This window comes from Planomicrobium sp. MB-3u-38 (assembly GCF_002836425.1).
Lineage (GTDB): Bacteria > Bacillota > Bacilli > Bacillales_A > Planococcaceae > Planococcus > Planococcus okeanokoites.
On the sequence record NZ_PJBO01000002.1, the window covers coordinates 1 to 51,409 of the forward strand.

Annotated in this window: 44 protein-coding genes and 2 riboswitches; of the genes, 35 read left to right on the plus strand and 9 right to left on the minus strand. The window is 44.9% G+C overall.

Annotated features, from left to right (window positions below; genetic code table 11):
* Positions 1-142: 142 nt before the first annotated feature.
* On the minus strand, positions 143-1,063 hold the full coding sequence (gene cysK, locus CXF70_RS02135) for a cysteine synthase A (protein WP_101801379.1): 921 nt from the start codon (positions 1,061-1,063) through the stop codon (positions 143-145).
* A gap of 237 nt (positions 1,064-1,300) precedes the next feature.
* Here cysK and CXF70_RS02140 point away from each other — a divergent pair, with 237 nt between their 5' ends.
* Complete coding sequence (locus CXF70_RS02140; protein ID WP_233208520.1) at positions 1,301-2,737, plus strand: amidase; 1,437 nt, start codon at positions 1,301-1,303, stop codon at positions 2,735-2,737.
* A gap of 52 nt (positions 2,738-2,789) precedes the next feature.
* Here the strand turns inward: CXF70_RS02140 and CXF70_RS02145 are convergent, their stop codons facing one another.
* Positions 2,790-3,341 (minus strand): hypothetical protein, encoded by a 552-nt coding sequence (locus CXF70_RS02145; RefSeq protein ID WP_101801344.1) that lies wholly within the window; start codon positions 3,339-3,341, stop codon positions 2,790-2,792.
* 573 nt (positions 3,342-3,914) lie between these two features.
* Between CXF70_RS02145 and CXF70_RS02150 the strand changes: the two genes are divergently transcribed.
* The 12 genes from CXF70_RS02150 (at position 3,915) to CXF70_RS02200 (ending at position 15,202) form a co-directional block, all read left to right on the plus strand.
* Positions 3,915-5,183: a S8 family peptidase gene (locus tag CXF70_RS02150; RefSeq protein WP_084242666.1), complete on the plus strand. Its 1,269-nt coding sequence runs from the start codon at positions 3,915-3,917 to the stop codon at positions 5,181-5,183.
* 90 nt (positions 5,184-5,273) lie between these two features.
* Positions 5,274-6,503, plus strand: a complete 1,230-nt coding sequence (locus CXF70_RS02155; protein WP_101801345.1) for a helix-turn-helix domain-containing protein — start codon at positions 5,274-5,276, stop codon at positions 6,501-6,503.
* Positions 6,504-6,509: 6 nt separating this feature from the next.
* Positions 6,510-6,671, plus strand: a complete 162-nt coding sequence (locus tag CXF70_RS18095) for a hypothetical protein (RefSeq protein WP_158241146.1) — start codon at positions 6,510-6,512, stop codon at positions 6,669-6,671.
* Positions 6,672-6,816: 145 nt separating this feature from the next.
* A complete protein-coding gene (locus CXF70_RS02160) occupies positions 6,817-7,473 on the plus strand; it encodes a reverse transcriptase-like protein (RefSeq protein WP_101801346.1) in 657 nt (218 codons plus the stop codon).
* A gap of 89 nt (positions 7,474-7,562) precedes the next feature.
* Entirely contained in the window at positions 7,563-7,982 is a 420-nt protein-coding gene (locus tag CXF70_RS02165; protein ID WP_084242663.1) for an organic hydroperoxide resistance protein, read from the plus strand.
* Positions 7,983-8,048: 66 nt separating this feature from the next.
* Positions 8,049-8,486 carry a MarR family winged helix-turn-helix transcriptional regulator gene (locus CXF70_RS02170; protein WP_101801347.1) on the plus strand — a complete coding sequence of 146 codons (438 nt, stop codon included), beginning with the start codon at positions 8,049-8,051 and terminating at the stop codon, positions 8,484-8,486.
* Between the two features lie 30 nt (positions 8,487-8,516).
* The gene (locus CXF70_RS02175) at positions 8,517-8,993 is read left to right on the plus strand and encodes a glutathione peroxidase (protein WP_101801348.1); all 477 of its coding nucleotides are present in this window, start codon (positions 8,517-8,519) and stop codon (positions 8,991-8,993) included.
* 264 nt (positions 8,994-9,257) lie between these two features.
* Positions 9,258-10,061, plus strand: coding sequence for a DUF4397 domain-containing protein (locus CXF70_RS02180; protein WP_101801349.1), 804 nt, complete (start codon positions 9,258-9,260; stop codon positions 10,059-10,061).
* Positions 10,062-10,086: 25 nt separating this feature from the next.
* A complete protein-coding gene (locus CXF70_RS02185; protein ID WP_233208521.1) occupies positions 10,087-10,680 on the plus strand; it encodes a class F sortase in 594 nt (197 codons plus the stop codon).
* A gap of 241 nt (positions 10,681-10,921) precedes the next feature.
* Positions 10,922-13,021: a sensor domain-containing protein gene (locus CXF70_RS02190; protein WP_101801351.1), complete on the plus strand. Its 2,100-nt coding sequence runs from the start codon at positions 10,922-10,924 to the stop codon at positions 13,019-13,021.
* A gap of 133 nt (positions 13,022-13,154) precedes the next feature.
* A complete protein-coding gene (locus CXF70_RS02195; RefSeq protein ID WP_199172775.1) occupies positions 13,155-14,246 on the plus strand; it encodes a threonine aldolase family protein in 1,092 nt (363 codons plus the stop codon).
* A 23-nt stretch (positions 14,247-14,269) separates the two neighbouring features.
* Positions 14,270-15,202: an aldo/keto reductase gene (locus CXF70_RS02200; protein WP_101801352.1), complete on the plus strand. Its 933-nt coding sequence runs from the start codon at positions 14,270-14,272 to the stop codon at positions 15,200-15,202.
* A 79-nt stretch (positions 15,203-15,281) separates the two neighbouring features.
* Here the strand turns inward: CXF70_RS02200 and CXF70_RS02205 are convergent, their stop codons facing one another.
* On the minus strand, positions 15,282-16,163 hold the full coding sequence (locus CXF70_RS02205) for a LysR family transcriptional regulator (RefSeq protein ID WP_101801353.1): 882 nt from the start codon (positions 16,161-16,163) through the stop codon (positions 15,282-15,284).
* A 207-nt stretch (positions 16,164-16,370) separates the two neighbouring features.
* Here CXF70_RS02205 and CXF70_RS02210 point away from each other — a divergent pair, with 207 nt between their 5' ends.
* Together CXF70_RS02210 and CXF70_RS02215 are read left to right on the plus strand one after the other, a co-directional pair.
* Positions 16,371-17,696, plus strand: a complete 1,326-nt coding sequence (locus tag CXF70_RS02210; protein WP_101801354.1) for a GntP family permease — start codon at positions 16,371-16,373, stop codon at positions 17,694-17,696.
* A 46-nt stretch (positions 17,697-17,742) separates the two neighbouring features.
* On the plus strand, positions 17,743-18,519 hold the full coding sequence (locus CXF70_RS02215) for a 3-hydroxybutyrate dehydrogenase (RefSeq protein WP_101801355.1): 777 nt from the start codon (positions 17,743-17,745) through the stop codon (positions 18,517-18,519).
* A 44-nt stretch (positions 18,520-18,563) separates the two neighbouring features.
* On the opposite strand, the gene CXF70_RS02220 is transcribed toward CXF70_RS02215, so the two are convergent.
* The 3 genes from CXF70_RS02220 to CXF70_RS02230 form a co-directional block, all read right to left on the minus strand.
* Positions 18,564-19,091, minus strand: coding sequence for an integrase (locus CXF70_RS02220; RefSeq protein ID WP_145990697.1), 528 nt, complete (start codon positions 19,089-19,091; stop codon positions 18,564-18,566).
* Between the two features lie 172 nt (positions 19,092-19,263).
* Entirely contained in the window at positions 19,264-20,037 is a 774-nt protein-coding gene (locus CXF70_RS02225; RefSeq protein ID WP_101801357.1) for an alpha/beta fold hydrolase, read from the minus strand.
* An 80-nt stretch (positions 20,038-20,117) separates the two neighbouring features.
* The gene (locus tag CXF70_RS02230) at positions 20,118-20,675 is read right to left on the minus strand and encodes a TVP38/TMEM64 family protein (protein WP_101801358.1); all 558 of its coding nucleotides are present in this window, start codon (positions 20,673-20,675) and stop codon (positions 20,118-20,120) included.
* Positions 20,676-20,854: 179 nt separating this feature from the next.
* Here CXF70_RS02230 and CXF70_RS02235 point away from each other — a divergent pair, with 179 nt between their 5' ends.
* The gene (locus CXF70_RS02235; RefSeq protein ID WP_101801359.1) at positions 20,855-22,087 is read left to right on the plus strand and encodes a cysteine desulfurase-like protein; all 1,233 of its coding nucleotides are present in this window, start codon (positions 20,855-20,857) and stop codon (positions 22,085-22,087) included.
* Between the two features lie 58 nt (positions 22,088-22,145).
* Here the strand turns inward: CXF70_RS02235 and CXF70_RS02240 are convergent, their stop codons facing one another.
* Positions 22,146-22,880, minus strand: coding sequence for a YqcI/YcgG family protein (locus CXF70_RS02240; protein WP_101801360.1), 735 nt, complete (start codon positions 22,878-22,880; stop codon positions 22,146-22,148).
* 201 nt (positions 22,881-23,081) lie between these two features.
* On the opposite strand from CXF70_RS02240, the gene CXF70_RS02245 reads away from it, so the two are divergent.
* Positions 23,082-23,537: a HEAT repeat domain-containing protein gene (locus CXF70_RS02245; RefSeq protein WP_369916914.1), complete on the plus strand. Its 456-nt coding sequence runs from the start codon at positions 23,082-23,084 to the stop codon at positions 23,535-23,537.
* A gap of 73 nt (positions 23,538-23,610) precedes the next feature.
* Here CXF70_RS02245 and CXF70_RS02250 read toward each other — a convergent pair whose 3' ends face one another.
* A complete protein-coding gene (locus CXF70_RS02250) occupies positions 23,611-24,195 on the minus strand; it encodes a biotin transporter BioY (protein ID WP_101801362.1) in 585 nt (194 codons plus the stop codon).
* 179 nt (positions 24,196-24,374) lie between these two features.
* Between CXF70_RS02250 and CXF70_RS02255 the strand changes: the two genes are divergently transcribed.
* From CXF70_RS02255 to CXF70_RS02290, 8 genes are all read left to right on the plus strand, one after another.
* Positions 24,375-25,970 carry a glycoside hydrolase family 13 protein gene (locus tag CXF70_RS02255; RefSeq protein WP_101801363.1) on the plus strand — a complete coding sequence of 532 codons (1,596 nt, stop codon included), beginning with the start codon at positions 24,375-24,377 and terminating at the stop codon, positions 25,968-25,970.
* A 58-nt stretch (positions 25,971-26,028) separates the two neighbouring features.
* Positions 26,029-26,904 carry an ROK family protein gene (locus CXF70_RS02260; RefSeq protein WP_101801364.1) on the plus strand — a complete coding sequence of 292 codons (876 nt, stop codon included), beginning with the start codon at positions 26,029-26,031 and terminating at the stop codon, positions 26,902-26,904.
* Positions 26,905-26,908: 4 nt separating this feature from the next.
* Complete coding sequence (locus tag CXF70_RS02265; RefSeq protein WP_101801365.1) at positions 26,909-27,982, plus strand: ABC transporter ATP-binding protein; 1,074 nt, start codon at positions 26,909-26,911, stop codon at positions 27,980-27,982.
* Between the two features lie 146 nt (positions 27,983-28,128).
* Positions 28,129-29,430, plus strand: coding sequence for an ABC transporter substrate-binding protein (locus tag CXF70_RS02270; RefSeq protein ID WP_101801366.1), 1,302 nt, complete (start codon positions 28,129-28,131; stop codon positions 29,428-29,430).
* Positions 29,431-29,525: 95 nt separating this feature from the next.
* A complete protein-coding gene (locus CXF70_RS02275; RefSeq protein WP_101801367.1) occupies positions 29,526-30,386 on the plus strand; it encodes a carbohydrate ABC transporter permease in 861 nt (286 codons plus the stop codon).
* The gene (locus CXF70_RS02280) at positions 30,386-31,201 is read left to right on the plus strand and encodes a carbohydrate ABC transporter permease (protein WP_101801368.1); all 816 of its coding nucleotides are present in this window, start codon (positions 30,386-30,388) and stop codon (positions 31,199-31,201) included. The genes CXF70_RS02275 and CXF70_RS02280 overlap by 1 nt, the downstream gene beginning before the upstream one ends.
* Before the next feature lie 13 nt (positions 31,202-31,214).
* Positions 31,215-32,234: a LacI family DNA-binding transcriptional regulator gene (locus tag CXF70_RS02285; RefSeq protein WP_101801369.1), complete on the plus strand. Its 1,020-nt coding sequence runs from the start codon at positions 31,215-31,217 to the stop codon at positions 32,232-32,234.
* A 12-nt stretch (positions 32,235-32,246) separates the two neighbouring features.
* Entirely contained in the window at positions 32,247-33,863 is a 1,617-nt protein-coding gene (locus CXF70_RS02290; RefSeq protein ID WP_101801370.1) for a glycoside hydrolase family 13 protein, read from the plus strand.
* 414 nt (positions 33,864-34,277) lie between these two features.
* Here CXF70_RS02290 and CXF70_RS02295 read toward each other — a convergent pair whose 3' ends face one another.
* Positions 34,278-35,558 carry a glucose-6-phosphate isomerase gene (locus CXF70_RS02295; RefSeq protein ID WP_101801371.1) on the minus strand — a complete coding sequence of 427 codons (1,281 nt, stop codon included), beginning with the start codon at positions 35,556-35,558 and terminating at the stop codon, positions 34,278-34,280.
* Positions 35,559-35,701: 143 nt separating this feature from the next.
* Between CXF70_RS02295 and CXF70_RS02300 the strand changes: the two genes are divergently transcribed.
* From CXF70_RS02300 to CXF70_RS02345, 10 genes are all read left to right on the plus strand, one after another.
* Positions 35,702-37,714 (plus strand): penicillin-binding transpeptidase domain-containing protein, encoded by a 2,013-nt coding sequence (locus tag CXF70_RS02300; RefSeq protein WP_101801372.1) that lies wholly within the window; start codon positions 35,702-35,704, stop codon positions 37,712-37,714.
* 190 nt (positions 37,715-37,904) lie between these two features.
* Positions 37,905-39,521, plus strand: coding sequence for a glycoside hydrolase family 13 protein (locus CXF70_RS02305; RefSeq protein WP_199172776.1), 1,617 nt, complete (start codon positions 37,905-37,907; stop codon positions 39,519-39,521).
* Between the two features lie 40 nt (positions 39,522-39,561).
* The gene (locus CXF70_RS02310) at positions 39,562-40,239 is read left to right on the plus strand and encodes a GNAT family N-acetyltransferase (protein WP_101801373.1); all 678 of its coding nucleotides are present in this window, start codon (positions 39,562-39,564) and stop codon (positions 40,237-40,239) included.
* Positions 40,240-40,688: 449 nt separating this feature from the next.
* On the plus strand, positions 40,689-42,158 hold the full coding sequence (locus CXF70_RS02315; protein WP_101801374.1) for a nicotinate phosphoribosyltransferase: 1,470 nt from the start codon (positions 40,689-40,691) through the stop codon (positions 42,156-42,158).
* Between the two features lie 11 nt (positions 42,159-42,169).
* Entirely contained in the window at positions 42,170-42,997 is an 828-nt protein-coding gene (nadE, locus tag CXF70_RS02320; RefSeq protein ID WP_084242633.1) for an ammonia-dependent NAD(+) synthetase, read from the plus strand.
* A 161-nt stretch (positions 42,998-43,158) separates the two neighbouring features.
* Positions 43,159-44,109 carry an AAA family ATPase gene (locus CXF70_RS02325; protein WP_101801375.1) on the plus strand — a complete coding sequence of 317 codons (951 nt, stop codon included), beginning with the start codon at positions 43,159-43,161 and terminating at the stop codon, positions 44,107-44,109.
* Entirely contained in the window at positions 44,106-45,320 is a 1,215-nt protein-coding gene (locus CXF70_RS02330; protein ID WP_101801376.1) for a DUF58 domain-containing protein, read from the plus strand. The genes CXF70_RS02325 and CXF70_RS02330 overlap by 4 nt, the downstream gene beginning before the upstream one ends.
* A complete protein-coding gene (locus tag CXF70_RS02335) occupies positions 45,317-47,503 on the plus strand; it encodes a transglutaminase TgpA family protein (RefSeq protein WP_101801377.1) in 2,187 nt (728 codons plus the stop codon). The genes CXF70_RS02330 and CXF70_RS02335 overlap by 4 nt, the downstream gene beginning before the upstream one ends.
* A 32-nt stretch (positions 47,504-47,535) precedes the next feature.
* Positions 47,536-47,637, plus strand: a riboswitch (purine riboswitch).
* Positions 47,638-47,765: 128 nt separating this feature from the next.
* Positions 47,766-49,304: a glutamine-hydrolyzing GMP synthase gene (gene guaA, locus CXF70_RS02340; RefSeq protein WP_084242998.1), complete on the plus strand. Its 1,539-nt coding sequence runs from the start codon at positions 47,766-47,768 to the stop codon at positions 49,302-49,304.
* Positions 49,305-49,390: 86 nt separating this feature from the next.
* Positions 49,391-49,492, plus strand: a riboswitch (purine riboswitch).
* A 137-nt stretch (positions 49,493-49,629) separates the two neighbouring features.
* The gene (locus CXF70_RS02345; protein ID WP_101801378.1) at positions 49,630-50,967 is read left to right on the plus strand and encodes an NCS2 family permease; all 1,338 of its coding nucleotides are present in this window, start codon (positions 49,630-49,632) and stop codon (positions 50,965-50,967) included.
* Positions 50,968-51,409: the final 442 nt, after the last annotated feature.

Below are 51,409 nucleotides of genomic sequence, written 5' to 3' on the forward strand. Positions count from 1 at the left end.
GCTCACTTATGAACATGTGAAATTTATTACTTCGCCATAGATTTCAGTTTCCATTGCTGTTTAATAAGAAGTTAAAATGCCGAAACCTCATGGAGGTTTCGGCATTTTTATTTTTCTTCTATATAGAAGTGGACTCTCTTTTTTATTCTTCGAATAGGTTCATGCTCAGGTATCGTTCCCCGGTATCCGGCGCGATGCACAAAACTTTTTTTCCTGTACCGAGCCGCTTCGCAATCTCGATTGCCGCATAAATGGTGGCACCAGCAGAAGGACCGACGAAAATACCTTCTTCACGCGCAACCCGCCGGAATATATTGATGGCATCTTCATCTTCGATGGCAAAAATTTCATTGTAAATCTTGGTGTTCAGGATTTCAGGAATAAAGCCGGGGCTAGTTCCAACCAATTTATGTTTGCCAGGTTTGCCGCCTGATAAAACAGGGGAGCCTTTCGGTTCAACAACGGCTATATAAAGATCCGGAAGCTTTTCTTTCAATGCTTCTCCGGTACCTGTAATGGTGCCGCCAGTTCCTGCGGAAGCGACGAAGGCATCCAGCTTGCCGTCCATTTGCTCAAAAATTTCCAGAGCGGTGGTTGTTCGGTGTATATCCGGATTGGATTTGTTTTCAAATTGCTGTGGGATGAAGCTATTGGGAATCTCTGCTTGTAATTCGAAAGCCTTTTTTATGGCACCCGGCATTTTTTCATGATCTGGTGTAAGGACGACTTCAGCGCCGAAAGCTTTCAATAAGTTAATGCGTTCTTTTGTGGCGTTGTCTGGAAGGACCAAAATGGCCCGATAGCCTTTGGCAGCTGCCACCATAGCAAGTCCGATTCCGGTATTGCCGCTGGTCGGCTCGATGATCGTAGCGCCCTCTCCGATAATACCTTGTTCTTCTGCATTTTTGATCATATTAAAGGCTGCGCGGTCTTTGACGCTTTTGGAAGGATTGAACATCTCCAATTTGACATAAACGTCAGCGGCACCGGCTGGCACTATTCTATTCAATTTTACGACAGGTGTATCCCCGATCAAATCAGTTATATTATCTACTGGTTTCATAACTTCAAACAACCTTTCCTCAGTTATTAATTGTATGGAATCCTCTAATTGTAGTATACCTCTACTAAACCCGACAAATCCTATGGTTTATAAATCAGATTAATTCTGGGCAGAAGCGTTAATTTAGAAATTAGACCTATAAAAAAATAAAAAGTTGTGACTTTTGATTAATTAATATACCTTTATTTGTTAATTAATAGTATACTAGATTCAATAAATGAATCGGAGGCGCTTAATATGATCAATACTCCTGAATTGGTGGATTCCTTGGTTCTGGACATGGATGCACATGAGTTGGCGCAATTAATCAAAGAAAAGAAAATTTCTTCCCGGAAAGCCCTGGAAATCTATATAGAGCATTTAAAGAAGAATAACTCTTCGGTAAATTGCCTGGTTGAAGATCGCTTTGAAGATGCTTTGCTGGAAGCTGATAACGCCGACCGTCAGATTGCAAAAGGTCAAATTCAAGGAGCCTTACTAGGTGTCCCGATCAGCATGAAAGAAGCATTCGATGTCAGCGGCATGAATACTACAGGCGGATTGCTGTGGAGAAAAGGGAAGAAGATGGCTAAAGACGCTGAAGTGGTAGGAAAACTTCGGGCGGAGGGTGCCATCATTTTAGGCAAGAGCAACACCCCGGAACTGTGTTTTTGCCAGGAAACCGACAATAAACTATATGGCAGAACAAATAATCCCCGGGATTTGAGAAGGACGGCTGGAGGTTCGAGCGGCGGAGAAGCGGCACTTATCGCAATGGGCGGCGCAGCTGCAGGGCTTGGCTCAGATATTGGAGGTTCCATCCGGTTTCCAAGCCATTTCAATGGCGTAATCGGTTTTAAATCAGGGAAAGGCCAAGTCTCGCAAGACGGAAGCTACCCTGAGGTGAAGCAGGAACTGCAGGAAAGGATGCTTGGCATCGGCCCGATTGCAAAAAGTGTAAGAGACGCAAGGCTGATATATAATATCGTAGCCAAAAACCCCGCAGTCTATAGAAACATCGACAGCTTCGCCATCAATGTGCTTCCGGATTCAAATTATCCATTGGGTGAGCCTACCCGTAAAATGATTGATGCTATTTTCCAGCAACTTTCTCCTGAATTTGAAGTGGAAAGGGAAATGCCTCCTTATTTTGGTGATTCAGCAACGGTGTGGCAGGAAATCATGTCGATTGATGGAGCTGGGGATGCAAGGAAAGAAGCTTATGGGGGAAGCCCAGGGAGTTTATATAATTCTTACATTAAAGAACGCATGACAGGTAATTCGGAAGTTCACCGGTACCTGTCGTGGGCTTTGATCGGCGCTTCATTCTTCAAACCATCCGACAAGCGGCTGGAAAAAATTCGAGAGTTTTTACAGCATGGCGATCATATTCTGGAGCATTACCTGAAAGAACGAATTCTAATTATGCCGGTTTATCATAAAACAGCACCTAGGCATGGTGTTATCTACCGCGAAATATTCTCGATACGGAAAACTTTCCGCCAATACATGCCGTATGTCGCTTACGCGAATACATGGGGCTTGCCTTCTTTAACGATACCGGTTGGTTCCGACGATAAAGGATTACCGATCGGCATCCAGTTGATCAGCCGCAACGGCAATGAAGAGGCGCTGTTCCAATTGGGGGAATGGCTGGAACAACGGTTTGAAACGTATAAACGTGCTATCTTATAGAAGAAACTTAAAACCTGCATCCTTTCAAAAAGGTGCAGGTTTTAAGTTTTAGTCATTGTTTCTCACGGACGAGGGCTTTGACGCCTTTATAAAGGAGTATGCTGAAGCCTGCAAGCAAGCCATACCCGATCAAAATAATCAACATCGGCATATACGCAGGTGCCTGGCCGGAATCAGTCGACATGCCGGCTAAAAATAACGGCATGATTGGCAGCATAACAACACCCGGACCCTTTGAAACCAATAGAAGAATGGATGGTATTAGAATGAACCATGGCCAGATGGGTTTATTATCTCCAGTCGCTTTCCCAGCGGGGGCAGTGTCATTCACTTTTCCAAAAGTTTCTTCATGCAGATCCATAGACTGATTGCGCTGATTTTTGATGGACTTATAAGCGCTTTTGATTGTCCAAAAAATCAGTATGGATATACTCACGGGTATGGCTGTAAAAAGCATGGATAAAAAGCTGACTTCATCTGGTTTCCAAAAAGGCATTGTTGCCAGAAGCAAAGCAAAAGGGGCTACAGATATGAATAGGATGATTCCCCCAATCAAAATAACCCAGGAGAGGATTATTCCGCTTGAACCGATTGATGTTTTCATATGATTGGTTCCTATCAATATATTCAAAATTCAATCTCTATTATATTTCACGGGAATACAAAAAAGAATCACCCCCAGAAAATTATTCTGAAGGTGATCCGAGAGTGATCCGAGAGTGATGAATGAAGAAATTAAGTGCTTAAAAACTGAACAAAAGTGTAAACTGCGACAGCCAGTAATATGACCGCACCGATGAGATAAATTATTAAAGCGTTTTTCAAGTTTAGCCTCCTGTGTCTTGCAACATTAACGTTAATGATAAAGTATGTAATTTGTGTCTTAGGGTATATAAGAGAACTACTACACTGTAACAAAGTTACCATTATATTTCGAATAACTCACATTATTACAAGAAAGATGTTTTTTCTATTGAATAACTGCTAATAATCGAATTTAGGTTAATTTACCTATAAAGAAGTCCCGATGTGCAAAACCAGCCAGGATTCGACAATTTTTTTCCCAATTACGCATCCTTGTTTCTTCTGCTAACGTTAGGTGTGTGGCAAGGAGATTGCGGGACGCCGCATCACCGGGATTTGCCATAAAAACATTTAGGGATAAGGAGATTGATGTATGAAGAAATCAGGAAAGATTTTCACAACAGCCATGTTGGCGGTCACTTTGATGATGCCGGCTATGGGCGTAAGCGCCAATGAAGGAAACGCGGCAGACAATGGGAATGGCAATGAAAAATTCCGGGTACTGGTTGATTCTGGCAATCAGAAAAACCTGAATAACATTAAAGAGCAATACGGGGTCCATTGGGATTTCGCGGCTGAAGGTTTTACGACCGAGATGAATGAAAAGCAATTCAATGCGTTGCAAAAAAACAAGAACATTACAATAGAAAAGGTTCCAGAACTTGAAATTGCCACTGCAACGGATCAGCCGGAAGCAAAGTATTCTGCAATGGCAGCTTCACAATCGACTCCATGGGGCATCAAAGCAATTTATAATAATAGCAGCATTACTAAAACAAGCGGAGGCGCAGGAATCAATATTGCCGTGCTTGATACTGGAGTCAATACAAACCACCCGGACCTTCGTAATAATGTGGAGCAATGTAAAGATTTCACAGTAGGTACATCATATACGAATAACAGCTGTACAGACCGTCAGGGACATGGCACACACGTTGCCGGATCGGCACTGGCTGACGGCGGTACGGGAAGCGGCGTTTACGGTGTAGCACCGGATGCTGACCTTTGGGCGTACAAAGTATTAGGTGATGACGGATCAGGTTACGCTGATGACATCGCAGCAGCGATCCGCCATGCGGGAGACCAGGCTTCGGCTCTTGGAACTAAAGTTGTCATCAATATGTCCCTGGGTTCTTCGGGAGAAAGCAGCTTGATCACGAACGCGGTAAACTATGCGTACAATAAAGGTGTACTTGTGATTGCAGCAGCAGGAAACTCAGGTCCTTACCAGGGATCGATCGGATATCCTGGTGCACTTGTCAACGCAGTGGCTGTAGCGGCTCTGGAGAATACGGTTCAAAACGGAACTTACCGTGTTGCGGATTTCTCTTCACGCGGATATAGCTGGACTGACGGAGACTATTCAATCCAAAAAGGCGATGTGGAAATCTCAGCTCCAGGAGCGGCGATCTATTCCACTTGGTATGATGGCGGATACGCTACAATCAGCGGTACGTCAATGGCTTCACCACATGCTGCAGGTTTAGCGGCTAAAATCTGGGCGCAGTATCCTTCGGCATCAAATGTTGATGTAAGAGGAGAATTGCAGTACCGCGCATACGAAAACGATATCCTATCCGGTTATGGTGCCGGTTATGGCGATGATTATGCGTCAGGTTTCGGTTTTGCCACTGTGCAATAATCGGTATTCCAACAGCAAGGGCAGTTCCGGCTATAAGCCGGGGCTGTTTTTTATGGTATTATTTAATTAATCTGAAAGAAGGGTGAGGCTATGAATATTGGTTCTGTGATAAAGTATTACCGCTCCAAAAACAATATGACACAATCCCAATTGGCTGATGGCATCTGCTCTATTTCCCATCTCAGTAAAATTGAATCGAATACCTATACGCCACATGAATCGACGATTGAAGCACTGCTCCTGAAGATGGGGGTTCAATGGAAAAAAGAAATAGCCAAAAGAAGCCGGCTGGAACGCCAGTTGAATGATTTCGTCACATGCTCTTTGCACTACGATTTGGACGAAATGAAACTTCAATACGAAAAATTGCAATTGGACAATGATTATATCCAGTCGACGGATCTGGTCAATCAGTATGAACTGTATAAGTTCCGTTATTATCTATACATAAAAGATCAAACGCTCGCGGATCGACAAAAAGCTATGCTGGAACGGATGAAGAATTCCTTCACTGAGGCTGAAGCCTGGATGCACCAACTTTTTCTGTCACTGTACTATACTATGGCCAATAAAAAAGAGCTTGCGATGGAATATGTCAATTCGCTGGATGGCGGAATCCAAAGTATTCCACAGAAATTCGAAGGGGAGTTCTATTACCAGAAGGCACGTTTGCTGATCATGCATGAACAATACGAATTGTCGGCCCATTTTGCTGAACTCTCGGTACAGTATTTCAAGTTGAATTATAATTACATCCGTCTGCTCCACGCCCAGCTGCTGTTGGCGATCAATTATATGCGGCGCAACCTGCTGGTACAGGCGGCTGGTATTTTTGAAGTGCTGAAACGCAATACCAGGCTGACAGACCAGCAGGAACTCTATCATCAAACTTTATATAATTTTGCTGAATTGCTGAAAACCCGTCACGATCATAATCAGGCGTTTGATTTGCTGACCGAGTTGCATGATATCCTGCCAAAAGATACATATTTTTATAAAGCGGTGCTTGTAAGCCTTATTGAAACAGCGGTGGAAGTAGGCGCAGATGCATGGAATTATGTGCGTGAACTGCGGGAGCTGGCTGCTGGTCCGGAGGATGAATACTTTTTGTTATACTTAAACTATTTCGAGAAACGAAATTTTTCCCAACCAGACCTTTTGGCTTATTCAGAGGAAAAAATGTTCCCATTTTTCAGAAAACATGGTTACATAAGAGAAAGTAAAAAAATCGCATTAGAACTGGCTGAGCACTTTAAAAGTGCTAAGCAATGGGAAAAGGCGATGTACTATCAATCCTATTACGATAGAAATGGAGGTTGAATTTATATGAAGAAAGGGAAATTGATTTTATTGACTGGATTGGCTGTGGCCATGATGGCCATGGGAGCATGGGCTCCAACAGCTTCACAGGTGGATCATTCAGATGCAGTCGTCGCTTCCGGCGGCGTGCAGGAAAGCACAATCCCGACTATTTTACCTCCCCTGTAAAATAGCGGATTGTTCCAAAGCTCCCGGCCTAGGCCCCGGGAGCTTTTTTGTATGGGGAAATTTGCAGGAACGTTAATATACAGCTGTTTATACTAAGTGAATTAGGCAATAATGTAATAACAAGGCGCAAAAGGAGGAGTTGCAGGTGAAAGTCAGGATTGAATGGAAATATCGCTCTGCCAAAGGTGTGGAAACCAGTTTTACATCAGAAGAGATGACAGCAGCTCAAGGCGTCTTTATTGCTGAAGATATTGAACGGACTAAACGAGTCAAAGAACTGGTATTCATCGATATGTACGATGACAGTATTTGGACGATGAAGGAAATGAAATCCTATTTAAAAAGTATAGAAACTGAACCGCACGACATTACCGTCTATTTTGACGGCGGTTTTAATGTCGGAACCAAAGATTCGGGTTTGGGCTGCGTAATTTACTATAGGCAAAGCGGTAAATCCTACAGGTTGAGGCAGAATGCGCAGATTAAGGGGCTGGTATCCAATAATGAAGCCGAATATGCAGCTCTTCATCTTTGTGTGCAGGAGCTGGAGTTTCTGGAAGTCAGAAATATGCCTGTCCGATTCAGCGGAGACTCTAAAATCGTTATTAATGGAATGAGCGGGGAGTGGCCGGTCATCGAATCAGAATTAGTGAGCTGGGCTGACCGGATTGAAATGAAACTTAAAACAATGGGCATCCAGGCGGAATTCGGGTTGATTCCGCGAAAAGAAAATTTTGAAGCGGACAGGCTCGCCACACAGGCATTGAAAGGCATTGAAATAACAGGGACCAGTATTATTTGACCATTCAAGTTGAGCTTAATAATTTACATCGTGCGCGATGTAAATTATAGTAGTTCATGAAAGAACATTTTGAATGGAGGAATAGACAGATGAAAGCTTTATATGAAACCACAATCATCAACACAGGCGGACGACAGGGAGAAGTGTATTCAGAAGATAATATTTTCAATATGGATGTAGCAAAACCAGCAGCACTTGGCGGAGCACCAACAACTGCAACCAATCCGGAACAATTATTTGCGGCAGGCTACAGTTCATGCTTTAACAGTGCATTGGAACTGGTGCTTGAACGTGATAAAGTGAAAGTCGACAAAAGCGAAGTAAAAGCGACAATCTCCCTGCTTGGCGACAAAGAAAACGGCGGTGTTAAATTGGCTGCAAAACTGGAAGTCACCATTGAAGGAATCGATGAAGGGAAAAAGCATGAATATGTGGAGAAAGCACACCAATACTGCCCATATTCCAAAGCGATCAAAGACTCGGTGGATGTTGAAATCATCGTACACTAATGACAGTGGAACCGCTCTGAATTAGGGCGGGCTGGAGTCGCTATAAAACTAATGGACGTGATGTAAATGGAGCTTGGTCTAAAGCTGGAACAGCAATTATGTTTTGAAGTATATAAAGCATCGAGCAATTTTACGAAAATGTATGCAAGAGTGCTGGAGCCATTTAATCTGACGTTTCCGCAATACCTGGTGCTTTTGGTTTTATGGGAAGAAAATCATATGGTGATGAAAGATATAGGGGCGCGATTAGGCCACGGGACCGGCACCTTGAACCCGATAATCAACCGCATGATCGAGCAGGGCCGGCTGACGAAAAGGCAGTCGCCTGACGATAAACGGGCTTGGATCATTTCTTTGACGGATAAAGCTGAAAAAGAACATGCACCCATCAGCCAGGCAATCTACGATAAACTGGTCAGCTGTAATTTCCTCGATGTGAATGCATTGACGCTTATGAAGAATTTAAAGCAATTAAATGCGTTCTTCGACGATATGGAACTTTAACAAGTCAGTAAACGAAGGAGAGTAACTGGAATGAGCATTTATGATTTTACAGCAGCGAAGCCTGATGGAAGTATCTATCCTTTGCGTGAGTATGAAGGTAAAGCGATGCTGATCGTCAATACCGCTACAAAGTGCGGTTTGAAGGATCAATTCGATGGTCTTGAAAAGTTGTATCAGAAATATGAAAAAGATGGACTCGTCGTTCTGGGTTTCCCATCCGATCAATTCGCTCAGGAGCTGGATAACGCAGAAGAAGCTGAGCAATCTTGCCGTATGACGTATGGCGTAACTTTTCCGATGCATGATTTGGTTAAAGTGAACGGCAAGAATGCCGATCCACTTTTTAAGTATCTGACTGAAAATAGCAAAGGCCTGTTTGGCAGCAGCATCAAATGGAATTTTACAAAATTCCTGATTGATAAAGAAGGGAACCTGGTCGCCAGGTTTTCACCAACAGATAAACCGGAAACTTTCGATCAGGAGATTCAGAAATACTTAGAGGTATAGTTATGTAAAACCGAAGCAGATTCTGTTTCGGTTTTTTCTATGCTTTAATGAAAAACCAATTTGAAATCTCTATACATAACCAGTCATAGCAAGGGTTACAAATTTTTCTTTGCCTTTCCATCCGCAAAGAATTATTATGAAGTTAAATTATTATTAAAATATTCTGATATTTAGGAGTTTATTGTTGCAATATTTAATTAACTAGGTTATAAATAAGTTGTATATTAATTATACAAAAACTTAACAGGAGAAGGAGTGGCTAGTTTGAAGAAGATTTTCGTTTCGATGTCAGTCGCATCTGTCTTGGTATTCTCGTTGCTCGCAGCAGGGGTTATGGCAGATAATCACACAGCAAAACTGAGAGTAGTCCATGCTTCACCTGATGCACCAGCAGTCGATGTATACGTAAATGGCGACTTGACTTTGGAAGAAGTGCCGTTTAAAGCGGATTCAGGTTATCTGGATGTACCCGCCGGCACCCATAACGTAGAAGTCTTTGCAGCTGGAACTGAATATGCTGAAGGCGAAGCGGTTCTGCAAGCTGATCTTACTGTTGAGGCTGGCAAAGCTTATACAGTCGCAGCAGCAAACACACTTTATTCACTTGAATTCGTAGTAGCCGAAGATTCAATGGAAGTTACTGAAGGAAAAGCGAAAATCCGGGTTGGCCACTTGTCTCCTGATGCACCGGCTGTTGATGTCGGCATTATTGGCGGAGACGCATTGTTCAGTGGAGCTGAATTCCCGGCAATTACAGATTATGCAGAAGTTGACGCTGGAACTTATGATTTAGAAATCAGACTGCCTGACGGTACGCAAGTGTTGCCTTTGGAAGGTACTGAATTGGCAGCAGGTACAGTTTATAGTGTATTTGCGGTAAATACAGTCGATTCGCTTGAAGTGCTTGCTTTAGTCGATTATGAAATGGCTGCTTCTCCTGATGGCATGCCGACTACAGGGCTTGGCACTCCAGAACAAAGCCAGACTAACTGGATGTTGATGATTGCGGCAATGGCTGCAGTTTTAGCTGGAGGCGGAGTTGTTTTGAGAAAACGGTTTCAAAACTGATATTCCGTTCCTCTTGATCGGAGCGGTGTTATTGCTCTCTGGTTGTCAGGAAACAGCAGATGAAGTCAGTGTCCGTTCGAAAGATGTGGGCTTTGCCTCAGAGCGAAAATATACTGTATCTGATACGGCAGTAAAGACAGCTATTGAAAATCCCATTAATGCCTTGAAACGGGAGGGGATTGAGCCTGAAAAAATTTCAATTCCCGCAATAGGTGTAGAAGCGAAGACACTGCATCTTGGAACAAAAGAAAACGGGGAAATGGATGTTCCGGATACAATTGAAGATGTCAGCTGGTTTGAACCGGGATATAAACCTGGTGAAAATGGCCGTGCGGTAATTGCCGGACATGTAGACGGCATTGACGGACCAGCCATCTTCTGGGATTTGGCGGAGCTGGAAGCCGGTGATGAAATAATCGTAGAGGGGGAAGACGGGCAATTGGTCTTTCGAGTCTACGCTATGGAATCAGTGGAGTTGGAGCTTGCGGATGTCCAATCGGTTTTCGGTTACCGATCTTCTCCGGAATTGGTTCTGATTACCTGTTCCGGAGATTATGATCACAATCGGGGAACCCGGGAAGAACGGTTGATTGTTTACACAGAATTAGTAGAGGAATAGAAACTTCAGCGTTTTCCGCAAACGGAAAGCGCTTTTTTCTTTTGAAGAAAAGAAGAAGAAATGAGATTATTTGGGAAATTTATGATAACAAATATTAATTGGTTAATATTTAAAAGATAGAATCTTTTTTACTATATGCTACTTTATTGGGTTCGTATTTGATATTATTAAGTTCAATAGATATCTTTTTGCGGTTTTCGACATATTTCGCCGCCATTCATCTTTAGGAGGATTTAAACTAATGAACGACAAGTCTCAGCCTGGAACGGAAAAAATGCCAGAAAGTCCGCTTTCTGATCCAAGCGACCAATTTCATTTTGAAGATTCGATTTTTGAATACATCGTTCAAAAAGTGCCTGTGAGTCTATATATAATGTCTCAAACAAATTTTATCTATGTGAATGATTGTTTATGTGAAATGCTGGATTATCCGGAGGAAGATTTTTTGTCAGGTAAACTCGGATTAACAGATATCATCCATCCTGAAGATTTACCGAAAGTGCGGAAAAGGTTTTTCCATCTTTCAAAAGGGACCACACAAAAAGCGCGATATCGCGTAAGAGTTATTAAAAGAGACGGCAGTTTCCTGCATGCTGAAATAAATTCGACCACATCTTCTCTGGACGGGGAGCAAGTCTTTCTTGGCAGTGTTTCGGATATTACGGAAGAAGTTCTTGCGCGTGATCGCTTGAAAGACAGTGAAGAACGCTTTAACTCCCTGTTCTATGAAAATCCGGATGCTATTTTTTCGTTTGACCTGGAAGGTAATTTCATTGATGTTAATCCAGGTTCTATTAAATTATCCGGATATTCTCACCAGGAATTGATGGAGATGGCGTTTATGCCGATGATCATACCAGAACATTTGGATAAAGCGCTCTATTATTTCTCTGAATCGTTAAAAGGAAACACCAATCGATATGAAATCGATCTGTATGGAAAAAATGGAGAGCTCATCAATCTTGAAGTGACCAATTTTCCGATGCAGCAAGCTGGACAAATCACAGGGGTTTATGGAATCGGAAAAGATGTCACCAGCCGGAATGAACATAAAAAACTATTGGAAGAAATGGCTTTTTTCGATCATTTGACGAAGCTGCCCAATCGGAAATTATTTGAGGACCGGCTGGAACAGGCAATGAAACTTTCATATGAGTCAAACACTGCACCGGCAGTCCTTTTCTTGAATATGGACCGCTTTAAATATATAAACGACTTATTGGGTTATGAACATGGCGATCTTTTTCTGAAACAGACATCCCAGCGTATGGTGGAATGTGTAGCCGAATCCGCGACTGTCGGACGATTTGCAGGAGATGAGTTTGCGGTTCTGCTGCCGGATACAACAACGGAATCGGCAATCGAATGCGCTAAAAGGCTCAACAGTACACTGGCTGAACCGATTGAAGTCATGGGGCAGCAATTATCGCTGACAGCCAGCATCGGTATTGCTTGTGCGGATGATTCGAATGGAAATTTGATCAAGCAGGCTGAAGCGGCTATGCTGTACACAAAAAAGCACAGTAAAAATAGCTTTTCTTTATTTTCGCATGAGTTAAATAAGGAGATTGCGGACAAATTGACCATTGAACGGGAACTGAAATCGGCGATTCGCAATGATGAATTTCTTATTCACTACCAGCCCATTATGGACCTGGCCGCCGGAAAAATAAGCGCTATGGAAGCGTTGATCAGATGGAATCACCCGGAACTTGGTATGGTGCCGCCTGACCGATTCATCCCTGTATCAGAGGAGAACGGGCAGATCATCGCTATAGGCAAATGGGTGCTTTACACTGCCTGTTCACAGACTAAACAATGGCAGCAGCAAGGCTATGCGCCTTTTCGTATCTGTGTAAACATCTCCACCATCCAGCTTCAGCACCCGAATTTCGTGCAATTAGTGAAAGGCATTCTAGAAGAGACAGGGCTGGAAGCGAAATGGTTTGAACTGGAAGTCACTGAGAGCATCCTTCTTGAAGACACTGAAACCTTGAAGGAAAGTTTACTTAGCTTGAAAGCATTAGGCATTTCGATGTCGATCGACGATTTCGGCACCGGTTTTACATCATTGAACTATCTGCGGCAATTTTCGTTTGACCGGGTAAAAATTGACCGCAGTTTCGTTCAGGATATCAATCAGGATTTGAGCGGCAAAGCCATCACATCCACTATCATTGCGTTGGCGCATAAATTGGGAATGGAAGTAGTAGCGGAAGGAATTGAGGATTCCGTGCAGCTTTCCTATCTGGTCAATGAACTTTGCAATGAAGGGCAGGGGTATTATTTCTGCCGTCCCAAATCCGCTGACCAGCATGATCTGATCATCATGGATAAGTAAGAAAATGGAGTGAATAGACGTTTTTTAACCTGAGCCAACCTGTGCAAATACTATTGCGCAGGTTGGCTTTCTTTTTTGTAAAAATGGTATAGTTGCAATAATGTAAGATTTTTCAGACAAAGGGGATGGTAATTTGAATACTATGGAAGTTTTGAAAGATTCTTTTGACAACACAGACTATCAGCTTGCTGGGCATGGACCGAGAAATGTAAAAGTGTTGAGACAGGCATTTCAGGAAATAGATGATGAAGTAAAATCCGATATATACGGCACAGGTGCCGCAATCAACGATTTCGAAGATAAGATGGCTTCTTTTCTCGGCAAGGAGAAAGCGGTGTTTTTTCCAAGCGGCACAATGGCGCAGCAAATTGCACTCCGCATCTGGACTGATGTTAAAGGTTCGCCGAAAGTGGCCTATCATCCATTATCCCATTTGGAAATACATGAAGAAGACGGGCTCAAAAAATTACATGGAATTGAAACGGTGCTGCTGACTGATAAAGACAGTGTGATCCAATTGGAAGATGTAAAATCGATGCCAGCTGATGCGGCTTGCGTACTGCTCGAATTGCCGCAGCGGGAGATTGGCGGCCAGCTGCCAGATTTCGAAACACTGACAGCTATTTCGCAATATTGCCAGGAAAAGGATATCCGTCTTCATCTCGACGGTGCCAGAATTCTCGAGACTCTGCCTTATTACCAGAAGTCCGTCGGAGAAATCTGCAGTTTATTCGACAGTGTGTATATCTCGATGTATAAGGGAATCGGTGGTATTGCGGGGGCCGTTTTAGCGGGAGATGATGATTTCATCAAGGATTCAAAAGTTTGGAAGAAACGTCATGGCGGAGATCTTATTTCGCTGTACCCTTATATTTTTACAGCCGATTACTATTTCGAATTGCGGAAAGACAAAATGGCGGATTATTACGAGGCTGCCAAAGAACTCGCGGCAAAATATAATTCTTGTACAGGAATTGCGACCTTGCCCGAAATTCCGGTATCCAATATGTTTCATGTGCACATTGGCAGACCAAGAGAACAGGCGGCGGAAATGCTGGCTGGCGTGCAACGGGAATCTGGCATCGGCTTGTCAGGGTATGTACGTGAAATCGATCAGGGCAATTGCTATTTCGAAGTCAGCTTAGGTGATGCCTATTCTGATGTGCCTAAGGAAAAGATTGATACTGCCTTCCATCTGCTGGATGAAAAGATGAAAGGTGAATAAATTCACTGAGAGAGGATGTTTTGATGAAATATTCTTTATTGCCGAAAACGGATTTGAAAATATCAGCTATCGGACTGGGGACGAATGCAGTAGGCGGGCATAATCTATATGACAACCTGAACGAAGAAGATGGCAAAAACCTTGTGCGGACGGCTCTCGATAATGGCATCTCATTTATCGATACTGCGGATGTTTACGGGACGGGTCGTTCTGAAGAGTTGGTGGGCGAAGTGTTAAAAGAGTATCCCCGGGACCGATATGTGATTGCCACAAAAGGCGGCAGTGATTGGCGCAACGGCATACGCGACAACTCTCCTGAATATCTTCGGAAAGCGATCGGCGAAAGTCTGGAGCGGCTGCAGCTTGAAAGCATCGATCTTTACTATATCCATTGGCCGGATAATAAAACGCCAGTCAAAGAAGCGGTCGCTGAGCTTGCAAAGCTTAAAGCGGAAGGGAAAATCAAAGCGGTGGGCGTCTCCAATTTTACGTTGGAGCAATTAAAAGAATCCAATAGTGAAGGGGGAATCTCAGCGATCCAATTGCAATATCACATGCTTGACCGCTCGATCGAAAAAGATATTCTGCCGTATTGCGTGGAGCATGGGATTACGGTTGTCCCTTACGGACCGTTGGCTTTTGGCATCCTGGGAGGAAAGTACGATGAAGATTTCCTGCTCGAAGAAGGGGACTGGCGAAAACGGGTGCCCTTATTTCAAGAAGGCGAGTTTGAAAAAAATCTAGCTATCGTCGAAAAGCTGAAAGCACTTGCCGGACGTCTTGGCACGGATGTATCGAAATTGGCATTGGCCTGGCTTCTTGCACAGCCTGGCATCGATTCGGTAATTCCGGGCGGTAAAAGGCCAGATCAGGTACTGGCTAATCTTGAAGCCGCAGATATCGAATTGGATGAAGAATTATTGGAAGAAATAGACGAAATCCTGAAAGAAAAATGAGTGATCGAATCGGACAGCGGCTTCCCGTGCATGAACGGGAAGCCGCTGTTTTTTTATTTTGCTGAAATTTGATTTCCCCTTAAACTTTCGGCAAGTCCTGGACCAGCGAAATGAATGCTTTTGAAACATAAGGCATGTACCGGTTTTTAGCAGAAATGATGCCAAGCATCCATGGAAATGTATTGGTCAGCGAAATAACTTTGAATGGACCATCTTTTACCCGTTCGCAAATCAATTCCGGCATTAAAGTGACTCCAAGATTTTTTTCAACCATGCCGACGATAAAATCCCATTGCGAACTTTCATAAGCAATTCTGGGCGTAAACCCTTCAGAAATACAAAACTCTATCGTCCGGCCATTTAACGTAAATTCTTTGCTCAGCAATAGGAACGGGTCGTCCTTGAACTCGATAAGATCCACTTTTTCCAAATGGGCAAGTGGATGTGATTCGTGAACCAGCAGCTTTATCTCCTGATCGACAAATGGCATGACTTCGTACTTCTCTTCATCCACAGGGAGCATGACGAAGCCTAAGTCCACTTCCCCTTCGGCCACTTTCTTTTCAACTGTTTTTGCGCCATCTTCCGCCAGTATGATGGCCACGTCAGGATACTGCTTTTGAAATTCGGCGATGATTGTGGGAAAGAACAATGTACTGATGACAGGGGGCAAACCGATTTTTATCTTTCCCTTATTCAAATTCATCACATCATACAGGGAAGCTGACAGGTCATCCAGACTGTAGATGATTTTTTGAGCCTGCAGAAACACGACTTCGCCGGCATCTGTAAGCCGGACTTTCCGGGAAGATCGATCGAATAGGATGACATCCAGACTTTCTTCTAAATTTTTTACCATTTTGCTCAAACTGGGCTGCGTGACATGCATTGTCTGGGAAGCTTTTGTAAAACTTTTATGTTTGGCAACTTCCACAAAACAGGTTAGCTGGCGAATATCCATAATGGTCCCCTTAATCTATAACTAATAGTTATAGATATTATAATTTTAATTCATTTTACCTATCATAACAGACGATGTACACTGAAAAAAGTATTCCGACACAATATTGTGACAAATCACTATTTACAAAGTTTAAGAAAGCGCTTGCAAAAGACTGGGACGCCAGTTCAGGCAGTATACACTCATTCAATATAGGGGGAAAAATATATGTTAAGTATGATGGGATTGGTCGGGGGACTTATTTTGCTCATCGTCTTGACGATGAGAGGCTGGAACCTATTGGTTGCGGGTCCGTTATGCGCGCTCGTAGTAGGTCTGTTCAGCGGAATGCCGTTATTCCCGCAAATGGTGGAAGCAGGGGAATCAAACTTTTTAACAAATTATATGACCAGCTTTTCTGGATTTATCACTTCCTGGTTCCCGATGTTCCTGCTTGGAGCAATTTTCGGTAAAGTAATGGAAGACAGCGGAGCGGCCGACAGTGTGTCGCGCTGGCTGGTCGGAAAATTCGGCATCAAAAAAGCGGTTCTGGCAATTGTTATTGCCTGTGCGGTTCTTACATACGGTGGAGTCAGCTTGTTCGTCGTTGCTTTCTCAGTTTATCCGATGGCTTTGAGCCTCTTTAAACAAGCGGATCTTCCGCGCCGTTTCATTCCCGCTGCACTTGCATTCGGGTCGGTTACATTCACAATGACTTCTGCCGGTTCACCTGAAATCCAAAACTGGATTCCTATTGAATATCTTGGCACTTCACCGTATGCAGGATGGGAAGTCAGTATCATCGTTGCCGTATTCATGATGATTTTCGGTTATTGGTGGTTGAAACGCATGATCAACAAAGCGGTCAGTAAAGGCGAGCGCTTTGAAACACGCAAGACGGATCCGGTCATCGAAGACCGCGATTTGCCAAACCCATTGATGGGGCTTATCCCGTTATTGGTGGTACTCATTATTTCGTTCGTACTTCATGATGTGTTGATGACATCGGCATTGATCCTTGCCCTTCTTGGCGGTATTATAGCCACTTATGTCATCAACCGTAAATATTTCACCAATGTCAGCAAAGCGATATCTGATGGGACTATCGGCGCTTTGATTGCCATCGGCAACACGGCGGCCGTTGTCGGATTTGGCGGCGTAGCAAAAGCGGTTCCGGCTTTCGAAGTCGCTGTCAATGCCATGACGAGCATTCCGGGAAGCCCGCTAATCGGTGGCGCACTTGCTGTCAGTGTCATCGCCGGCTTGACGGGATCTGCATCAGGCGGCCAGGTTATTGCCTTGCCTTTACTGGCACCGCATTATATTGATATGGGTGTCAACACTGAAGCGTTGCACCGAACAGTAGCGATTTCGTCAGGAGCACTCGATTCTCTTCCGCATAATGGTTATGTGGTAACAACGATCCGTGGAATCTGCGGTGAGTCCCATAAAGACGCATACGGTGCTGTCGGTGCTGTAACAGTCATTGTGCCATTGCTCGGCTTGACGATAGCGATCATCCTGTTCTCGCTTGGCTTGGGCATCGGAAATTAATCCGAACTAAAAACAAAGATTTTTCAAAGTGTGGAGGTCAGGCATTATGGTTAAAGATAAAGTTGTATTCATCACCGGTGCAGCCAGTGGCATCGGCTACGAAATCAGCCGGGATTTCGCTGAAAACGGAGCGAAGATCGTCCTGACGGATATCAATGAGGAAGCGGTGAAAGTAGCCGCTGATGCGATGATTGAAGAAGGGTATGAATGCATCGGCATCCGTTGCGATGTAACCAGTGAAGACGAAATCATCATGGCGATCAATCAAACCGTGGAGACCTTCGGAACGTTGGATATTCTGATCAACAATGCTGGAATGCAGTATATTTCACCGATAGAAGAGTTTCCGACGGAAAAATACGAGCTGTTGATCAAAATCATGCTTGTGGCGCCGTTCATTGCGACAAAACACGTATTCCCTGTCATGAAAAAACAAGGCTATGGCCGCATAATCAATATGGCTTCCATCAACGGCCTCGTCGGTTTTGCCGGTAAAGCGGCCTATAACAGCGCCAAGCACGGTGTCATCGGCTTGACGAAAGTGGCTGCCCTTGAAGGGGCGGAGCACGGCATCACCGTCAATGCGATGTGTCCCGGCTACGTGGATACTCCGCTCGTCCGGAACCAAATGGGCGATTTGGCGAAAACACGTAATGTTACAGTAGAAAAAGTGCTTGAAGAAGTCATTTATCCGCTAGTGCCTCAAAAGCGCTTGCTGTCGGTTCGGGAAATCTCGGATTACACGATGTTCCTGGCCAGCGATAAAGCTTCAGGCGTAACGGGACAGGCTGTCGTATTGGACGGCGGCTATACCGCACAATAAAAAAAGAACCTGATGTGAAAATTCACATCGGGTTCTTTGCTTTTTCAGGCAATCATATCATTAGCTTCTGTTAGCAGCCGGTCATATAGACGCAAGTTTTGTTGATAAGGCATCTCGTAGCTGGCTAAGCTGTGTTCCCGGATCAAGCCGAAAACGGCTTCGTCTGCAATCTGATGCAGCCGGTTCAATGATTCGGCGTTTTTCCAAGCGGTTTTTTCGAACTCTATATTCATCAATTGTTCATCCAGAATAATCTTCAAAATTCCCGGATCCCTGTAATGGCTGTCTTCAGGAGCAGCTTTTTTCAGCTCATGGACTTTAATCGTCCAAGGCATCGATTCCATCAGCGCTTCTCTGTCAGCCGCATGGCCGAGCTCATGCAATGTCATTACTTCAATATAGGTTTTCAGGCGAACTGGGAAAGTGAGCTCATCTTTAGCTTCTTGAATTCTGCTGATGTCGACACCAATGCGGTCAAGGATGAAATTATAGCTCATATTGATGCCTTTCCTATGTTCTATTAAGTCCAGTCTGTAATTCGTTAAATCCATCACCGAGCGAATCCAGGCCATAATTTTGCTTCTATTTTTATTCTCCGCCATTATAAAATTTTTAATCCCCCAAATAATAAAAATCCATCTCTTTTATTAATTATATAAAAATAACGAAAACCTCACAAGCAAATGATTTCGAAGAACAAAAAGGGATCAGCATATGTGTGGCTAAGCCCTGTCTTATTGATATTTATCCGAGAAACTTTTCCACTACACCAAGAAACAGCCGATCCTGCTCGACATTCGGTGCATGGCCGGAATCCTGGAATTCCATGTAATCGGCATTCGGAATCAGGACAGCAGTTTCCCGGCCTTTTTCGGGTGGATTCAACCCATCATGCTTGCCGCTGATGACAAGCGTTTCCGCAGTAATCCGCTTCAAATCATCCCGGAAATCGAAATCCCGCAAAGCGGCAGAAGCGGCGCCCTGTTCGCTGGCATTCAGCATGCGGCTGTTTTTTGCAATCCGTTTCTGCCAGGCATTGACAGCTTCCTGGTCATGGAAAATCAATTGGGATGAAATCGCCAATTTCTCGGAAATACTCATCCCTTCGAGCTGTTCTTTATAGCGGTCAAACATCTCAGCCATCGACGATTGCTCACCGTATGATTTGGTAGCTGCAAGTATCAGTTTTTCCACGCGTTCCGGCTGTTTGATGGCAACTCCCTGAGCGATATAACTGCCCATTGAAACGCCGAGTAAATAGACAGAGTCAAGATTAAGGTGGTCCAATAGAGCGATCGTGTCGGCCACATGATCCTCCAAGGTGAACTCGGAAGGACGATCGGATTCCCCGTGGCCGCGCGAATCCAGCGCGATAATCCGGAATTTATCCTTTAAATAACCGATTTCCCGGTAGAACATCTGATGATTGCTCGTCAACCCGTGCAACAGGACAAGCGGCTCGCCTGTCCCTGTGTCTTCATAAAATAAGCGAATTCCATCGTTTTCAAAAAATGGCATATGTATTCTCCTTTGAATAAGCATGTTATTACCCTATACCCTTTTCAGGCAAAAATAAATAACCCGCATGAATATACGGGTCAGTTTTCCTGATGCGAAGCACGTGTTTTATTATATTTTTCAATAACAAGAAAAAGGGCTATCAACACAAATAGGAAAGCCAGTGTCATATACCACGGGAATCCAGTGATCGATTGTCCGAAAGCGGTATAGACGACAGCCGGCAATGTCAGGCCGATTGCAGAATAATACATATATTCTTTGAAGCTTTTTGTCATGTCCATCAAATAGAAGCAGAGAAGTTGAAAGTGGACGAATGGCATGATGCGCAAAAGCATCACCTGGCCGACGCTAAGCGTTCTGTCGGGAAAAATCCGTTCTTTCAACTTAGTCATTTTCCGATGGAATTTCGGGAGACGCTCTAACAGGAAATAGATGATCGCACTCATCAGCATCAAGCCGAGATAAGAAAGAATCGCCCCTTGGACAAAACCGAAGGCGACACCGCCAACGATGCAGACGGCTACGACAGGCAGAAAGACGAATGGCCGGATCAAATGGAGAATCAAAAAGAAGAAAGGGGCCATCCAGCCTGCATTTTCTATAAAAAGTTCAATCGACTTGTCGAATTGGTCCATGATGGCCTCCTTTGCGAGATGTAATGATATCAATAAAGAAGGATAATCCATATAAAATTTAATGGCAAGCCTTTTGACCCGAACATCGAAGAGGCTTGTTTTGCTAAAACGGATAGAGGGAACAATATTTTGGTAAACTGAAAAAGGGGAACGTAAAACAGAAAAGGGAGAGGTTTAACGTGAAATCGACAGAAACCAATTATCCAATTAAAAAAGTGCGGGCACAGTTTCCAGCGCTCGAACGTACATATAAAGAAAGGCAAGCCGCCTATTTTGACGGACCGGGTGGATCGCAGGTCGTGCTTCAGTCGATTACGGCGATTGCGGGTTATATGCAAAGAGGAGGGGCGAATCTCCATGGCGCATTTCCTTCCAGCTGGGAAACGGAACAGGTGATTTCAGAAGCCCGTGAAGCTGCAGCTGATTTCCTGAATGTACAGCCGAACGAAGTGGCTTTCGGAGCGAATATGACAACGCTGACCATTGCGATTGCCAATGCGCTTGGCAAACAATTTAAAGAAGGTGACGAAATCGTTGTGACTGAAATGGACCATCGGGCAAACGTCGATCCCTGGCTGATGATGGCCGAAGACCGTGGAATGACAGTCCGCTGGATACCAGTCGATAAAGAGAAACTGACGCTTGATATGCAGGATATCGATACACTCATCAATGATAAAACGAAATTGGTGGCGCTTGGCATGGCATCGAATGCCATCGGCACAATCGTCGATCTTGGCCCTGCCGTCAGACGGGCACGTCAAGTCGGCGCACTGGTCGCAGCTGATGCCGTGCATGCGGCGCCTCATATGCCGATGGACCGAGAAGAGCAGGATATAGATATCCTCTTATGCTCCGTCTATAAATTCTTTGGACCGCATATTGGAATAGCGGCGATCCGTGAGAGCATCTTCAAGGGTCTTGAACCTTATAAATTGACGACATCTCCGTCCTATTATCCGGACAAGTTGGAGACGGGCACGCAGAACCATGAAGGGATCGCGGGCATCCGTCCCGCTATCGAATTTTTTGCTTCACTGGGCGAAGGCCAGACGCGTCGGGAGAAAATCCTTTCCGGTTACCACAAAATCGAAATGTATGAAAACCGCTTGGCTGTACGTTTACGTGAAGGCCTGGGCGCACTGGAAAACGTCACGCTTTGGCAGGCAGCGGACGATGTGCCGAAAACGCCGACAATCGCATTTAAAGTGGCGGGCTACGAACCTTCGGATATTTGCGTGATATTAGCGGAAGAACACAGCATCTTCACAGCGGCGGGCCACTTCTACGCCTCTACACTCGGGGACGTGCTGGATGTCAATAAAACCGGCGGCTGGGTGCGGGGAGGCCTCGCCCCTTATAATACTGAAGAAGAAGTGGAACGTTTCATCAGCGCGATTGCTTCTTTGTAAATTGTTTAACTTCATCCCATTGAAAAAGGCTTCGCATCCGCGAAGCCTTTGTTCGTTTTTATTTCATTTCCTTATGCGAGAATGGGCATTTCCCTTGAATCGGTTCACTGTCGTCGCCGATGAAGAATTGCTTCCATTCGTTATGTTCCGGGTCGCCGAAGTGGCTGATGTCCGGATGAGTCGGCAGCTGGTCCCATTTCTCCACCCGCTGGCGCACTTTTTCGCGGGACATGATGCCGCCTTTTTCTGTACCTGTCAACCCTTCAAATATGCGGCGGGGCTGGAATCCGAGAACCATGGCATTGCCGAGGTCACGGGTCTTGCGCCGTTTATAGGCGGGAGCATTGCCGAAGATGAATATCGGTTCGCCTTTGAACACAAAATCCCATAAATAATGATCCGGATCTTTTGGTTTGTCGTCCGGCCATTCCGTTTCGTCCATATTATGGAGATATTGCAGAATCGCCCAGAATTCATCTCGATACTGTTCCAGGCTGCCTTCCGTTTCAAACGGTTCCACGAAAACAAAAAGGCCATGGCGCTTGTGTTTAGGATCATTGAACAGCGTCAGGAATTCTTCGACGATGACGGGCAGTGACGACCAATCATCACGGCTTATGTATCCATATCTCAATTCGCCCTTCAATTCACCGCTCATGCCGAAATAGCATGGGAAAGTCTTGTCTGTGACCGTATTATGGAATGTCTTGTACTCTTTCAGCAGCCATTCCGGCAAATCTTTCCGTGATTCAAAATCTTCTTTCGTAAGTAAAGCTTTATATGCTGTTTCCATCTTATTTCCTCCGATGCGTTTAATTTCCCTTTCTTTTATTTCCTAATATCGGCAATTTTAAACTTCTTCCTTTCAACTGCTGAACGGAATAGAGTGATTGAAAACGAATAAAATGGTACACTCTATAGAGCGATGTTATTTCGAAGAAGAAATGCATACCTCCATTTTTCGCAAAGAGAAATGAATAAAAGGAGAATGAAATTGACACAATATAAGTACAAGGAAGAAACGCCCCCGAATTACGATGAATTGAAAAAATCTGCAAACCGCATGGCCAACTGGAAAGAACGTTTGGCTGCTGTAGAGGAATTGGGCAAATGGAAAACGGAACAGACAATCAGCATCCTGTCGAACCGTATGAAAAACGATCCAGTATACCAGGTTCAGGAAGCGGCTTATGAAATGCTGCAGAATTTCGGCGAAGATGTCGAAATGCCGGAACGCAATGAAAATGAGCTGATCAAAGACACGGATAAAGTTTTGGTCCGCATCAAGAAAAGTTTGCCTGCTGATCACAGCTACGAAGACTTTAAAGCAAAACTGCAGAAAATGCGCAGCGATATCTACGATACGTATAAAGGCGCAAAAGGCGATGAGTTTGAAGCTTGGCTTGAAGCACAGTGGGAAGCTGCACCTTTGAGAACCAGAAGAAAATAATACAGGCTATACAAAAAAAGACGGAGCGGGAATTTCCCCGCTCCGTCTTTTTGCTTTTTTCAATAAAAATTCGTTACATGTATTTCCGGATGATCGGCTTCAACCTGAATCCGAAAAAGCCGGCAAGTACAGCCAGGATCAAGTCTTTCGGCAGCGGCGGCACCATCCATGCCCATGCCATCAGGTAAGTGAATCCTTCCGGTGCTGCAAACCATAATTTATAAGCTGCGTACATCCAGTTGGTGCCGAATAGGTAATTGATTGCGAGCCCCGCTAGAGCGGCTGCGACAAAACCTTTGCGTGTCGGAAATTTTTCCGCAATCAAACCGACAACATAAGCAAGCAGAATGAAAGATACGATAAATCCGAATGTCGGCGAAATAATGGTGTCCATGCCGCCTGAAAATTTGGCGAAAACGGGGACTCCAGCAAGGCCGATAAAGGCATAAACGACCATGGAAGCAGCACCAAGCTTACTGCCCAGCAACAGTCCTGCAAGAATGGCGAAGAACGTCTGCAAGGTGATCGGCACTCCTCCGATTATTAAGAACGATGTCAGGTTTGCGCCGATGGCCATCAATGCCGAAAACATGGCAATGTGAACCAGTTTCAAAGTTCTTGCGTGATTAGCCGATCGGGTTTTTGAGTATGTAGTCATATGCAACCTCCAATTTATAAGCTATCCAAAGTATAATAAATACAGAAAAATGAGTCAACCTATTTTTTATTTAAGTTAACACAAAGGAAGGCGGGAGAATTTTGCATTAGATGAAAATTCCCCTTCATCGATTCTTCATGATAGAATATTGCATGGTTACTTGAGAGAGGAGTGTTGAAATGGCAGAATGGTGGAAAAAATCGACAGTTTATCAAATCTACCCAAGAAGTTTCAAGGATTCAAACGGTGACGGCATCGGGGATATAAAGGGAATTATTCAGAAACTGGATTATCTGGAAGAGCTCGGTGTCGATATTATCTGGCTGTCACCTGTCTACGATTCTCCGAACGATGATAATGGCTATGATATCAGGGATTACCAGAAGATCATGGATGATTTCGGCACGATGGAAGACTTCGAGGAATTGATTGGCCAAATGCACAGAAGAGGATTGAAACTGATGATGGATCTGGTCGTCAATCACACTTCGGATGAGCATGAATGGTTCAGCAGCAAACCGGAATATTACATATGGCGCGATGAGCCGAATAACTGGCGATCTTTTTTCAGCGGCTCTGCATGGGAATTCGATCAGCAGCGCGAGCAATACTTTCTTCATCTGTTTTCAAAGAAACAGCCCGATTTGAACTGGGAGAACCCGGAGATGCGTGAAGCGGTTTATGCGATGATGCGCTGGTGGCTGGATAAAGGCGTCGACGGTTTCCGGATGGACGTCATCAATCTGATTTCCAAAGATCAGGATTTTCCGGACGGACCGGATGGTGACGGCGGGGAATTTTATATGAACGGCCCTAAAGTGCACGATTATCTTCAGGAAATGAACAGGGAAGTACTATCAAAATACGACATTGTAACGGTCGGTGAAATGCCTGGAGCAACCATTTCGGATGCCATCAAATACACCGATGAAGAGCGTAAAGAAGTGAATATGATTTTCACGTTCGAGCATATGGGGCTTGATCAGGCGAGCGGAGAAAAATGGGATCTGAAGCCGCTTCAGCTGACAGATTTGAAATACAATCTTGAGCACTGGCAGCATGCCCTGCATGATTCAGGCTGGAACAGCCTTTACTGGAACAATCATGACCAGCCAAGAATCGTATCGCGCTTCGGTGATGATGGGAAATACCGTATCGAGTCAGCGAAAATGCTGGCGGCATGCCTCCACTTCATGCAGGGTACACCTTATATCTATCAAGGTGAAGAAATCGGCATGACAAATGTCCGTTTTGATTCGATCGAAGCATACAAAGATATTGAAACGCTGAATATGTATAAAGAAAAAAGGGATCTAGGGGTCCCGCACGAGAAGATTATGCAATCGATATATGTTAAAGGCCGGGACAATGCCCGCACACCGATGCAATGGAATGCGGAAGCCCATGGCGGATTTACAACCGGTACGCCTTGGATTGCATCGAATCCGAATTATTCGAACATCAATACGCTGGATAAAGATGACAGCGGATCGATATACCAATTCTATAAAAAACTGATCCATTTGCGTAAATCGATGGACATCATAACATACGGCAATTTTATGCTGCTTCACCGTGAGGACGAAAATGTTTTTGCTTATACTCGTGAAATTTCAGGAGAGAAATTGACAGTCTACTGTAATTTTTCAGCGCGGCACATCGAGTTTCCAATGCCGCAGGGAGAGTTGCTGATCCAGAATTACGAGAAGCTGGAAAGTACCGGGAAACTGATTTTGCGTCCATATGAAACGGCTGTGTTTCATAAAAAAATCTAGAAATCTTAAAATTTTAAGTTATGATAAGATTACTTCACATAACTGGAGGAGGAACTTAATGGCAAACGTGATGGGTGTAGATATTGGAGGAACAAAGATTCGTCTGGGGATCATTGACGGCGCCGGGACGATTCTTTATGATGAAAGGATACCGACGCAATTTCCGCTGTATCCTTATCTGGAGAAAAATGTCCTGCGGATTTTAGGTGATTATCCGGAAGTGGCAGCTGTCGGAATCGGCACGCACGGTTTTGTCGATCCGAAAGAGGGCAGCATCATTTTTTCAACCGATGCCTTGCCTGGCTGGAGCGGGACGAAAGTGAAAGAACAATTGCAAGCAGCAACAGGCATACGGGTCGAAGTTGAAAACGACGCCAATTGCGCGGCATTGGCAGAAGCGAAATTCGGCGCGGCGAAAGGGCTGGACAGAGTGGTCTGCCTGACGCTTGGCACAGGCCTTGGTGGCGGCATCATCTGGGACGGCAAATTACTGAGCGGCGGTCCTCACGGTGGTGCGGCGGAACTCGGGCATATCACATTATATCCGGGCGGCGCAGATTGTGCATGCGGACGCAAAGGTTGCTATGAACAATATGTTTCAGGTACAGGGATTCAGCGTCGCATCCGGGAAGCAGGTGTGGATTTGACACCTCTCGAGATGTTCCAAAATGCAGCAACGGATAAACAATCGCAGGATCTTTTGGAATCGTTCACATATGATTTGGCAATCGTCATCAGTTCACTGCAGGCTGTCTTTGATATGGAGTCGGTTGTCATCGGAGGCGGAGTATCAGAATCAGCGGAATATTGGTGGCCGCAGTTACTGGACCAGCTGGAACCATTGCTGCTCAATCCATTGGAAATTCAAACAGCGAAATTCGGCAACGATGCCGGAGTACTTGGCGCTGCATTACTCGTACTGGAAGGAAAGTGAAATCGTGGCAAAATTATTAATGGATCAACTGACTAAGACTTATGATAATAAAGTGACGGCAGTGGAGAATTTCAACCTTACTGTTGAAGATGAGGAATTCATCGTCTTCGTCGGACCGTCAGGATGCGGAAAATCGACTACTCTTCGGATGATAGCCGGCCTGGAAGATATCTCTTCAGGAACGTTTTCGATCGACGGCAAGAAAATGAATGAAGTGCAGCCGAAAGACCGCGATATCGCAATGGTATTCCAGAATTATGCTTTGTATCCGCATATGACGGTATACGAAAATATGGCATTCAGCCTCAAGCTAAAAGGAATGCCGAAAGCAGAGATTAAGGATCGGGTCAGAAATGCGGCGGAGATACTCGGATTGATGGACTACCTGAACAGGAAGCCGAAAGCTTTGTCCGGTGGACAGCGCCAGCGTGTGGCACTTGGACGTGCGATTGTCCGTGACGCCAAACTGTTTTTGATGGATGAACCGCTGTCGAATCTCGATTCGAAATTGCGTGTACAGATGCGGACAGAGATTTCGAAACTGCATCAGCGTTTAAAAACTACGACTATTTATGTTACACATGATCAAACCGAAGCTATGACAATGGCTACAAGGATCGTCATCATGAAAGACGGTGTAATCCAACAGGTGGGGACGCCTAAAGAAGTGTACGACCAGCCTGATAACGTATTCGTAGCGGGGTTCATCGGTTCACCAGCCATGAATTTCTTCAATGGCCGCATAGAAGGCAATTATTTTGTTATGGGACAGACAAAACTGCTTATCCCTGATTCTGCCTTGCCTGAAGGCCTGGACAATCAGGAAGTAATTATCGGCTTGCGTCCGGAGCATATTACCCATAAACCGGTAAAAGATGAATCAACTGTTGAAGTGAATCTGGATGTAGTGGAATTGATGGGTTCTGAATATATGGTTTACGCAACACTTGAAGGACATTCATTTGTCGGCCGCGTGGACGCCAACCTTGATTTGGCAGCAGGCACAGTTTTCCCGATGGCATTTGAAATGGATAAAGCGCGCTTTTTTGATCCAACAACCGAAAAACGAATCAAATAAAATTTTTTTAAAGATATTGTGCAAACGTTTTCACTATGATATGATACAGACAATTGAAAGTTGGGAACGCTTTCTTAAAAAGTTTCCGTTTTTTATTTTCACATTTGTGCAAACGATTGCACAAAACTCAAAGGGGGATTACACACATGAAAGAGTTCAAGTTCAAAAAAGGATTGCTCGCTTCATTACTGGTTACAACAAGTTTGTTGGCGGCATGCGGCAACGGCGGGGAAGAAGAAGGTTCTTCAGCTGAAGGCGACAAAGTAACAGTAGACATTTTTCAATTTAAAGTAGAGTTCAAAGAACAATTCGAAGATGTTGTGGCAATGTATGAAAAAGAAAACCCTGATGTAAATATTGAAATTACAACAGTAGGCGGCGGAGAAGATTATGGCGCTGCATTACGTTCGAAATTCGCTTCAGGAAACGAGCCTGCGATCTTCAATATCGGTGGTCCACAGGATGTTGCTGACTGGAAAGACAGCCTGGCTACTTTGTCAGACACAGCTGCTGCAGAAGCCGCGCTTGACGGAACACTGGAAGGTGTTACAGTCGATTCGGAAGTTCTGGGCTTGCCTTACAACCAGGAAGGCTACGGATTCATCTACAACATTCGCCTATTTGAAGAAGCGGGAATCGATCCGGCTTCGATCACAGATTTCGCAAGCCTGGAAGAAGCTGTGAAAACATTGGATTCCAAAAAAGAAGAACTTGAAATCGAGTCGGTATTCGCTTTGCCAGGCAAAGAAAAATGGGTAACAGGCTTGCATTTATCGAATACATTCATCGCTCCGGAATTTAACCATAATGTACTGGACGCATACGATTCGAAAACTATTGACTTCACCTATTCAGATGCATTCAAGAAAATCCTTGATCTTCAAAATGAATATTCAAAACAGCCGACAGTCAGCCTTGACTACTCGCAGCAAGTTGAAGAATTATTCTCATTGGAACGTGTTGCAATCATTCAGCAAGGGAACTGGGCTTACGGTTCAATCGCCGGCATTGATCCTGAATTTGCCGAAAACGGAATCGGCATGCTGCCGATTCCAGTTGAAGGATATGAAGAAGGCGGCCTTCCTGTAGGCGTTCCGATGTACTGGGCAATAAACAAAAATCTTGATGAAGAAGTAGTTGAAGCATCAAAAGAATTCATGGATTGGCTTTACACTTCTGAAGCTGGCAAAACAGCTGTCGTGGAAGACTTTAAATTCATCCCTGCATATGAAGGCTATGACACATCAAAAATTTCAGATCCATTGTCAAAAGCGGTTTATGATGCTTCAGAAGCCGGCGAAACAATCGGATGGGTATTCATGGGCTATCCGACTGGATGGGGCGAAGATGAACTTGGCTCAAACATCCAAAAATATTTGAGCGAAGAAGCAACATGGGAAGAAGTTGTCGATTCAGCGAAAGCCGCTTGGGAATCAAGCAGACAATAAAACAGTGAAATAAATAAGCTGGAGACAAGAACAAAGCAGCCTCTGTGCTGCTTTTTGTCTTTACGCTTCTATTGCAGAAAGGAAGGGCTTAACTTATGCGTACAAAAGATTTTGCTTACTGGTTGTTCCTGGCCCCGGTTCTGATTGCTTTAACCCTTGTAGTGGTTGTACCGATGCTCCTTGGCGTCTACTATTCGTTCACCAGCTGGAACGGCATCACAACAGGTGAATTTGTCGGCTTCCAGAATTATATCGATCTTTTCAAAGATGAAAGATTTTTGGCTTCCTTATGGTTTACTACGAAGTTCTCCATAATTTCGGTGATCCTCATTAACTTCATCGGTTTGTCATTGGCGTTGATTGTGACATCGCGCATCAAATCCAGCAATCTTCTCCGGACGACTTTCTTCATGCCGAACCTGATCGGCGGTTTAATCCTGGGATTCATCTGGCAATTCATCTTCATCAAAGTATTTGCCAGTGTCGGAGAAATGGTTGGCATGGAAAGTTTGCAGGTATGGCTGTCCACAACAGAAACAGGTTTCTGGGGGCTGGTCATTTTAATGAGCTGGCAAATGGCCGGTTATATCATGGTAATTTACATAGCCTATTTACAGGGGTTGCCAAAAGAACTGCTCGAAGCTTCTGAAATTGACGGAGCATCATCATTCCAGCGTTTCCGCTACATCGTCTTTCCATTGGTTGCACCGGCATTCACTGTCAGCATGTTCCTGACTTTGTCGAATACGTTCAAACTGTACGACCAAAACCTGTCTTTGACAGGCGGCGGCCCTTATAATTCAACGGAAATGGTGGCCATGGAAATTTTCAATACCGCATTCGTGCAGAATGCATTCGCATATGCGCAGGCAAAAGCAATCATTTTCTTTGTGATCGTTGCGATTGTCGCATTGTTTCAGGTTTATTGGAATAAACGCCGGGAGGTTGAAATGTAATGAGAAAAAAGAAGAATTGGAAATTGGAGATTCTCGGGATCCTTCTCGGCATTTTATGGCTATTGCCGTTTTATCTGATGTTCGTCAACTCGTTCAAAACGAAAAAAGAGATATTCACGGATGTGACAAGTCCTCCGGAGCAATGGAGTTTTGACAATTACATCACCGCTTTTCAAGAACTCGATTTTTTGCAGACCTTATTCAATTCATTGCTTATCACCGTCTCAAGTGTCCTGCTGATTATTATCTCTTCAGCGATGGCAGCTTACGCGCTGTCCCGTGCAAAAAGCCGGATCAGCACAATTCTGTTCTTCATTTTTGTGGCGGCAATGCTGATTCCGTTCCAGTCGGTCATGATACCGCTCGTCACAGTATTCGGCCAATTTGAAATGCTGAACCGCGGCGGCCTGATTTTCATGTACATCGGATTTGGCGCAAGCCTGTCGATTTTCCTTTACCACGGAGCACTGAACAACATCCCGAGATCTTTGGATGAGGCAGCGCGCATCGACGGCGCCAATCGCTGGCAGGTTTTCTGGCATATCATTTTCCCGATGCTGAAGCCGATCACGGTAACAGTGGCAATCCTGAATATCATCTGGATTTGGAACGATTATTTATTGCCATCTCTGGTCATCAATAAAACCGGAAGCGAAACGATTCCGCTGAAGATGTTTTTCTTCTTCGGTGAATATACAAAACAATGGCATTTGGCGCTTGCAGGCCTGACGCTCGCAATTTTGCCGGTCATCATCTTTTATTTCTTCGCTCAGCGTTCCATCATCAAAGGCGTATCGGATGGTGCCATAAAGTAAAGGGGAGATTTCAGTGGCAGTCACGATTAAAGATGTTGCGAAAGCGGCGTCGGTCTCACCGGCAACTGTATCCCGTGTGATCGCGGATAATCCGCGTATCAGTGAAGACACAAAGAAAAAAGTCCGGGAAACTATGAAGCATCTGGGCTATTACCCGAACTTCCAGGCGCGTAATCTGGTTATCCAAAAAACTCAGACAATCGGTGTCATCATGGCCGATTCGGCGACCCTTGCTTTCCAGAATCCATTCTTTCCGGAAGTGCTCCGCGGCATCTCGAGCCGTGCCCATGAAAGCCAGTACGGACTTTATCTTTCGACTGGCGCCACTACCGAAGAGATCTATGAAGAAGTCATTTCCATGACCCAGGGAAAAAGGGTCGATGGCATTATACTTTTATACTCCAGAATCTGCGACAAAATCATGGATTACCTATACAATAGCAATATTCCATTTTCAGTCGTCGGCCGCCCGGATGTCCATACCGAATCGATTTCGTATGTCGATAACGATAATGTAGGGAATTCGTTTGAAGTCGTCAAATACCTGATCGGCCTTGGCCATCAGCGGATTGCATATGTTGGCGGCGGGTTGGAATATGTGGTGTCATTGGACCGTCTGAAAGGGTATCGAAAAGCAATTCAAAAAGCGGGAATCCGCTACGATTCCGAATTGATCGTCAATCAGTCGATCAATGCGGGGTTGGAAGAGCAGTCGGTCCAACGGCTGATGCGGCTTGAACAGCCCCCGACAGCGATTGTCACACATGACGATTTGATCGCTTATGAATTGATCAGTTATCTGCAGGACATGAAAATAGATGTTCCCGGCAATGTTTCCGTATTGAGCTTCAATAACCATTCGCTGTCAGAACATCTGAAACCGCCGCTCAGCACGGTGGATATTTCGATTTATGAACTGGGTCTGCATGCAGCAGAACTGGTACTTGAAAAAATTAAAGACAGTGAGGCGCCGGTAAGGGAAGTAACGGTTCCTTCCCGGCTGATCGAACGCGGTTCTTGCCGAAGTCTTTGAAAGGAAATGAACATGAACAAAAAATGGTGGAAAGAAGCAGTTGCATATCAGGTTTATCCGAGAAGCTTCATGGATTCGAACGGCGACGGCATCGGAGATATCAATGGCTTAACGGCGAAACTGGATTATCTGAAGGAATTGGGCATTGACGTTATCTGGATCTGTCCCATGTATAAATCGCCGAATGATGACAATGGCTATGATATCAGTGATTACCAGGACATCATGGATGAGCTGGGAACGATGGAGGATTTCGACCGCCTTTTGGCGGAAGTGCACGCACGCGGCATGAAGCTGATTATCGACCTGGTCATCAATCATACAAGTGATGAGCATCCCTGGTTCCAGGAATCCCGCTCGTCACTTGATAATCCGAAGCGCGACTGGTATGTATGGCGCGACAAGCCGACAAACTGGAAAAGTATTTTCGGCGGACCGGCCTGGGAGTATGATGAAAAGACAGGGCAATATTATTTGCACATCTTCTCGAAGAAACAGCCGGATCTGAACTGGGAAAACGCGGAAGTGCGGAAAGCCTTATACGATATGGTCAACTGGTGGCTCGACAAAGGAATCGATGGATTCCGTGTGGACGCCATCAGTCATATTAAAAAAGACTTTACTGATCTCCCGATTGAAGAAGGCAAGCCTTATCTGCCTGCCTGGGAAAAAATGATGAATGTCGACGGCATTCAGCCGCTTCTTGCGGAATTACGTGATGAGACCTTCTCAAAATACGATATTATGACAGTTGGGGAAGCGAACGGCGTATCCGCTGAAGACATCGAAGAATGGATAAGTGAAGAAAACGGGAAGTTCAATATGGTTTTCCAATTTGAAGATCTTGGCCTGTGGGAAGATGAATTGAAGAAAGGCGTCAATGTACCCGAACTGAAAAAAGTCCTGACACGCTGGCAGAAAGGTGTCGAAGGAATTGGCTGGAACGCACTGTTTATAGAAAACCACGATAGGCCGCGTGCGGTTTCGACTTTGGGCAATGATGGTATTTTCTGGCGGGAAAGTGCAACTTCACTCGCCTGTATGTATTTCTTCATGCAAGGCACACCGTTCATCTATCAGGGACAGGAAATCGGCATGACCAATGCTCCTTTTGAAAAGATCGAACAATTCAATGACGTCCAGACGCATAACCTTTATTTCTATAACCTTGCTGAAGGCATGGAACATGACGCGGTCATGACGCTGATCAAAGAAACAAGCCGGGACCACTCCCGCACTCCGATGCAATGGGACAACAGCCCGAATGCCGGTTTCTCTGAAAGCCAGCCTTGGATCTACACAAATCCTAACTACGAGTGGCTCAATGTTGAAGCGCAAAAACACAATCCCCATTCTGTGCTTTCCTTCTACAAGCAAATGATTGCACTGCGTAAGAAGATGGCCGTGCTTGTTTACGGCAGCTATGAGTTGAAGGAACTTGGGTTTGATGACGTTTATGCTTATACACGCGAAGATGAGGATTCGAAAGTATTGATCGTTTCGAATCTCGGTCCGAATCGTTACCGCTGGAATGAACCGGAAAACCGCGGTCTGCTGATGTCGAATTACGAATCCGTTGACCCGGCAGAAATCCGCCCATATGAAGCGAGAGTCTACCAAATTAAATAAGCGAACAGAAAAAGGGCGGACCCGATGGGGTCTGCCCTTTTTACATTTTCGAAAAGATATCAATTTTTCGATCTTTATCAATGAAGCAGTGCAGCGATGCAGGAGCACCTCTTTGCCCTTCAACGCCTAATGCTTCATTCTGAATCTACTTATAATTACGGAGCCACTTCTATACGTAAATCAGATATAAGCGGATATGAGTTATAGAAAGCGAGCTGAGATATGGAGCAAAACAGCGAAGACTCCCAGGCGACTAAGCGAAGTGCTGAGATCCACTTGGGCGAAGTGAAACGAGCCTGAGTTAGCTCAGTGCGAGCAGCCAGGAAAGCGAAGCTGTTTTGCGGAATATCGGATACCTAGTTTTCTTTTTAAACACACTAGAGGAAAGACCGAATGGATCCAGTTTTTCTAAAATTAGTATCCTGGCTTCTCCAATAATTTAAAGATGTTGTTTTTATAATCCTCAACGCCCGGCTGGTCGAATGGGTTGATGTCCAGCAGGTACGCGCTGTATGCGCAGGAAATCATATAGAAATAAAACAGGTGGCCAAGATGGAACTCATCCATCTTTTCGATTGTCAGGCTCATTTGCGGAACGCCGCCGTCCAGATGTGCTGACGAAGTGCCTTTATAGGCAACGTGATTAAATTCCTGCAGCGTGATGCCGGCCAGGTAATTCAATTCGTCACCATCATTCTCCGCTTCGAATACTGTCAAATCTTCTTTGCTTTCCTTGATCAGCAGGAAACTCTCAAAAAGATTGCGGATGCCGTCCTGGATATACTGGCCCATTGAATGGAGATCAGTAGTGAATGATACGGAAGCAGGGAAGATGCCTTTGCCTTCTTTGCCTTCGCTTTCACCGAATAATTGCTTCCACCATTCCTGCACATAAGCCAATTTCGGTTCAAAAGTGGCCATGACTTCTGTGGTATAACCTTCTGAATAAAGGTGATGACGCGCAGCTGCATAACGGATGGCTGTGTTGGTTTCGGGATTGAATACCTGATAAGCCTCTTCCGCATCTTTTGCGCCGGCCATCAATTCTGACACTGAAAATCCGGCAGCGGCAATCGGCAGCAGGCCAACTGCAGTGAATACTGAATAACGTCCGCCTACATCTTCAGGTACGACAAATCGTTCGTAGCCATTTTCAATCGCCAGGTTGACCAGTGCGCCTTTCTCGGCGTCAGTCGTTACGATGATGCGTTCTGCGGCAGCTTCCCCGTAACGGTCTTCCATATATTTTTTCAGGAAGCGGAAGGCGAGCGCAGGCTCTGTCGTTTTTCCTGATTTCGAAATGACATTCACCATTACTTCCTTGCCATCGAGATGGGTAAGAAGCTGTTTCAGATATTCGCCGCTGACCTGATGTCCGGCAAACAGCACCTCGGTTTTTCTATCATCTTTATTGAAATAAGGCGAGAGAGCGGTCAATGCGGCTTTCGCGCCCAGATAGGATCCGCCGATGCCGATGACGACCAAGACCTCCGCTTTTTCCTGGATCACTTCGGCGGTTTTTTGGATGCGCTCCATAAATTCAGGCTGAACAGTGCTCGGCCAATCGAGCCATCCCAAAAAATCGGAACCTCTTCCTTCTTTATTGTATAAATTATCATGAATTTCCTTTAACGCGGCTTTTTTTCCGTCTGTCAAAACAGTTTCGAAAGACCCCGAATATGTAAACTCGATCATCTGAAAACTCCCTTTCCTTTTTCTCTCAAGTTTACCATATCCGGAGCTTCAATACCTTATGGCATATGCAAATAAAGAGAGTCTTTCATTTTAAAGGGAACCCATAATCTGGTAAGCTGATTATTAAGAAAGTGGGGGAAGAAATGAAAAAAACAATAATCGTACTTTTTATTTTGGCCATGGCTATTTTTCTTTCCGGCTGCCAAGAACAAGTGACGCCGGAAGACCGGTTAGCTGAATACATAGAACACTGGAATAATCTCGAATTTGGAGAGATGTATGAAAAATATTTGAATGAAGGAACGAAAGCGGCTTACGGAACGGATGAATTCATTGACCGCCAGCAGAAACTTCATGAAGACCTTGGCATAGAGAACCTTGAAGTGACTTTTACGGAAGCTCCGGAAGATACTGAATGGGAACAGGAACAGCCGGCTGATTTTCCGGTGCAGGTGTCAATGGATACACTAGCGGGTCCAGTGGAATTTGAAGAAACCATGACTCTTCTGTATGAAGAAACGGAAGAAGCGGGAAATTGGTTTGTCGAGTGGACGCCTTCTTTCATTTTCCCGCAGCTTGAAGCCGGTGATCCGGTGCGCATCAGCAGGCAGGCTGCAGCGAGAGGGGAGTTGTATGACCGCAACGATCAGCCGCTCGCCGTCAATAGCACCGGCAGGTCAATCGGGGTTGTGCCGGAAAAATTCACGGATGACGCGGATAAGGAACAATTGGCTGAATTGCTCGGCATGTCTGTTGAAGAAATCGATCGGCAATTGGAGCAGGATTGGGTGCAGAATAACCTGAGCCAATTCGTGCCACTCAGCAAAACATCGAATGACAACACGGAATTGCTTGAACAGGTGTTGGAAATCCCTGGCACCATGCATCAGGAAACCGCCATGCGTGAATATCCATATGGTGAAGCCTTGTCACATTTGATCGGTTACATCGGTCCGATTACGGCTGAGCAGTTGAGTGAGCTGCAGGAACAGGGTTATACGGAAAATGATATGATCGGCCGGCAAGGGCTCGAACGCCAATTGGAAGATCGGCTGCGCGGTGAAGATGGCATGCGCATCTATATCGACAAAGAGCAGGAACAGATCACAGTCGCAGAAAAGCAGGCTGTGGACGGGAAAAAAATCCAATTGACCATCGATGCTGAATTGCAGCAGATTGCTTATGAATCGATGGATGGTGAAGCGGGAACATCTGCAGCTGTCGATCCGGAGACAGGAGAAACGCTGGTGCTTCTAAGTTCGCCGGGCTTTAATCCAAGCGAATTCATGCTGGGCATGAGTGGTGAAAGCTACGAGGAGTTAAAAGAAGATCCGTTGATGCCGCTATATAACCGATTTGCCCAAAGCTATGCCCCGGGATCGACGATAAAACCGGTAACTGCTGCAATCGGCCTTGAAGCAGGAACCCTCGACCCGTCGGAAGGACTGACGATCGAGGGTGAGACATGGCAAAAAGATGATTGGGGAGGCTACGAAGTGACGCGAGTCCATCCGGAAGCACCCAATCCGATTGATTTGAATAAGGCGCTTGTTTATTCGGATAATATCTATTTTGCGAGACAAGCGCTGGAAATGGGAAGAAGCACGTTAGTGGAAGGATTGGAAAACTTCGCTTTTGGTGAAGAAATCCCGTATCCGCTCGCGTTGCAGTCTTCACAAATATCGAATGATGGAAACATCTCTTCTGAAGGGCAGCAGGCGGACACCTCATTCGGACAGGGGCAGATGCTGGCGAATATTCTTCACTTGGCATCGGTGTACCAGCCGTTTCTGACAGATGGCGTCATGCATGAACCGACGCTGCTGCTTGAAGAAGAAGATGCGCAAGTCTGGAAGGACGGATTGGTTTCAGCGGAGAATGCGGAAATACTTCGCACCGACTTGCGGAACGTGGTGGTTGATGGATTCGCACAAGAGGCGAATCTTGAAAATATTCCGTTGGCCGGCAAAACCGGTACCGCTGAGCTGAAGGCAGCTGGCGAAGAAAGCGGACAGGAAAATGGGTTCTTCATCGCTTACGATTCCGCTAATCCCGAATTCATCATCGCCATGATGGTGGAAGATGTCGGCGACAATGACGGCAGTGCCTATGTAGCAGGCATGGTCGGTGAGACATTCGAACAGTTCTACCAATAAAACAGGGATCGCCACCTTATATTGAGGTGGCGATTTTTTCATGATTGTAGAAGAATTTCAACTCAGGCTTTATATGTTTGTCAAAAAAAACAGTATTAAAGCAGGTTTTTTGATGCTTTCAGAGAATACTATATTTAGGAGGATTTTAGTTCGTTTTGGTTTGATTAAGAATGGGAAGAAGGGGGAAAGCGTGAAGAAGACTTGGTGGAAGGAAGCAGTGGTCTACCAGATTTATACGCGGAGTTTTAAGGATAATAGTGGAGACGGTGTAGGGGATTTGAATGGAGTCACGGAAAAACTGGATTATTTGCAGGGGCTTGGTATCGACATCCTGTGGCTTTGCCCGATGTATAAGTCCCCTAATGTCGACAACGGTTATGACGTCAGTGATTACCGGGAGATCATGGCTGAAATGGGGACAATGCAAGATTTTGATAACATGCTGGCAGAAATCCATTCCCGGGGTATGAAACTGATTTTGGATCTGGTCTTGAACCATACAAGCGATCAGCATCCCTGGTTTCATGAATCCAAATCGTCCAAGGATAATCCGAAACGCGACTGGTATATTTGGCGCGACAAGCCTACTAATTGGGAAAGCATATTCGGGGGGCCAGCATGGACATTCGATCCGAAAACCAACCAGTATTATTTGCATCTATATACCAAAAACCAGGTGGATCTGAATTGGGAGAATCCCGAAGTACGGAGGGAACTTTACGATATGATCATTTGGTGGATTGAGAAAGGCGTAGACGGTTTCCGGGTGGATGCCATCAATCACCTCAAAAAAGATTTAACGGATATGCCAAATCCCGAAGGCAAAAATTATGTGCCGGCATGGAAAAAAATGACGAATGTTGAAGGTATACAGGATTTTCTTAAGGAGTTACGCGATGAGACCTTCGCGAAATATGATGTTGTGACAGTGGGTGAAGCAAATAGTATCAGAGCCGATGAATTGGCTGAATGGATAAGTGAAGATGACGGGAAATTCAATATGATTTTCAGTCTTGAGGCACATGAAAACTGGAACCAGGATCTCGATGCAGATCAAAATGTAATGACCATCAAAAAGATTTTGGATCTTTGGCAGCGCAGCACACAAGGCATCGCATGGAACTCCCTCTATCTCGAAAATCATGACCGGCCGAGAACCGTATCAACCTGGGGAGATGACCGGAATTATTGGCGGGAAAGTGCCACCGCCCTTGCCTGTATGTATTTTTTTATGCAGGGTACGCCGTTTATTTATCAAGGACAGGAAATCGGCATGACAAATGTTCCGTTTGATGATATTAAAAAGTACCGTGATGTTGAAACGAAGAACTTCTATCGATATAAAAGGATGCAGGGTGTTCCGCATGAAGAATTGATAGAAGTGATCAAAAAAGTCAGCCGGAATAATGCCCGCACCCCGATGCAATGGCATGACGGCACCAATGCGGGCTTTACTGTTGGAAAGCCGTGGATTGATCTGAATCCCAATTATAATTGGTTGAACGTCGAGGCCCAAACAGTAGATGACCGATCGATTTTATCTTTTTACAAGAAAATGATTGTATTGCGCAAGAGCCGGGAATGTCTTTTATACGGCAGTACAAAACTTGCTGAAACAGATTGCCCGGACGTATACGCCTATATCCGTGAATACGAAAATACCCGGATTCTTGTGGTTTCCCATTTGGACAGTGACGGCTGCCACTGGTCGCTGAGGGAAAAAGGGCAGCTTCTTTTAGCGAATTATACTGAGTTGATGGAGCGGAAACTGCAGCCTTATGAAGCCCGTGTTTATTTATTGGAATAAAAGAAGGATGTAAAAAAATGAAATTGGAGGAGAGCGGCAATTGTATTATAAGGAGCAATATGTATTTAAAGGGGAAGAAATTTCAAAAGCGGTCATCCGGAATTACGGGGAAGCGGACTTTGAAGCGTTGATCAATATACAAAGGGAATGTTTTCCTCCGCCTTTTCCTGATGAGCTGCTGTGGAACCGGGAGCAATTATCGAGTCATCTTGCACATTATCCGGAAGGGGCGCTGTGCATAGAAATCGAAGGGGAACTCGCGGGGTCATTGACCGGGATGCTAGTGGGAGATGATGATGATTTCAATTCACATAACTGGGAACAAGTGACGGACAGCGGTTATATCAGAACTCATGAACCAGAAGGCAAGAACTTTTATATAGTGGATATCGGCATCAGACCATCATACCGAAAGATGGAGCTCGGCAAGCTCTTGCTGCAGGCAGCTTATGAACGAGTGATTGAAGACCGTCTGGAGCGGGTGATCGGCGGTGGACGAATGCCTGGATATAAAAGGGTTTCGAGCAGAATAACTGCCGAGAAGTATGCCGAAAAAGTTTTGGCCGGTGAATTGAAAGACCCGGTCATCACTTTTCTGATGCGCAGCGGGAGAACCCCGGTTAAGTTGGTGAAAAATTATCTGGATGATGAAGATTCGGGAAATTACGCTTTATTGATGGAATGGAAGAATCCGTTTGTTGAGTACGAAAGTCAATAAAGACGGTGGAATTGGAAAAGGGACGCTCCCGATATCGTATCGAGGCGCCCCTTTGTTTGTTTTAAGGTAACATTTATATAGCTTGATTCAATTTTTCAACCCTTCAGAAAGGGGAATCATTTCCGTTGAAAGTATTTGCTTTCAGTGCCGCGGTCAGTGTTCCACTGGGTGCTTTCTAACTTAAGCAACGTAAACCCTACCTTCTTTTACGTCCTTGCGATCCTTAAATCGCGCCAGTGTGAATAAGTATTCTCAAAAACATTAATGTAGAATGCCAGATTATCAAATATACCAGTTACCTCTGTGTTAACTTAAATATTATTGCACAGATGATGTGTTTTTGTCAAATTTAACTCTTTTAATTGGGATGCTGATTGGCTTTCGTTTTTGAAATGGGTCTAATAGGGTATAATTAATTGAACTTATGAATAGCGGAAGAAGGAGATCAAATGCAAAATACGAATTATGCGGATGACAGTCTGGCTCTGCACACCGATTTATACCAGATCAATATGGTGGAAGCCTATTGGGCGGATGGCATGCATGAACGAAAAGCGGTTTTTGAGCTGTTTTTCCGGAAATTGCCGTTCGGGAACGGCTATGCTATTTTTGCCGGATTGGAGCGGGTGCTGGAATACCTCAGAAACTTTAAATTCTCGGAATCGGACCTCACGTATCTCAAAGAAGTGGGCTATAAAGAAGATTTTCTGGATTATCTGAAATCCATCAAATTTACTGGAGCTGTCCATTCGGTTGTGGAAGGTGAGTTGGTTTTCCAGAATGAACCTTTGATCCGCATCGAAAGCACGTTGGCGGAAGCGCAATTGATTGAAACGGCTTTACTCAACATCGTTAATTACCAAACATTGATCGCAACTAAAGCCAGCCGGATCAAACAGATTGTAAAAGATGACCGTGTCATGGAATTCGGCACACGACGCGCGCAGGAAATGGATGCGGCAATTTGGGGTTCGCGTGCTGCTTTTATCGGCGGACTGGAAGCGACAAGCAATGTCCGGGCTGGAAAATTATTCGGTATACCGGTAGCGGGTACACATGCCCATTCGATGGTACAGGCCTATAAAGATGAATACGAAGCTTTCCATGCCTATGCGAAACGGCATAAAAATTGCGTTTTCCTAGTGGATACATATGACACTTTAAAATCGGGTCTGCCCATTGCAATCCAAGTGGCCAAAGAACTTGGAGATCAAATCGACTTCCAGGGCATTCGCCTGGACAGCGGCGATATTGCGTTCCTTTCTAAAGAAGCGAGGAAAATGCTGGATGAAGCAGGTTTCCCGGACGCTGAAATCGTCGTGTCGAATGATCTGGACGAATACACCATCCTGAATCTGAAAGCGCAAGGAGCGCAAGTCGATTCATGGGGGATCGGAACAAAGCTGATTACAGCTTATGATCAGCCTGCGCTAGGAGCCGTTTATAAAATTGTTGCGATTGAAAACGAAGAAGGCCAGATGGAAGATACCATAAAAATTTCCGGCAATGCCGAAAAAGTCACTACACCCGGACTGAAAAAAGTTTATCGGATCATAGACAGGGAAAACGGGAAATCAGAAGGGGATTATATCACGATGGTGGACGAAGATCCGGAATCCGAAGAACGTTTGAAGATGTTCCATCCGGTCCATACTTTCGTTTCAAAATTCGTAACCAATTTCGACGCCGTGAATATCCATACACAAGTCGTGAAAGATGGAGAAATCACCTATAAATACCCTTCAGTCCAGGAAATCCAGGATTATTCCAAAAAGAGCCTCGATCTTCTTTGGGATGAGTATAAACGTTCATTGAATCCTGAAGAGTATCCGGTCGATCTCAGCCAGAAATGCTGGGACAATAAAATGCGCAATATCCAGGAAGTCCGTGATTCCATTCAAAGTTTCTCAAAACGATAGGAGGATTTTACATGACAGAACTGCAGCAGCAAATCATTGATGAAATGAAAGTTCAGCCAGAAATCAATCCGAGCGAGGAAATAGACCGAACTATTTCATTCCTGAAAGAGTATTTGAAGAAACATCCCTTCCTTGAAGGGTACGTACTCGGCATATCAGGCGGCCAGGATTCGACGCTTGTTGGAAAAATGGCTCAAATGGCTGTCGATCAACTGAATGAGGAAACCGGAAGCGATAAATACGGTTTCTACGCAGTCCGTCTGCCTTACGGAGAACAATTTGACGAACACGATGCACAGGATGCGTTGAAGTTCATCAATCCGACTAAAACTTACACCATCAATATCAAAGAAGCTGTCGATGCAAGTGACCGCGCCTTGGAACAGGCGGGAATCGAATTGACGGATTTTATCAAAGGCAATGAAAAAGCGAGAGAACGCATGAAAGCCCAGTATTCCGTAGCCGCTATGCACAATGCTGTCGTGCTCGGAACGGACCATGCAGCTGAAGCGATCACCGGTTTCTATACAAAACATGGGGACGGTGCTGCGGATCTCACACCCCTTTTCCGTCTGAACAAAAGACAGGGCAAGCAATTACTGAAAGAATTGGGAAGTCCGGAGCATCTCTATAATAAGATTCCGACTGCCGATCTTGAAGAAGACAAGCCCGCCATTCCTGATGAAGTGGCACTTGGCATAACATATGATATGATCGATGATTATCTGGAAGGCAAGAAAATACCGGATGAAGCCCGTGAGAAATTGGAAGGCTATTATCTGAAGACGCAGCATAAGCGCAAACTTCCGATTACGGTCTTCGACGATTTCTGGAAATAAATATTAAAGATGAAAAGTCCTCTCAGCGAGGGCTTTTCTTTATGAGAAAATGCCTGCCCGCGGTGACTGCACAGTTGAGTTATTGCTCATAATTCGTTATGCTAATGAGTAAGAATGTGACAATTCAAAATATTTTTTGTCACCCATTGGGGGAAAAGATGATGAATCCAAAAGAACAATTAAACAAAGTTATCGATAATATCGAGAAAGTCATAATCGGCAAGCGTGATATCGCCGAACTGAGTATGGTGGCAATGCTGTCCCATGGGCATGTTTTGCTGGAAGATGTGCCGGGTGTCGGCAAAACCATGCTGGTCAGGGCGTTGGCGAAATCAGTCGGTGCGGATTTTAAACGTATACAATTCACTCCAGATTTATTGCCTTCAGATGTAGTCGGCGTTTCAATCTATAATCCGAAAGATATGGAGTTCAATTTCCGCCCGGGTCCGATTATGGGCAATATCATTTTAGCCGATGAAATTAACCGTACTTCCCCGAAAACCCAATCTTCTCTGCTCGAAGCAATGGAAGAAGCTTCCGTTACCATCGATGGTGTCACTATGCAGATTCCCAAACCATTTTTTGTTATGGCCACACAGAATCCGATTGAATATGAAGGAACTTATCCACTGCCGGAAGCGCAATTGGATCGTTTTCTTCTGAAAATTAAAATGGGTTATCCTACTTTGAAAGAAGAAATGGAAGTCTTGAACCGTTCACAGCTTTCCGTTCCGATCGAAGAATTGCAGTCAGTCATTACACTCGAAGAATTGCTTGATTTACAGCGCGAAGCCAAAAATGTCAAAGTGGATGAAACGATCCGCAGCTATATCGTCGATCTTGCGCGGCAAACCCGAAATGATCCATATGTCTATTTAGGGGTAAGCCCACGAGGTTCGATCGCTTTGATGAAGTCTGCCCAAGCCTATGCTTTATTGCGGGGCCGGGATTTTGTTACGCCGGATGATGTCCAGTACCTGGCGAAATTTGTTTTTGGCCACCGCATCATGCTCCGTTCTGAAGCCCGCTATGACGGAATTTCGGCGGAAGAAATTACGGAACGCATCTTAACGAAAACAAAAGTGCCTGTCCAAAGGCTAGTCGGCCAATGAAACAAATCAAAAAAGCCCTCTCTCTTTGGGGCAGGATAATATTTGTTGTTTTTATCCTGTTGCTCACTTTTTCATTTGCGATGTTCCAGGGCGGTTTCGTCAGCTGGTTCATCTTTTACATGGCCTTGCCGTTTGTGCTGTATTCGCTGCTGCTGATTTTCTATCCGCTGCAGGATATTGAAATGACCCGCCAAATCCATACTGCACAAATCAGAAGAGGCCAGAAGTATTCAGCGACAGTGCATTTCAAACGGAAATTGTCTTTTCCTCTTCTATATACAGTACTGACCGAAAAAACGAACTCTATCGCTTTGCGAAAACGGAATCCTGCGGATAATCGGACAATGTTTATGCCCGGTTTCCGAAAATCCCATACGTGGCGCTATGAAATCGACGATATGCCGAGGGGCGAGCACGTACTGGAAGGTATTAAACTCGAAGTCGCAGATTTTTTTGGCTGGACCAAAAAAACAAAAATGTTTCCATTGAAACAGACGATCCTCGTTTATCCTAAAACGCATGATATTCCGTACCGGGCAATTGAATCCAGTTATGATCAGGGAGCGATGGCCGCTCCGCATACATTGGTGAAGGATACGACCATGGCTACCGGAATCCGCGATTACCAGCCGGGGGATCGGGTTTCCTGGATCCACTGGAAATCATTTGCGCGGACGCAAACCCTGCGCACCAAGGAATTCGAAGACCGGCAAGCCGAAGATCTATTTTTGCTGGATGATCGTAAACCGTCCGATAAATTTGAACTCCAGGTTGAACTCACTGCTTCTTTATTGCAGTCGATTGTGAGAGCAAATTCAAGCGTCGCTTATTTATCAATCGGCAGCACCCTTGATTCGTTTCCGGTCATCCATTCAGAAAGCCATTTGCAGCGTGTCATGTATCACTTGACGAAAATCCTGCCGGATCTTGATCGGCCGGCTGAAGAAGTAGTCAGCAGAGATCTTCAACAAATACGGGCTACCACTATAATCTACGTTACAACTAAATTGACCGTGGAAATGGTCGAAGCTATTCGAAGAAATGTTAAGAATCTCAATACTTGCATGTGCCTTGTGCTGTCCAATAAAGGCGAGAAATTTGGCAAGGCAGATGAAGCTGCCCATCAATTCGCAGTTTCAAAGGGCTTTATCGTAAAACTTGTAGCACCGGAGAATTTCGCTTCGGTCTTTACGGAGGTGGGCCGCAAATGAATTCCATTCGAAAAAATAAGGCGTTCATGGCGATTTTGTATATCTTGGTTTTCCTCTTATTGGCGGAATGGCTCACTCCGGTCATCACTTTGACCGATACCGGCCATAAACCGCTGTTTCTGATTTTTATCGCCATCAGCTTGCTCATGGCATTCTTGCACGTGCACTGGACCATAGCCGCTGGCGTTAAAATGGTCTACATCATGTGGTTTCTGATCTATGTCTATACTGAGGCGACTATTTTCTCGTTTGAAGCTCTCGGTTTTATCCTGGATGATATGCAAATAAATTTAGCGGCGTTATTTGCCCAGGACTGGGCACAAACCACCGATATATTCAGGACGGTATTATTCTTCAGTTTATTATGGATGGCGGTTTACCTGATCCATTATTGGGTCAGTTTCCGTTTAAGCATCTTCCTGTTTTATATTCTAACGGTTATTTTTATTGCGGTACTTGATACATTCAGCCCTTATAACGGCGATACTGCAATCATACGCATCATGGTCGTTGGCCTGATGCTTGCAGGCTTGCTTCATTTGGCGAGATGGCTTGAGGGCCACCGGATCAATGAAACAATCGAGCGCCTCGCGGGTTTCATCATCCCATTATTTGTCATGGTGGCGGTTTCTACGGCACTTGCCCTTTATTTGCCTAAAGCCGGCCCGCTATGGCCGGACCCAGTGCCGTATATCACTTCTTTTTCTGGAGAAGGCGGACCTGGACCGGCTGCAGTTGGACGCATCGGCTACGGAGTAGATGATTCTGAACTGGGGGGATCGTTTCTTGGTGACGACACCCCGGCTTTTCGTGCCGAAGTGGAAGATGGGCAATACTGGAAAGTAGAAACGAAAGATACTTACACTACCAAAGGCTGGGAATTGAGTGAGCCTGTGAGCGAACCGGTTCTCTACAGTAATGGTGATTTAATAGAAACAGAATTTGAACCCGGAACGGAGGATGAGTCGCAGAACGCGGTACTGGAAATGGAACAGGATTTTCCGTTTGTCCTTTATCCATATGGAATAGAATCCATCCAGATGAATGGCGAGATCCGCTACAGTTATTCAGCGGTTGACCAAAAAATTGAGCCGTTATTGAGCGGTGCGCCTTTCGAGCCTGATGACGTTGAGCTTCAATTCAATGAACCGTCTTACAGTCTGACCGGCCTCCGGGAATCGACCGTCGATAAATTGGCCGAACTGCCGCCTGAATTTGACCGCTACAAACAGCTGCCCGAAGAATTGCCGCAGCGAGTCAGGGATCTGGCCCAGGAAATTACGATGAATTCGGAAACTGTCTACGATAAAGCCCGCGCTGTCGAAGACTATTTTGAAAGAAATGACTTCGAATACAGTCTGACGAATATACCGGTGCCTGAAGAAGATCAGGATTACGTGGATCAATTTTTATTCGAAACCAAACGTGGCTATTGTGATAACTTTTCCACTTCCATGGTCGTATTGCTGCGGAGTTTGGATATACCTGCCCGTTGGGTGAAAGGCTTCAACGAGGGTGTGCAGGTAGACAGCAATGGTGAAACTGAAGTTTACGAAGTCACAAATAATAATGCCCATTCCTGGGTGGAAGCATATATGCCCGGAGTAGGCTGGATGCTGTTTGAGCCGACAATCGGCTTCACCGGATCTTCACAGATTGATTTTGACTTGGATATCGAAACATCAGATCCAGAAGAACAGGAACTGCCTGAGCGTCCGCAGCAACCGGAGCTTGAGGAAGAAGATGAAGAGGCGGCTGCATCTGCCGGGTCGGATGGTCCGAGTCTGTGGGACCGGTTCGGCGAATATGCGGCAGATAATAAAGGCTCTATTTTCCTGGGAATGGCCGCATTTGTTTTGCTGTCAATTGTCTTGTTTTTGAAGCGCCAAAGGTGGCTGCCAAAAATATTGGTGCCGTATTACCGAAGAAGAAATGGCAAGCAGACTTTTGAGAAGGCCTATCTCCGATTGCTGAAGCAACTGGATCTCTACGGGATCAAAAGGGAAGATGGACAGACGTTGATGTCTTATGCCAGATATATCGATTCTTTCTTTGGCACTAAGGAAATGACCCGCCTGACGGCTTCCTATGAACAATCTGTCTACGGAGGCCGCCCCGAAACTGTGGAATGGCGCGAATTGAAGGAAAGTTGGGAAAACTTAATCAATCGCACAACCAGTTGATTTTGGGCGGGCTAACTTGTACAATTGAGAAAATTATAAAGTACAGGTGCCCTCATATATGTCCGGTGATATGGATCGGATGTCTCTACCAAGTCCCCGGAAACGACTTGACTATGAAGGCGGATGCCGCATGCAATTTTTTGCATGGGGCTTCGCCTTTTTGATGTAGAGCAAAAGAACGCGAGGAGCTTTTTCGCGTTCTTTTATTATTTGTGCCGCCTGAAATCGATCAGAAGAGGTGAAGGTTTTGCCAGTCAGTCCAATGTTAAAAGAACAAAGTAAAATCGTCGTATTAGATTTCGGCAGTCAGTATAATCAGTTGATCACACGCCGAATTCGTGAGCTTGGCGTCTATAGTGAACTGCATCCACACACAGTCACAGCTGAAGAAATCAAGGAAATGAACGCTACCGGCATCATTTTTTCAGGTGGTCCGAATTCTGTATATGATAAAAATGCTTTTTCCATAGACGATGCGATTTTTGAAATGGGTCTTCCGATTCTGGGGATCTGCTACGGCATGCAGCTGATGGCTTTGCACTTGAAAGGCGACGTGAAAAAAGCGCAGAACCGTGAATACGGCAAAGCTGAATTGAAATTGGTGAAGGAAAGCAAATTGTTTTCCGGCCTGCCTGAAGAACAAATTGTCTGGATGAGCCACGGCGACCTGGTTACCGAAGCACCTCCAGGTTTCGATGTCATCGGTACGAGTGCTGGCTGTCCAATTGCCTCCATGGCAGATGAGTCACGTGGATTCTACGGTGTCCAATTCCATCCGGAAGTCCGCCATTCAATCTATGGCAATGAATTGCTTCGTCAATTCGTTTTCGAAATCTGCGGTATGAACGCGGATTGGTCGATGGAAAATTACATCGAACTTGAAATCGAAAAGATCCGCGAAGAAGTCGGAGATAAAAAAGTTCTGTGTGCCTTGAGCGGCGGAGTGGATTCTTCGGTTGTTGCAGTACTGATTCACCGGGCAATCGGGGATCAGCTGACTTGCATGTTCGTCGACCACGGACTGCTTCGTAAAGGCGAAGCGGAAAGCGTCATGAAAACTTTCGCTGACGGTTTTAACATGAACGTCATCAAAATCGATGCGCGCGACCGCTTCATGAACAAACTTGCAGGCGTGACGGATCCGGAACAAAAACGTAAAATCATCGGCAATGAATTCATCTATGTATTTGATGATGAAGCTTCCAAATTGGAAGGCATGGATTTCCTGGCTCAAGGAACTTTGTATACGGATATTATCGAGAGCGGCACGACAACTGCCCAGACGATCAAATCCCACCACAATGTCGGCGGACTGCCGGAAGATATGCAGTTCAAATTGATCGAACCGCTGAATACTTTATTTAAAGATGAAGTGCGTGTCCTTGGCACAGAACTGGGTATGCCTGATGAAATCGTCTGGCGTCAGCCGTTCCCGGGACCAGGTCTGGGCATCCGGATTATGGGAGCAGTCACTGAAGAAAAACTTGAAATCGTCCGCGAATCTGATTGGATTCTGCGCGATGAAATCAGCAAAGCTGGTTTGGACCGCGATATATGGCAATACTTTACCGTTCTTCCTGACATCCGCAGCGTTGGAGTCATGGGCGATGCGCGCACATACGATTACGCAATCGGTATTCGTGCGGTAACATCGATAGACGGCATGACTTCTGACTGGGCCCGGATTCCTTGGGATGTCCTCGAGAAAATCAGTGTCAGATTGGTCAACGAAGTGGATCACATCAACCGTGTGCTTTATGACATCACGAGCAAGCCACCAGCAACCATTGAATGGGAATAAAAAGTAAATCACGAACTAAAAGTTATAAATATTAAATAATGTTCGTGATTAGCCTTGTTCAAAGGTATAATATGTGTTATTCTACAATAGAAATTAAATAACGCTGTCGTATAATGTCGGGGATATGGCCCGAAAGTTTCTACCGAGTTACCGTAAATGACTCGACTACGATTTAAGTCACGGTCCCATCTTTTTAAAGGGAGTCGGACTTTTTCTGAAATAATTATTTCGGAAATTAAAATCGAAGGGCGCATACGGCATTTTGCTGTATGCGTCCTTTTGTTTTAACTGCATTTTGCGGCAGCACGCGGAGGAAATAGAAAAAATGAAGAAATATTTTCAGTTTGAAGAGCTTGGCACAAATTACCGCCGGGAATTTATTGGCGGGTTAACAACCTTCTTGGCAATGGCTTATATCCTCGTAGTCAACCCATTGACATTGACTTTGGCTTCAGTGCCTGACCTGCCCGATTCGATGCGCATGGATTACGGAGCTGTCTTCATGGCTACGGCTTTGGCTGCTGCAATTGGTTCGATATTGATGGGAGTGTTGGCGAAATACCCTATAGCTCTAGCGCCAGGAATGGGATTGAATGCATTCTTCGCGTATACGGTTATTTTGACTTACGGGATTCCTTGGCAGACTGCCTTAACTGGCGTGCTTTTTTCAGGTGTCATTTTTGTCCTTTTAACATTAACGGGTGTTCGTGAAACGATCATTAATGCAATTCCTGCAGAATTGAAGTATGCAGTGGGTGCTGGGATCGGCCTTTACATCACTTTTATCGGGCTTCAAAATGCTGAGATCATCGTTGGCAATCCGGATACAATGGTAGGAATCGGCGATTTGACGAATCCTTCCACACTGCTTGCCATTTTCGGTTTATTTGTAACTGTCATTTTCATGGTCCGTGGATTTAAAGGCGGCATCTTCTTCGGAATCTTGATTGCTGCCGTGGTTGGAATGATTTTCGGAGTCGTCAATTTGCCGAGTGCTGTTATTGATTTGAACGTTCCGAGTATGGGTTCGACATTCGGTGTAGCTCTTGAACCGATTTTCAATGATTTCGGATCTCTGATGAATATTGAGTTTCTGGTCGTGGTATTAACTTTCCTGTTTGTCGATTTCTTTGATACAGCCGGAACTTTAGTTGCTGTTGCAAATCAGGCAGGTTTGATGAAAGACAATAAATTACCGAGAGCAGGCAAAGCTCTTCTGGCTGATTCTATTGCGACTGTTGGTGGCGCGATTTTTGGTACGTCAACTACTACATCTTATATCGAATCGACTTCCGGAGTTGCGGCAGGAGCCCGTTCAGGATTTGCTTCTGTTGTCACTGGCGTCCTGTTCCTGGTAGCGATCCTCTTTTATCCGCTGCTTGAAGTTATCACTAGTGCAGTCACTGCGCCGGCTTTGATAATCGTGGGTGTGCTGATGGTATCTTCATTGGGGCTGATTGACTGGAGCCGTTTCGAAATCGCTGTCCCAGCGTTCCTGACGATGATCGCTATGCCTTTGGGCTATAGTATCGCGACCGGGATTGCAATCGGATTTATTTTCTATCCGATTACAATGATAGCTGCAGGAAAAGGAAAGCAAGTCCATCCAATTATGTACGGATTGTTTGTAATATTTGTTCTGTACTTTATTTTCCTCGCTTAAGTGATGAGCTTTATGAGAGTGAAAGCCCGCCAAATTTTTGGCGGGCTTTTTCAATGGCGATATTATATATAGAAGAAAGTCAAAAATTCCAGTTTGAGAATATGAGCTAGAAATTATCGGCTAATATTTATAACTGTATAACAAGTGAGTTGGAAGTATAGTGCGCTGACCGTATATAGAAATGAGTGCTGGCGACAAAGAGCAGTTCTTAGTCAGAAGGAAGGTGCAGAATTGCAGTAATTTAAAACTCCGTCATTGCTTTGCATGTAAAGGAAATTATTCCTTTCAAAGTTGTAACTCTATTGTAATTTTATTGTGTGAAAATTCTGTTATAATTAATGCAGTGACACTCTAAAGAAACTTTAATGTTTTTGTTGACATGTTATATGTCAGCTGGTATATTAATAAAGTCGCCAATGAGCGCGGCGTTAAATTTCAAACT

What these genes read in the sequence shown, in the direction of transcription:
- cysK (WP_101801379.1), bottom strand. Translation starts at nt 1,063, where the DNA reads ATGAAACCAGTAGATAATATAACTGATTTGATCGGGGATACACCTGTC.
- CXF70_RS02140 (WP_233208520.1), top strand. Translation starts at nt 1,301, where the DNA reads ATGATCAATACTCCTGAATTGGTGGATTCCTTGGTTCTGGACATGGAT.
- CXF70_RS02145 (WP_101801344.1), bottom strand. Translation starts at nt 3,341, where the DNA reads ATGAAAACATCAATCGGTTCAAGCGGAATAATCCTCTCCTGGGTTATT.
- CXF70_RS02150 (WP_084242666.1), top strand. Translation starts at nt 3,915, where the DNA reads ATGAAGAAATCAGGAAAGATTTTCACAACAGCCATGTTGGCGGTCACT.
- CXF70_RS02155 (WP_101801345.1), top strand. Translation starts at nt 5,274, where the DNA reads ATGAATATTGGTTCTGTGATAAAGTATTACCGCTCCAAAAACAATATG.
- CXF70_RS18095 (WP_158241146.1), top strand. Translation starts at nt 6,510, where the DNA reads ATGAAGAAAGGGAAATTGATTTTATTGACTGGATTGGCTGTGGCCATG.
- CXF70_RS02165 (WP_084242663.1), top strand. Translation starts at nt 7,563, where the DNA reads ATGAAAGCTTTATATGAAACCACAATCATCAACACAGGCGGACGACAG.
- CXF70_RS02170 (WP_101801347.1), top strand. Translation starts at nt 8,049, where the DNA reads ATGGAGCTTGGTCTAAAGCTGGAACAGCAATTATGTTTTGAAGTATAT.
- CXF70_RS02175 (WP_101801348.1), top strand. Translation starts at nt 8,517, where the DNA reads ATGAGCATTTATGATTTTACAGCAGCGAAGCCTGATGGAAGTATCTAT.
- CXF70_RS02190 (WP_101801351.1), top strand. Translation starts at nt 10,922, where the DNA reads ATGAACGACAAGTCTCAGCCTGGAACGGAAAAAATGCCAGAAAGTCCG.
- CXF70_RS02200 (WP_101801352.1), top strand. Translation starts at nt 14,270, where the DNA reads ATGAAATATTCTTTATTGCCGAAAACGGATTTGAAAATATCAGCTATC.
- CXF70_RS02205 (WP_101801353.1), bottom strand. Translation starts at nt 16,163, where the DNA reads ATGGATATTCGCCAGCTAACCTGTTTTGTGGAAGTTGCCAAACATAAA.
- CXF70_RS02210 (WP_101801354.1), top strand. Translation starts at nt 16,371, where the DNA reads ATGTTAAGTATGATGGGATTGGTCGGGGGACTTATTTTGCTCATCGTC.
- CXF70_RS02215 (WP_101801355.1), top strand. Translation starts at nt 17,743, where the DNA reads ATGGTTAAAGATAAAGTTGTATTCATCACCGGTGCAGCCAGTGGCATC.
- CXF70_RS02220 (WP_145990697.1), bottom strand. Translation starts at nt 19,091, where the DNA reads ATGGCCTGGATTCGCTCGGTGATGGATTTAACGAATTACAGACTGGAC.
- CXF70_RS02225 (WP_101801357.1), bottom strand. Translation starts at nt 20,037, where the DNA reads ATGCCATTTTTTGAAAACGATGGAATTCGCTTATTTTATGAAGACACA.
- CXF70_RS02230 (WP_101801358.1), bottom strand. Translation starts at nt 20,675, where the DNA reads ATGGACCAATTCGACAAGTCGATTGAACTTTTTATAGAAAATGCAGGC.
- CXF70_RS02240 (WP_101801360.1), bottom strand. Translation starts at nt 22,880, where the DNA reads ATGGAAACAGCATATAAAGCTTTACTTACGAAAGAAGATTTTGAATCA.
- CXF70_RS02250 (WP_101801362.1), bottom strand. Translation starts at nt 24,195, where the DNA reads ATGACTACATACTCAAAAACCCGATCGGCTAATCACGCAAGAACTTTG.
- CXF70_RS02255 (WP_101801363.1), top strand. Translation starts at nt 24,375, where the DNA reads ATGGCAGAATGGTGGAAAAAATCGACAGTTTATCAAATCTACCCAAGA.
- CXF70_RS02260 (WP_101801364.1), top strand. Translation starts at nt 26,029, where the DNA reads ATGGCAAACGTGATGGGTGTAGATATTGGAGGAACAAAGATTCGTCTG.
- CXF70_RS02270 (WP_101801366.1), top strand. Translation starts at nt 28,129, where the DNA reads ATGAAAGAGTTCAAGTTCAAAAAAGGATTGCTCGCTTCATTACTGGTT.
- CXF70_RS02275 (WP_101801367.1), top strand. Translation starts at nt 29,526, where the DNA reads ATGCGTACAAAAGATTTTGCTTACTGGTTGTTCCTGGCCCCGGTTCTG.
- CXF70_RS02280 (WP_101801368.1), top strand. Translation starts at nt 30,386, where the DNA reads ATGAGAAAAAAGAAGAATTGGAAATTGGAGATTCTCGGGATCCTTCTC.
- CXF70_RS02290 (WP_101801370.1), top strand. Translation starts at nt 32,247, where the DNA reads ATGAACAAAAAATGGTGGAAAGAAGCAGTTGCATATCAGGTTTATCCG.
- CXF70_RS02295 (WP_101801371.1), bottom strand. Translation starts at nt 35,558, where the DNA reads ATGATCGAGTTTACATATTCGGGGTCTTTCGAAACTGTTTTGACAGAC.
- CXF70_RS02300 (WP_101801372.1), top strand. Translation starts at nt 35,702, where the DNA reads ATGAAAAAAACAATAATCGTACTTTTTATTTTGGCCATGGCTATTTTT.
- CXF70_RS02315 (WP_101801374.1), top strand. Translation starts at nt 40,689, where the DNA reads ATGCAAAATACGAATTATGCGGATGACAGTCTGGCTCTGCACACCGAT.
- nadE (WP_084242633.1), top strand. Translation starts at nt 42,170, where the DNA reads ATGACAGAACTGCAGCAGCAAATCATTGATGAAATGAAAGTTCAGCCA.
- CXF70_RS02325 (WP_101801375.1), top strand. Translation starts at nt 43,159, where the DNA reads ATGAATCCAAAAGAACAATTAAACAAAGTTATCGATAATATCGAGAAA.
- CXF70_RS02330 (WP_101801376.1), top strand. Translation starts at nt 44,106, where the DNA reads ATGAAACAAATCAAAAAAGCCCTCTCTCTTTGGGGCAGGATAATATTT.
- CXF70_RS02335 (WP_101801377.1), top strand. Translation starts at nt 45,317, where the DNA reads ATGAATTCCATTCGAAAAAATAAGGCGTTCATGGCGATTTTGTATATC.
- guaA (WP_084242998.1), top strand. Translation starts at nt 47,766, where the DNA reads ATGTTAAAAGAACAAAGTAAAATCGTCGTATTAGATTTCGGCAGTCAG.
- CXF70_RS02345 (WP_101801378.1), top strand. Translation starts at nt 49,630, where the DNA reads ATGAAGAAATATTTTCAGTTTGAAGAGCTTGGCACAAATTACCGCCGG.